Genomic DNA, 57,671 nt, shown 5'->3' with positions numbered 1-57,671 from the left:
GAGTTCATGGCTAAACCAATATCTGCTTGTGCTAATGCTGGCGCGTCATTGGTTCCGTCACCGACCATTGCAACTAAACGACCTTGTTGTTGTTCGGTGCGAATACAAGCCAATTTGTCTTCTGGTTTTGCTTCGGCAATATAATCATCTACACCAGCTTCAGCAGCAATCGCGGCCGCAGTTAATGAGTTATCACCTGTAACCATAACGGTTTTGATGCCCATTTCTCTTAAACGAGAAAAACGTTCTTTAATGCCGTGTTTAATCACATCTGAAAGCTCAATCACGCCCAATACATGATGTTGATTAGCGACGACTAAAGGCGTTGCTCCTTTTTTGGCAACTTGTTCAACACGCGCTTTTAATTCTAAATCTTGAGAATAATCTTCATCTACAAACTTTAAGATTGCATCTAAAGCACCTTTACGAATTTGGTCACCATTCGGTAAATTCACACCAGAAATTCGAGTCGAAGCACTAAAAGAGATAAATTCGGCTTGCTCAGGTTCTTGCTGTTTTAAACCTTGTTCTTTTGCTAACTTAACAATCGATTTCCCTTCTGGTGTTGGGTCGGCAAGTGAACTTACCCAAGCAGCAGCTCTCAACTCTGACTCGGTTACCGAAGTTAAGGGATAAAATGAAGTCGCTTGACGGTCACCATGAGTAATGGTTCCTGTTTTATCGAGTAAAAGCACATCAATGTCACCCGCGACTTCTACAGCTTTACCTGATTTTGCCAAAACATTGGCTTTGAGTGCACGGTTCATCCCCGCAATACCAATCGCAGGTAACAAGCCACCAATGGTTGTAGGAATCAAGCAGACCAATAACGCCACGAGCACGACTGGATCAAGTTCAATATGCAAATACTTGGCAATAAATGGCAAGCTAATCACGACAATTAAAAACGTGATTGTCATCACCATTAACAAGAAGCTAAGCGCAATCTCATTCGGAGTTTTCTGGCGATTTGAGCCTTCGACCAAAGCAATCATACGGTCTAAGAAACTTTGACCAGATTCAGCAGTCACTTGCACAACAATACGATCTGTAAGAACTTTGGTTCCACCAATAACACCTGAACGGTCTGTTCCAGCTTCACGTAGCACAGGTGCAGACTCACCTGTAACAGCCGATTCATTAATAGTTGCAAAGCCTTCTACAATCTCACCGTCGGCTGGAACAAGCTCACCTGCATGAACTTCAATAAAATCATTTAAATGAAGTTCGGTCGCTGCAACTTGAGTCGCTTGACGGTCTGTCAAAGAGTTGAGTCTTCGAGCCGTTAAATTTTCTCTTGCTGCACGTAATGAAGATGCCTGTCCACGACCTCTGGCCTCTGCAACAGCTTCGGCATAGTTAGCAAATAAAATGGTAATAAACAGAATTGCTGTAACCACTAAACCAAATAACAGCGTGGTGTAACCTAAGATTGTACTAATGCCTGTAACCACTGTTCCAAGCCATACAATTGCCATCACAGGGTTTTTAATTGCATGCTGTGGTAGCAGTTTCACAAATGCATTTTTCCAAACTTCAAAATTTGGCACTGCCATGGTTTTTTTATGGCTATTTACATGAGTTTGTGTATTCATTTTTCACTCGCCTCCTTAGCCTTTAACCAACAAAAGTTGATCGGCAATTGGCCCAAGGACAAGAACTGGCATAAATTGTAATAAGGTAAGCAACACAACAATCGTAATCAGCGTTAAAGCAAAGGTTGGTGTTTCAACCTGAAGACTACCTGCTGTTTCGGGTGCTTTTCTTTTTGCTGCTAAACGTGTTGCGACCATTAATGGCAAAATTAAGGTCGGAAAACGTCCTAACAGTAGAGCAATACTACAAGTGACATTCCACCATACAGTGTTGTCTCCAAGACCTTCAAAACCTGAACCGTTATTAGCAAACGCAGAAACATATTCATAGAACACTTGGCTAATACCGTGTGGTCCTGGATTACTAATTCCAGATATGCTTGGAATGCTGAGGCTTAATGCAGTAAACGCAAGAATGACTAAAGGTTGAATCAAGATAATAATCGCGAGCAACTTAATTTCTGCCGCTTCAATCTTGCGTCCAAACAATTCAGGGGTACGACCTGTCATTAAACCTGCAATAAATACTGCGAGTAACAGATAAATCATAAACTGTTGCAGACCACAGCCCACACCACCCCAAATGGCATTAATCAGCATGTTAATGAGTTCGACTAAACCGGTAAGCGGTGCTGAAGAATCATGCATCATATTGACCGAACCGTTATTCACCTGCGTAGTGATCGCTGCCCAAACTGCTGATGCGGCTGGTCCAAAACGTTGTTCTTTACCTTCCATTACGGCAAGTTGAGATGCTGTCGATGACATACTCTCAGACCAGACAGCCGCCGCACCTGAAATAATCGACATGAAAAGCATGCTACCAAACACAAAGTAAGCAAACTTCTTACGCTGAGTAAAATGCCCAACCATAAAAATCACGGTAAGTGGAATAAGTAATATCGCAATCATTTCTAATAAATTAGAAAGTGGTGTCGGATTTTCTAAAGGCACACTACTATTTGGACCATACCAACCACCACCATTACTCCCCAATTGCTTAATCGCTACCATTGGTGCAACTGGTCCTAAAGGAATTTTTTGGGTTTGAACTGTATTGGCTTTATCAATCAGCTGTACTTCTGGCCCGCCTTGGAAAGTCGCTGGTACGCCTTGGCTATTGAGCAATAAAGACCAGACAAAACAGAGCGGAAGTAAGAATCGGACTGTAGGGCGAATTACATCTGCCCAATAGTTCCCAATTAAAATTTGGTCTGGCTGCTCGGCAACATCGGCTGCAATATGGCTTGGGCGCTGATAAAAGAAAGCTCTTAAGGTCGCGACAACTAAAGCCAGCCCCATCATTGGAGTAATGACTTGCAAGCCCACAATACCTGTCATTTGCGACAAATAAGATAATTGAGCTTGTCCAGAATAATGCTGTTGATTGGTATTAGTTAAAAATGAAATAACCGTGTGTAATGCTAAATCCCAACTCATATTTGGTGCATGATTTGGATTTAATGGTAGCCATGCTTGTGTCATAAAAATAGCAAAAACGGCCACAGCTAGAAAAACACAGCTCACAACAAATGCTAGAGAATATTGTTTCCAATTCATTTGTTGTTGTGGAGATACACCTAACAAGCGATAAACAGGATTTTCAATCCAACGAAATAATCCATCTCCAACCATCGGCTGATTTGTCATCACTTTGGATAGATATTTAGCGAGGCACCATGCTAAAAAAATAGCAATAAATAAAACAAGTATAAGTTCTAACATGGCTATTCTCCTCTATACCCCTTGGCTTGATTTGCCAAACTGGAAATAAAGAGAGATGGAGAAATATCATTTTTTTTAAGTCCGCATAAGACAATGTCAGACTGATGCAAGATGCGCATTTGAGAATTTATAAGCATCTTTATTGTCCTGAAATAACACTAATTTAGTGAATTTCAGTATCGATAAAATGCCCGTAAATTCTCTATTGAGGAAGTCAAAGCCCGCGTAAAGTTTGCGTAAAATTTAGTTTGAAGGGTATTAAACTTTAAAATTAACGACTGGATAAATCATGCTATCAGCCTTTAAGGTTTCACAATGCCAGAGTTCATATAAAGGGATTTTGACATCGAGTGCCAAAGGTAGTTTTTTAGAATTAAATTGCATATGGTCCAGATCACTTCCCCATGCAATCAAATCTACATCTAAAGAAATATGATGTGATGGTCGAACACGCCCAGAATCTGACTCAAGTTTCTTTAAAAAAGATTCAATTTGTTCAGATGATAAGGTGCTTTTTAATAGACACGCTGAGTTCCAGTAATCATCTCCAATACCATCTCGGCATGGAATTTGATAAACAGATGAAAACTGCACTTTCCCCAAAGTTGCTAATTGCGTATAAGCAAAAGTAAAGTGTTGTGCTGCGTCTAAATTACTCGCTAGGGCGAGCGCAAAAATTGTTTCTGGTGCGTTCAAGACGAATTCCTACAGCATTTGCTTCTGCAATGATGGCTGGCTTACGGATGGTTATGGTAATTTTTTCAATTGTTGGAAAGGTTTCAAACAGACATTGCAGAACGAGATGTGCTGCATGCTCAATTAATTCAGGCTTGGCTTTCTGAATGGTTTGAGCCGATAACTCACAAATCTGGGCATAGTTGAGTGTGTCCTCAAGCTTGTCAGACGCTGCAGCTCGGCTCAAATCATTATGGATGGTTAAATCCAACATTAAAGGTTGAATGATTTGTCTTTCCCAGTTGAAACAGCCAATCACTGTCTCAACCTTCAAGCCTTCAATAATAATGGCATCCATAAATTTAAACTGACCTTAGTGCTTTAACAACGAAGCAGGTTCCATATTTTGAACCATTTTCAAACGTTGGTCTGCATAAATATCAGTATAAGGTGCGAGTACGCGCATAAAACGATCGAAATAAAGCATTTGCTTAAATAATAAGGCAAAATCTCGAGGGAATTTAATACCATGACGCTCACCAACAGCCACCATATCCATCATGATGTCGTTTAAATCGGCTGGATTAGAAGCCAAAATCTGCTGTGGATCAGCCATTAACACACCATTAAATAAACGCTCTAGATCTTGTGCTAAAACCTGAACGTCAATTTTATTATGGGTCATACCCATTTTGAGCATGTTTTCAGCCATTGCCTGATAATCAGTTTTTTGTAAAGCATCCATAAATGCAATGCATGCTGTCCAAACTTCCGGCTTTAACTGCCCGACAATACCGAAATCAATAAAACCAACACGGCCATCTTCAAGCAGCATTAGATTTCCAGCATGTAAGTCCGCATGGAAGCTCTTACATAACATTAAGCTACCAAACCATGTGTTCATGGCAGTAATCAGTACTTGCGATGGATCTTTAGCATATTGTTTAACCACGCTAAAGTCTGTCAAAGGTACCCCATATAAACGCTGCATTGTCAAAACACGGCGCGTAGAAAACTGATGATAAACTTTAGGTGCAGTAGCAGCTTGATTTTGGGAAATATTTAAATATTCCACAAAGTCATCTAAATTTTGTGCTTCTTCAATGAAATCGACTTCACGCACCATACGGGTTTTAATTTCATCAACAATGTCAGAAAGAGCGGCAAATTTAATTTTAGGTACCGCACGTTCAAGTAATTTAGCAGCCCAATGCACCACATTTAGGTCAGTGTACAAAATGGTTTCAACACCCGGTTTTTGTACTTTAATAACGACATCTTCACCAGTAGTTAGTTTAGCCGCATGAACCTGAGCAATTGAGGCAGAAGCTAGTGGTGTTTCATCGATATAACTAAAAATCTGGCTTAAATCACGCCCTTCAAACTCAGACGCAAGTACACCTTGAATATAGCTAAAAGGTAAAGTTGGGGTCTGGTCTAAACAGCCTTGGAATTCTTCTACGTACTCACGTGGGAATAGCGATGGGGTACTCGCGATAAACTGACCAAGCTTAATATATGTTGAGCCAAGCGACTCAAAAGTCTCACGCATGAGTTTGGCATTACTTGGCTTATCAGTTGCATACTTAATACCGGCTTTAGCCGCAACTACTGCGGTTTCACCGATGCGGGCAACTGAGCGCAATCCATCAAATAAAATATTTTTTTTCATATTTCTTTAAAACCAGAATATTCAAATCAAGTGTAGCAAATTTTGGTTTATTTGCTGATTAGCTTGCCTGACAAAGTGGACAATTTATGTCTTTATCAAAACTAACAATGCGTTGCGTCATATTTAACCCATCCCAAAGTAACAGTTTTTGTTTTAGCGGCGTTCTGTTTAGTCCTAAATACAATAAAGTGTGATGTGCTTGTAATGACGCGATCATTACAGGTGTGGTCGCAAGCACACCAGATTCCGCACATCGCAGCCCTTCATTGGCATGTTGTTCTTTTGGGAACAAACATTCATAACAAGCTGAATCACCTTCAACCATAAACATCTGCGCCTGAAAACCAATTGCAGAAGCGCTAATTAATGCGACCTGATGCTTTTTACAAGCTGCATTCACTAAATAACGCGTTGTAAAGTTATCACAGCCATCTAAAACGACGTCTTGATGTTCAACTAGTTTATCAATGTTATGTTCGTCTAAACGTTCGTTAAAGTATTCAACACAGATATAAGGGTTAATTTTCTGTAACCGTTTAGCTAAAACTTCAGCTTTATAACGTCCAATATCTTCATGACCAAATGCGATTTGACGTTGTAAATTACTTATCTCAATGGTATCTGCATCAATGAGGGTAATTTTCCCAACTCCTGCTCGTGCAAGTAGTTCCGCGCTACTACAGCCTATTCCGCCAGCACCGACAATTAATACATTGGCGAGTTTAAGTTTTTCCTGAGCTTCAATATCCCATCCATCAAGTAAAATCTGACGGCTATAGAGATGCATTTCTTCATCACTTAACTCTACAAAATCGATATCTTGGAGCTCGGTCACACGTTAATCCTTTCACTTAGAAGCCAAGTGATTTTATGACTAAGTTCGTCATTAGGAAAGCTATAAAATGGAAACAACTTTTTTATTCAGTTAATCCCCTATTACATTACTTCTCACATGCTTTCTGCAACAATAGAGCTATCCCTTTTCTGTATTACTTAGGCTAAATATGTCCCAATCATATATTGCACCAGTAGAGTTAGAAAAAGCTTATCGTTTGTTAAATCATGGTCCAACTGTACTAGTCTCTGCTCAGCATGGTGATGACCGTAACGTGATGGCTGCCGCATGGGCATGTGCCTTAGAGTTTAAACCTGCCAAAGTGACCGTCGTTTTAGATAAAAGTACTAAAACCCGACAGCTGGTTGAGCAAAGTGGTTATTTCACACTACAAGTTCCTTGCTATGCACAGCTCAATATGACCAAGCAACTTGGTACCATTAGCAAATTAGATGACCCACAAAAACTTGAACACTGCGGGGTTGAGCTGTTTTATCAAAAAGATCTGACCAGTCCGCTTGTATCAGGTTGTATCGCATGGCTGGTATGTAAACTTATTCCTGAACCACATAATCAGTCAGCTCATGACCTATTTATTGGTTCTGTTGTAGGTGCATGGGCAGATAGCCGCGTTTTTAGAGATGGGCACTGGCATTTTCAACATGCACCAAAAGAACTTCGTAGCCTGCACTATATTGCTGGTGGAACATTTTATTTAATTGGTGAGGAAGTGAAAGCCGATCTTTAATATAAAGAATAAAGGGAAATTCTAAATATTTCCCTTTGTTCAAATTAGCTTGCGTAGGCTTGCTGCATTTTTGCAATTTCTTGCTGCTTCAACAGTCCTCTTTGAATTTTTCCGCTCGTGGTTTTCGGTAGACTGTCCACAAACTCAATTTCTTTTGGATAAGCATGACGAGATAAACGGTTACGAACATATTGCTGTAACTTATCTTTTAATGTTTCACACGCTTGGTAAGCAGGCTTAAGTACCACAAAAGCTTTTACTATTTCGGTTCGTTCCGGATCTGGCTTACCAATTACTGCTGACTCTAATACCGCCTCACACTCTAATAAAGTACTTTCAACATCGAATGGTCCAACTCTATAGCCCGATGTTGTAATGACATCGTCAGCACGCCCCACAAAATCAATGCTCCCATGTTCATTTAAAGTGACCGTGTCACCTGTTAAATAATACTTACCAACAAACGATTTTCGATTATTGCCACCATAACCTTTAAACCACATTAATGGCGATTGCTCCGCGTCCATCGCCAAAATACCAACACCACCAGTTGGCAATTCTTGATAATTTTGGTCTAACACCGCAAAACGATGTCCAGGAATTGCGAAACCAGCTGAACCTACTTTTAATGGATGCTCAAGAGCATGATGATTTGCAATCACCATCCCTAGCTCAGTTTGGCCATATTGATCAAAAATATTGACCTCTAAATCTTGTTTAAACCAGTTCACAACCTCAGGAGTTAATGGCTCACCTGCACTGCTGACTACGCGTAAATGTTGTTTAATTGAAGGGTCAAATTTTTCCTTAAAACCAAAGAACATTCGAAATGCTGTTGGTGATCCTGTTAAATTACTTACTTTATACTTTTTAATTAACTCAATTGCCTGATCTACATTAAATGAACGCTCATCCATAATAATGCCATGACCCAAGCTTAAAGGCCCGGTAATGCCATAATACAAACCATATGCCCAGCCCGGATCTGCCAGATTCCAGAACATATCCTCTTCACGCAAATCAACGGCATGGGTCATATAACCTTTAAATGCCAAAATTGCTTTTAGTGGAACAGGTACAGACTTCGCAAGTCCAGTTGTACCAGAGGTAAACATCATTAAAAAGTCATCATCAAAGCTACGATTTACTGGCTCACATTGCTCAGAATATCGTTGTAAAGATTGCCAAAAATCAAAGTCATGCTCAGATAAAAGACCTGTTTGATGAACAGTTACAATAACCGGAACATTCAAGGTATTCAGTTTAGGGCGCTGTTCATCATTAGTCACAATCAATTTAGTTTGAGCAGTCGTAATTCGGTGATCAATCGATTTTGCTTCAAAGGCAGTAAATAAAGGCTGATAAATAGCGCCTATACGCCACGTTGCCAAAATTGTAATTAATAACTCAGGCGTTCTTGGTAGAAGTCCTGCAATACAATCTCCAGCTTGAATTCCTTGTGCTTTAAAGAAGTTAGCAAGTTTTCCAGAAAGTTCAGCAAGTTGTTCGAACGTATAGTGCTCTGCCTGCCCGTTTTTTCCTTCCCAGATAAGCGCTGTTATATTTTTTCCTACATAACGCTCACAGCACTCAACATAAGCATTTATTGCTTGGGGATGCCCAACAAGTTGCTCTTCGATGAGCCTTGTAAGATCAAATTGCTGATAAGCTTCTGCCAAAGTTTTCATGATGCTCACCTTCATTCCGTTTGATGATTGATTTTGTGTAAGGCCACAAAATCTGTCCTGACTGTTATTGTTTTAGCTAAAGCTCGAAGAATATTTCTTCAACTTTTCCATCTATTTCAAACAAAACTAATAGCAAAAATGCATCATTTCAATTGCAAGAAACCGCACATGGTGTGCGGCTTCTTGCAGTTTTAAGTTTAAAAACTCAATACCTTATGATCTAAACTTGAGCCACTTCACGAGCAATCACCAAGCGCTGAATATCAGAAGCACCTTCATAAATCTGGCTTACACGAACATCCCGATAAATTCTCTCAACAGGGAAATCACTGACGTATCCATAACCGCCATGAATCTGGATTGCATCCGAACATACTCGCTCAGCCATAGTTGATGCAAAGAGTTTCGCCATTGAGGCCTCTTTTAAACAAGGTAGTCCCGCATCTTTTAAAGTTGCAGCATGCAAAACTAGCTGATGTGCCGCTTCAATCTGAGTTGCCATATCAGCTAAGCGAAAACCAACCGCCTGATGCTGAACCAGCTCTACACCAAAGGCCTTACGTTCATTTGCGTATTGCACGGCTGCATCAAAAGCCGCTCTTGCCATACCGACAGATTGAGCCGCAATACCAATACGTCCAGCTGCTAAATTAGATAGCGCAATTTTATAACCTTCACCTTCTTGTCCCACCAAATTTTCTAAAGGAATTCGGCAGTCTTCAAGCGTAATGGTTGCGGTGTCCGAAGCATGTTGACCCATTTTGTCTTCAATACGAGTCACCAAGTAACCTGGTGTATTGGTCGGTACAAGAAAGCACGAAATGCCTTTTTTGCCAGCCTGTTTATCTGTAACCGCAAATACCAAAGCCACTTGAGCATTTTTACCACTGGTAATAAATTGCTTTACGCCATTGAGTACCCAATGGTCGCCATCTCGCTCAGCTTTGCATAAAATCGCGCTCGCATCGGAACCGACATGTGGCTCAGTTAAACAAAAGCATCCTAGCCATTCACCAGAAGCAAATTTTGGCAAATAGGTTTGTTTTTGCTGCTCTGAACCGTATGCCAGTGTAATACCGCAAATCAAAGAGTTTTGTACGCTTACGATTGTCGAAATAGCACCATCGCCTGCGGCAATTTCCTCAATTGCGAGTACCAAAGATACATAATCCATTCCGGCACCGCCCCATTCATCGGGCACAGTCATCCCCATAGCGCCTAGGGCGCCTAAGTCTTTTAATTCCTGAGCCGGAAATTCATGGGTCTTATCGCGATGTGCAGCAGTTGGTTTTAACTGATTTTGCGCATAGTTACGCATCATCTCCTGAACCATACTTTGTTCAGCATTTAGAATCATTTCAACATCCTTATTTTATTATTTTGCTGCCATGCGAATTGCACCATCTAAACGGATGACTTCACCATTTAAGTAAGAGTTTTCAGCAATATGGGCAACCAAACGAGCAAACTCTTCTGGTTTTCCTAAACGAGATGGGTACGGCACCATTTGCCCCAAAGCATCTTGTACATTTTGTGGCATACCCTTAAGCATTGGAGTTTCCATAATTCCCGGTGCAATGGTCATAATACGAATGGCATGTCGTGCTAGCTCACGAGCAATCGGCAAAGTCATCGCCACAATAGCGCCTTTTGATGCAGAATAAGCTGCCTGTCCAATTTGACCGTCAAATGCTGCAACAGAAGCAGTGTTCACAATGATGCCACGGTCCTCTTCACCTTCTTCAACCGTGTTTTTGCTCATTGCATCTGCTGCAAAACGCAACATGTTAAATGTACCTGTGACATTAATATTTAAAGTCTTTGCAAATAACCCCAAGTCATGAACGCCCTCACGGCCAACTACTTTTGCAGAAGGGCCAATACCGGCACAATTAACCAAACCATGCAAATGACCATGTTTAACCAACACATCTTTAAAGAACTGCTCAGCAGCTGCTTCATCGGTTACATCAAGTTTTACAAAGTCAGCTTTTGGCCCTAACTGTTTCGCCTGCTGCTCACCTGCTTCTATATTCATGTCTACTAATGTGACTGAGGCACCCTGCTTTACCAAATACTCAGCAGTTGCAGCCCCTAAACCAGAGCCACCACCTGTAATCACAAAATGTTTTCCTTGAATTTTCATTATGTAACGTCCTATAGAAATGTTCTTTAACCTTAGTAGTGAGAGTAAAAGTTGTTTTTTTCCGATACAATTTCAAAAAACCTCAAAATGCTTGCAGCTTTTGATCAATCCAAATTTTGAATATGAAATATTTCACGTGAAATACCTAAAAAATGAGTCTTTGACATGGTTGTCCAATCTTCTTTAAGTAAAGGAACAATTTCGATTGCACTGGTACATGAAGCATTAAGTGCGGCTTATGCCAAAGGGCTCAATACTCAAATTATTTTGAATAAAGCTGGCATTCCTGCTGAATTACTTATGACACCTAAAGCGCGTGTTCCGGTAGCAACGTATGCACAATTATGGATAGAACTTGCCAATGCCATGGATGACGAGTTTTTTGGCATGGATAGTCACCCTATGCGCCGTGGTAGTTATAAATTACTTACAAAACTCGTCAGTACGGCTGAAACTTTAGAAAAAGCGCTCTACGATATTTTGAAGTTTTTTAATTTTGTGCTTGACGATATACGAGGAGAACTCATTCGAGAACAAGAAAAAGCTTATTTGGTGATTCATGATCAAGAACAACCCAAACGTATGTTTACCTACGCAACCTTTTTAATGTTGGTACATGGGCTTATGTGTTGGTTAGTCGATCAAAGAATTGGCTTAAACCGTATTGCGGTACGTTGTCCAAAACCGAACGATATTCAAGATTATTTGGTACGCTTTTGTGAAGATATAGACTTTAATGCCGAGATAAATCAGATTGAATTTGATGCGCACTATTTAGATATAAAAATTAAAAAAGATAAAAAAGCGCTTTACGATTTTTTAGAGCAAACTCCACAAAATCTTTTAGTTCGCTTTAAAAATGAAAATGCATTAAGTGTTGTTATTCGGCGTCATTTATTGAAACTTCACCCAGCCGAATGGCCTGAACTCAAAGATGTCGCACAGCAGCTCAATATTTCAGAAGCTACCGTTCAACGCCGACTTAAACATGAAGGAGTGAGTTATCAACAAATCAAAAATGAAATTCGCTGTGATATTGCAATTGAACGTTTAAGCAAAAGCAATGATTCAATACAAGACATTAGTGAAGACTTAAATTTCCATGACCCGAGTGCATTTCACCGTGCTTTTAAAAAATGGACAGGTGTTAGCCCCGGCGCTTATCGAGATAACTTAACTACATTCAAGCAATAACATATACATCGAATGAAGTTTAAGGCATTAGGGCTTAAGCTTATGATATTTATGTCTTTTAAATTCAATATTTCAGATAAATGCATTATTTAAAAAACTAATAATTACTATAAAAACAGAGATTTACAATTTTATCCAAACTTTTATCTTTCAAACTGATTTACAAATCAAAATAACTAAGTTTGTAAGCCTCTAAACACATGAAAGGATGATCTATTATTTCATTTCGGTTTTATTTTTATCATGTCTTTAAAATCAAAATTTTCTCTACCAAAGACTTTGTTGGCATCAACATTGGGGTTTGTATTTGCTTCATCTACTTTTGCCGCAATTCCGACTACACTTAAACTTGATTACGCCTACTACGCACCAACCAGTCTAGTGGTAAAAGATCAAAAACTTCTCGAAAAAGCACTTCCAAATACTCAAATTAAATGGGTTTTCAGTCAAGGCAGTAACCGCTCATTAGAATATCTCAACAGTAATAGCATCGATTTTGCTTCTACCGCTGGATTGGCTGCTGTATTAAGTCGAGCGAATGGTAGTCCAATTAAAACTGTTTATGTACAAAGCCAACCGGAATGGACCGCCCTTGTTGTCGCAAAAAATTCACCTATTAAAAGTCTAAAAGACTTAAAAGGTAAGAAAATCGCAGCCACCAAAGGAACAGACCCTTTCTTATTTACTCTACAAGCACTCGACACGGTAGGCTTGAATAAACGAGATGTACAACTGGTCCATTTACAACATCCAGATGGCAAAACGGCGTTAGAACGTGGTCAAGTCGATGCTTGGGCTGGGCTTGATCCATTAATGGCTTCAGCTCAAATTCAATCGGGTGCCAAATTACTTTATCGTAATGTAGCATTTAATAGTTATAGCGTACTTAGCGTGAAAGAAGACTTTGCAAAGCAAAGCCCAGAAGCTGTTGAAGCCGTTATTAAAGCCTATGAACAAGCCCGAAAATGGGCAAAAGCCAATCCAGATAAAGTAGCAGCACTTTTAGCTCAAGAATCAAAACTCCCTCTACCTGTGGCTAAACTACAACTGAGCCGAACCAACTTTGATCAAAGCATTCCAACGGCAACTCAAGCACAAGCGCTAAAACGTTCTGGAAAAATTTTGACTGAAGAAGACTTGGTTAGAAAAGGTACGAACGTCAATCAAGTGGTTGATCAGTTATTAGATCCACGTTTTGCTCAAAAAGTCGTGAAATAGTATATGAGTGATTCACTTAACAAAGCTGAGCTAAATCACTTCTTAGCTCAGCAGGCTTTAAAATCGCAGAAAAAGCATCTAAACAACAAATTTACACGTTGGTTTAAAGCGCTACTCATTCCACTCATCTTTTTAGCGGCTTGCGAGTTTTTAGCCAGAAATGGCTATATCGATGCTTATCTATTGCCTGCACCTTCTAGTTTATGGCAATCTTTTTTAGATTTAGCTCATAGCGATCTATTTGCCCACATTTATATTAGTACATGGCGTGTTCTGTTGGGCTTTATTATAGGAAGCGGTTTAGGTTTAGTTTTTGCAATTTGGGTTGGATTAAGTAAAGAAGCAGAAGCTTATTTAGAACCGACCTTTTCAGCAATTAAATCAATTCCAAGTCTTGCGTGGATCCCTCTGCTATTACTTTGGTTAGGAATTGATGAGGGTTCTAAAATTACATTGATTGCAATCGGAGCATTTTTTCCAACCTACACCAATACAGTTGCAGCAATTCATAATGTAGATAGAAAGCTCATTGAAGTTGGAAAAGTTTATCGGCTTAATGCTTTTCAGCGGATTATATCTATTATTTTACCCGCAGCCTCTCCAGGCATTTTAACGGGTTTACGCAACAGCTTAAGCTTATCTTGGATGTTTATGATTGCAGCTGAACTGATTGCAGCTACTCAAGGGATTGGCTATTTACTCAGTGATGGCCGAGAAACCTCTCGACCAGATATTGTTATCATTGCAATTATTTTATTAGCCCTACTGGGTAAAGTAACCGATACCTTAATGAAATTTATCGAAAATTGGTTATTACGTTGGCGGGATACACTACAAAAGTAATTTTAAATCCAGCATGCCAAAGTAACTCGATCATTTTGGCCATAGTCTTGAATGGTTTTAATCTCACTAAAACCATGCTCAGCAAATATATTTCGAACAGCTTGCCCCTGATCATAACCATGCTCTAGTGCAATCCACCCTTGTGGTTTTAACCAGTTTTTCCCTTGAGCAATAATAATTTCAATATCAGCCAGTCCCTGATGATCTGCAACCAATGCACGGCGTGGTTCTGTTGCCAAAGCTTGCATGTGTTCATCTTCAGGATCGATATACGGCGGATTAGAAACAATTAAATCAAATTGTTGGGGTTCCAGTGCTTCAAACCAAGCGCCACAAGCAAATTTCACATGATGCAAGCCGTGTGTTTGTGCATTTTCTTTTGCAACATCTAAAGTAGGTGCGTAAATATCAGTTGCTGTGACGAACCAATCTGGACGTTCACTTGCCAATGCAAGCGCAATTGCACCTGTTCCCGTTCCCAAATCCACGATATTTGCATTCTTTGGCAAATTTAGATTTAAAACAGTTTCGACCAAAACTTCAGTATCCGGACGAGGTACTAAAGTATCAGATGTTACTTTTAAATCGAGCGTCCAAAATGGCTGCGAACCTGTCACGTAAGCTAAAGGTTCACCATTTTGGATACGTTCAAGACCAGCCAAGTAGTCTTGTTCTTGTTGGGCTGTTAACTCTTGCTCAAGTCTGAACTTTAATTCGAGTGAATTGATTTTTAGAAAATGCTCAAGCAGCCAAGCATTTTCCTGTCGTTCATAACTGTCAGGCTCACCACGAATTGCAAGCGCTTGAGCAATATTCATTAGCCGCCATTTTCCTGTGCAAGCATCGCAAGCTGATCTGCCTGATATTCACGATGTAAACTATCGAGCAATTCCGTTAAATCACCTTCCATAATGGCATCTAACTTATATAAAGTTAGGTTAATACGGTGATCCGTCATACGTCCTTGCGGATAGTTATAAGTACGGATACGTTCAGAACGGTCACCAGAACCAACTAAATCACGGCGCATTTCAGAAGTTGCTGCATCGGCTGCTGCACGTTTAGCATTTTCTAAACGTGATACTAACAATGCCATCGCCTTAGCTTTATTTTTATGCTGTGAACGTTCTTCTTGGCACTCAACGACTGTACCGGTTGGAATGTGAGTAATACGGACTGCCGAATCGGTTTTGTTAATATGCTGACCACCCGCACCTGACGCACGGTAAGTATCAATACGCAAATCTGCCGGGTTAATTTCAACATTAGTATCAACGTCAATTTCAGGCAAGATTGCTACTGTACAAGCTGACGTATGCACACGACCTTGTGATTCAGTTGCTGGAACACGTTGCACACGATGCGCGCCACTTTCGAACTTTAAGCGGCCATACACACCATCACCATCTACACGGCAAATGACTTCTTTAAAACCACCATGCTCGCCTTCATTTTCAGAAAGGACTTCAATACGCCAACCTTGCGATTCGGCATATTTGCTATACATACGGAATAAATCGCCTGAGAAAATTGCAGCTTCATCACCGCCCGTCCCGGCACGAATTTCTAAATATGCAGCATTAGAGTCATTTGGATCTTTTGGAATCATCAAAATATTAAGCTGGCTTTCTAATTCTTCAAGCAATGCTTTATTTGCTTGAATTTCTTCTTCTGCCATATCTTTAAAGTCAGGGTCCGACTTCATCATTTCAGCAGTTTCAATATCTTCTTCTGCTTGACGGTATTTGCCCCAAACTTCGGTAATTTCAGTTAAATCACTATGTTCACGAGACAGTTTACGGAAACGTTTGTTATCGGAAATCACTTCTGCATCTGCAAGCAATGCAGTAAGTTCTTCATGACGATCACAGAGTTGATCAAGACGTAAACGGAGTGACGCTTTCATAAGAGGAAATATCTCAAAAGTCCAAAAAACTTATCTAGATAAATATAAGAAGATAAGCCAAATCATAAAAATAGCGCATAGTTTACAGTTTATGCCGATTAAATAACATATGTAATCCTTTAAAACGTTAACTTTCCAAATCCATATAATAAAAGAGACTTTATTTATAAAGTCTCTTTAACCTTTATAGTTATTTTAATTTTTCTAATAAAGTTTTACCGACAAGAACAGCCGAAGCTGGATTTTGTCCAGTAATAAGTTCACGATCCACCACTACATTTGGCGACCAAGCTTTCGTATTGCTTTGATATTTTGCTCCAAGTGACTCTAATGCAGTTTGTGGATAGAACTTCATCTAACCACCTTTTAATAAGCTCTTCGCTTGCTCTTCTTCTTGATTGCTAATTACTGTCATCTGATAATTTTTATAAATCCATTCGCCAGTTTTTACTGGTTTGCCTTGTTCGAGTTGACCAACTACTTCCGAGGCATTTGGTAAAGTAGACATTAATGCAATAGGACCATGACAGACCAACGCAGTAGGTTTACCAGCTTTATGGAAAGCTGTAAGTACTTTTCCAAGTTGTTTATCTTTTAATAGATCTTGCATAGGTGCATGCCCACCTGGAATATAAATAGCATCAAACTGCCCCACACCAATTTGTTCAATACGAGATAGGCTCACAACTGGAGAATCTTGAGCAGATGTTAATTTTAGATCATGCAATAAATTTGCATATTGCTTTAATGCTTTTTCATCTTGGTTAAAATACATTGCATTATTTGATGACTCATCTAACGTTGGAGCTTTCCCCTTTGGAGTGGCAAATGTTACGGTATGCCCTGCATCTAAAAGCATTTTTGTAGGCTGCATCAACTCATTTAAGTAAAAACCTGTTTTAAAAACCTGCTTATTCTTTAGCTCTAACTGTCCTTCATCAGACAACACAACTAACACATGAGCAGCATTTGCACTTAATGCTGCTGAAGCTGTAACTATTGCAAGCATTATTTTATTTAGAGATTTCATCATTCGACCTTCATTCCAACCATTTGCTGGATTTATATTTTGGATGGATATATTCTATTTTTGCCAATGAGGTAGATAAACAACCACCTTTGCAAATATTTTTTGCGTTTGAGGACTAAATGTCACGTCAATTTGACCATCTTGCCGATATTGAAGTGTTTTTAATTGTGGCTGAGAAGCTTTCTATTAGTGCAGCTGCAATTGATTTATCTACAACGCCTTCAGTCATTAGTAGAACAATTACAAGACTCGAGAAAAAATTAGGTATCCAGTTTTTTAGAAGAACTACTCGCCATTTAAGTCTGACCGAAGCAGGTCAGCTTTACTATGAAAAAATGCAACATGCTTTTCAGTTAATTGACCATGCTGAACGCGTGGTTCAAGGTGAACAGCTACAAATTTCTGGAAAAATTAAATTAAGTGTACCTACGACTTATGGGCACTATCGTCTCCCCCCCTTATTAGAAAAATTTCTTTTGAAATATCCGGACATTCAAATTGAAATTAGTATTTCTAATCGAAACGTTGACTTAATTGCTGAGGGTTTTGATTTAGCCATCCGTCAAGGACAACTTCCTAACAGCACCCTTATTGCTAGACCTTTAGAGCAAGCACCTTTAAAACTTGTTGCCTCGCCTGCTTATTTGAAGCGCATGGGTATTCCAAAAAATTTGGAAGAATTAAAACATCATCAATGTATTGCCTTTGAATTGCCCAGTAGCGGCAAAATAACCCCATGGTTTTTAAAAAATGATAATGAGGAAATTCAATGGATACCAACAAATCGAATTTTAGTAAAAGAAGATATTGTGGGTGTGGTAACTCTTGCTGAAAGCGGGCTAGGTATATGTCAAAGTTACGACTTTATTGTTAATGAAAAAATTCAACAAGGAAAACTACAACCTATACTTAATACATATGCAGGTCATACACGTCCTTTTTCTTTGTTATATGCGCAGCATAAACACATGTCCTCTGCTACCCGAGCTTTAATTGATTTCTTATGTTCAAATGATGACTAGCTAAACTGAATATTTGTAAATGGTATTTAATTTTTCTAGGTGAATAGTAAATATTCTATTTTAATAGAAAGCATACAAAGAAGACACTAAACTCCAATAATCGAGTGAAGGTTCTCCACATTTAAAGAGAAGTGTTTTGTTACATTTGCCGTAACGAAAGATATTAAGGTCCTGTAACTTGGGACACGGAGTAAATGATGAAATTAAATGCTTTATTATGTAGTGCTGTTTTAGCTACTTCTATGGTAACTGTAGCACATGCTGACAACACAACTCATGTAGCAGCAGCTTCTGCTTTAGGTAGTGTTGCTGGTACTGCAATTGGTAAAAGCATGGGTGGTACATCTGGTGCAACAATTGGTGCTGCTTTAGGTGGTGCTGGTGGTGCAGCAGTTGCAAGTGACCGTCGTCACCGTACAGAATCTGCAATTGGCGGTGGTTTAGGTGGCGGTGCAGGTTATACTGTTGGTAAAAGCATGGGTGGTACAAACGGTGGTTACATCGGTGCTGCTTTAGGTGCAGCAGGTGGTTCTGCTTTAGGTAATAAAATTTCTAAAGACCGTGATGCAGATCGTTCTTCTAAATATTGGAAGAAAAAACACCGTCATCATCGTCACTAATTACCGTGATGAAATCGGCTTAAAAACACCTTCGGGTGTTTTTTTATAACTAAAAATTTTGGTTTCCAAGATAGTTGCTCATAGTTTATCCATATATTAATAGAAACAATACAAAGCAGACACAAAACTATCGTATCCGCATGTGCCTTCTTCATAATTTTCTCGAAATTTTTAATTACATTTAGCTCAAGACATAAAGATTGCTCGTTATTGAAAAGAGCATGGAGTTCCACAATGAAAATGAATGTTTGGTTAGCAAGTGCATTAATCGCAACAACATCTATGGTTACAGTTGCTCATGCAGATAATGGTACCCGTGTAGCGGCAACTTCTGCTCTAGGTAGTGTAGTAGGAACAGCAATCGGTAAAAGTATCGGCGGTACATCAGGTGCAACAATTGGTGCAGCTTTAGGTGGTGCTGGTGGTGCTGCTGCAGCAAGCGACCGTCGTAACCGTACAGAAGCGGCTATTGGTGGTGCTTTAGGCGGTGGCGCAGGTTACACCGTTGGTAAAAACATGGGCGGTACAAATGGCGGATATATCGGTGCAGCAGTTGGTGCCGCTGGTGGTTCTGCTCTAGGTCGTAAAGTTGCCCAAGATCGTAACTATGATGACCGTTATGACCGTCGTTATGATCGTGATGACCGTAGATATTATGATGGTGATCGCCGCTATTACAGAGGTGGTAACTACCGTCATGACAACGGTTTACACCGTGGTTGGTACAAACATCGTTAATTTATATATCAATCTAAAAAGGCACCCTAGTGGTGCTTTTTTATTTTAGGAAGAAAGCCATATCGAAAAAAAACGATATACATTAGCTTCTTTATATCGTATTATTTCGATATAACGTTTTCCGAGAATATCGCATGCGATCACTTCAAGATACTAAATTTTCAATTTTGGAGCTTGCCCCTATACGTGATGATAAAACTATTGAGTTTTCATTACGTCATGCACTAGAGCTTGCCCAACATGCAGAAAAGTTAGGTTATGACCGTTTTTGGCTTGCAGAACATCATAATATGGATGGAATTGCGAGTTCGGCAACAGCTGTTTTACTTGGTTTTATCGCGGCTCATACCCACCGCATTCGTTTAGGTTCAGGCGGGATCATGCTGCCAAACCATGCTCCGTTAGTGGTTGCAGAACAATTCGGTACATTAGCTACTTTATATCCAGACCGTATTGAGTTAGGTTTAGGCCGCGCTCCAGGTACAGATCAGGTCACTATGCGTGCCTTACGCCGCGGACATCAGGAAACAGAAGATCAGTTCCCGAGAGATGTTGTAGAAATCTTGCAATATTTCAAAGCACCTCAAGTGGGCCAAAAGATTATTGCGACACCTGGACAAAATACTCATGTACCTGTCTGGTTATTAGGTTCAAGCTTATTTAGTGCCCAGTTGGCTGCAAAACTTGGCTTACCCTACTCATTTGCATCACATTTTGCACCACGTATGCTTGGTCAAGCCATTGAACTTTATCGTGAGAATTTCGAACCTTCTGAATATCTAGATAAACCTTACGTTTCAATGGGTGTTCCAGTTGTCGTTGCTAATACAGATGAAGAAGCACAGTTCTTGGCAACAAGTGCTTATCAACGTGTATTAGGATTAATTCGTGGGGAAAGCCTCAAACTTAAGCCACCAGTTACATCTATGCAGGGATTATGGAACACGGCAGAACAACTGTCTGTTGAAAACTTCTATACGATGGCACAAATCGGTTCAGTTGAAACAGTACGTTCAGGTCTGCAAAAACTTCTGGACACTTATGAAGTCGATGAGTTTATTTTTACTTGTGATGTATACGACACAGCTAAACGCTTAGATAGTTTCACCCAATTAATGCAAGTAAAATCAGGCAATTAATATATACGCAACATCTCATGTTTGAATCTATATCAAGCATGAGATAACCACCTATCTGAAAATACTTTACCCAGACTCCTTGCTTGGTTATTTATATTAAAACGATAAAAATCATCATAAATGAAAAACAAAAGGACTTTTGGAAAATGAGTATTGACCTTAAAAATAATGTCGCTAAATCAGCTATTTTTCAAAATACAGTTGAGGATTTTGAAGCCTTCACTGGTCAAATTCTGTCATCAAATCAACTTAAAGAATTTGATTTTTCTCATTTAAATGTAGCCATTATTGGAACGGATCAGGAGACCGTAACGCATTTAGAAAAAATCTGCCAACAGGCAAAATTTGTAACGGTATTTCAAATTACGCCTCACTTTATTTTACCTCACAGTCAAATCGGTATACATCGATTAATTACCCATCCACTTATTGCCAAGAACCGGAGGTTATTTAACAATCGTGTTAAAAGCATCTTAGCTCTACGTTTTCTTGAAACCCAAGTAAATGAAACATGGCTTAAACGACTTTTGACGCCCAATACCGCACGCTCAAATAAAACATATTTTAAATCGGATAGCTACTATACTGCACTGCAAAGAGCAAATTGCAAACTACAAACTTGGCCGATTGTAAAAGTTACCGATACAGCCATTTATAGTATGGATGGCACTCAACGACCTGTTGATATCATTATTAGAACCACACCTTAAAAATAAAAAAGCATGGTTGATAGACCATGCTTTTTTTCTCACTCATTTCAAATCATATCGAGTTAAATACCCCTGCTCATCATAATGTAAGATGATGCGCTGGGACTTTTGTAATTCTGATAATGATTCGGTACTGACCATAAATTGTGAGGCCAGCAACTCAACAGAGCTATTCGGAGCTTTGCTGCGGCGATCATCTCCATGAAATCTAAGCCAGTTATAACTTGCCCATAAAATTAAAATTAGCGCGCTCAGACCTATTAGCAGAAGTAAGTGCAATAAAGTTTTCACTTCTGAAACATGATCGACCCACACATAGTCATAAATGAGGTGCCCTTCAAAAATCCATAAAAATAATGAAACGAGTGGAAAAAGCAGCCACATTAAACAAAACCAACCTATTGTTTGTAACGTATAGTTTGCAGTTTTATTTTTCACATATTCAGGCTGATCAATATATTCAGGTATATCTAAAACTTCTACGTCGATATTTGCATCATTTTTCATGAGTGATCTCCACGGAAGCCTCGATCAGGGCTTACCCAACGAGCACGTTTTTTGGTGTTAAATATAGTTTTGGGTACTGCAACAACACTGGTAAATAACGTCAGTAACCAGAAAAATAATGGATACCAAATTACCCAAAAATAATTTCTAAAAAGCCGACCACGATCATAACGATGGTCTATCCATAAACTTACTAGAAATTGAACAAGACATGTTCCACCTAATATCACGCCATACCACTGCGGCATGAGTGAATTAATTTGAAATTGTTGCGGTAAATCCACAAACAATCCCACAAAAAATAGAATAAAAATCATAATCATCACATATGACCAAATAATGCTGACTAAAGCTTCGAGCATTACCGGCCACATACGGCGCAAGCGGAGTTTGAACATTTTCGGAATATATTCTAATAATACCTCTACCCCACCTTGTGCCCAGCGTAAACGCTGTTTCCAAAGGCCTTTAAAGGTTTCCGGCATATAGATATAACAAAGTGCTTGAGGAATATATTGAATGTCCCAATGGTCCATTTGGAGCTTCCAAGAGATATCAATATCTTCCGTAATTTTGTCATCAGACCAAAAGCCCACGCGAACCAAAGCGGTCTTTCTAAATGCTGCAATTACACCTGATACTGTAAAAATACGGCCATATGTTCTTTGTGCGCGCTTAATCAAGCCAATAATTGAAGAGAACTCGCCGACTTGCAATTTACCTAAAATACTTGAGCGATTTAAAATTCTAGGATTACCGGTTACAGCACCAATTCTTGGAAAATTTAAAAAAGGCTGCATAAGCCAAAGTACTGCATGAGGATGTAATAAAGCGTCTCCGTCAATACACACTAGATATTCGTATTTACTTACTAACACTCCCGATCTTAAAGCCACTGCCTTACCTTGGTTTTCTGCCAGGTGCACAACTCTTAATCGGGCGTCTTGAGCTGCCAGTTCATCAAGAATTTCTGCAGTGCTGTCACTACTTCCGTCATTTACAGCAATGACTTCAAAATTCGGATATTTTGTCTGTAAGGCATAACGAATCGTTTGTCGGACCTGAGCTTCTTCATTAAAGCAAGGAATAATAATACTGCACCCTTCACTTGATGGCTCAGGCAGTTGCTGCTCATGATATTCCCTTTTAAAGAAAAACCAGAGACCTCCTACCATCCATGTCCAAGCCATCAACAACGGATATAAAAAGGCAAAAGCAAATAAAATATCGAGTAATACTTTCATTACTTTTTCCCCTCAGTCGCGAGACCTGCAAAGGGCTGATACATGACCGAACTCGAATTCAAGCTAATCGGGTTATATAAATATTCATGAACATTTTTTGAGTTTTCATTGGTATAGCCATCAATACCAAATTTCTGAATACCTATGCGCTGAATATTGAAAAGACCTTGTTTCACTTCTTGCCAGACATTTTGCTGATTATTTTCGGGTAATGATAAAGTCAGCATAATGCGCTGTTTATATTTCGTATCAAGCGTATTTAAAAGTGCTAATACGTGATTAAACTGTTTTTGCTTACCCACTATATTGAACTTAAGATTTACTAAATCATGTTGGGATAACAGGTTTTTTAAAAGCGTTGGTAAATTTTCGATATGTTCAAAATCAGGTGTAAGCAATAAACTAAACTGAGCCTGATTACTCATGTTTAAATAAGGCTTCACAGCCTTTTGAGTAAGCTGGCTCACATATGTAAGCTGTTTTAATTGGTCAGCACAGGTATTTTCTTTTATTGTTGTGCTTTGCATAGCACAATTTAAAGTGGTTCCAGCATTAAGTTGAATACCACTTAAATTACTATTGAAACGTGCGATATCCTTCGCTAAATCTGCCACCAAGAACGGTTTATTTTTTTGAGGATATACAGGCAACTCTAAAATAACCGACTGTCCGGCACGAGTTTGTGCCTGCCATAAAGTTCGGTTCAAAATATCTTGCTGGACGCTTAGTTGAGTTGTTGGGAAATAAGCAATGTCATACTGCCCATCGCCATCTTGATCATCTAAAGGTTTCAATATCAATGTGTTATTTTTTAAGCTATAAAGCTTGGATAACAATAACCCTAGTTTCTCATCTGACTGAGTATTAGTTGAAGCAGTTAATTGTTTTAAGTCCATACTCACAAAGTGGCGAGGTTGCTTAAATAAATCTAATTCTTCAAAGTTGAGAATATTGATCATACCCTCTGTTAACTGCTCAGCTGTAGGATTATTAGTGACTAAACTACGTTTAAAAGTCGAGTCACTCACTCTATTCATTCCATCACGTCCTAAACTGAAAGAAAAAATAAAGCCGGCTTCTTGAGACAATTTTTCTAATTGCTCATTCACAGCACCATAAGGCCAAATAATTGCCTTAGGTTCAACACCCACTTCTTTCTTTAAAACGGCGTATGATTTTTTTAAGTCCTGCAAAATACGTTGTTGATATTCCACATCCGTTTCATAACGCTTTTGTGATTTTAAATACGCGTAAGAAGTCGCAGCAGGCTGTTCATTCCCTTGGGGATTAGCCAATACTCCATGATGCAAATCATCACTATGACTTGCAAACTCGGCTAAGCCCGAAGCTTGCATTTCTCGCACTTGCTTCCAATCGACTAGGTTTCCTTGCCCATAAGCTTCATAACCAGCTTGTGTATTCCCATTTAGCCAACTGGTCGGAAGTGCAAATACTGCCGGAATCTGATATTGCTTAAGTAATGGAAATACACGGCTATAACTACTTAAAGCGCCATCATCGAAAGTTAACAAAATAGAATTATGAGGTAATTCCTTACCTTGTTTACGCGCCTCTTCAATATCTTTTAAGCGAATGGGCTTCCAGTCAGATTGACTTAACCAGTCAAAGAACTGTGCTAAATTTTTCGTTTGGATTGCATAAATATCCCGATCCCCTTCTTTTAAGACATCATCCCTGACATCATGAAAAGTTAAAGAAACCGTATGATTTTTTGGTAAATCTATTTCTATCTGGGCATATGCAAATTGCAGAGGCAACAATGTTGAGACCAAGGTACAGCCCAACATTTTCGACAATAAATTATTCATTAAAAACGCCCTTCAAATCCAAAAATACCGTAGGTATGTTGTTCATCATGTCCATCGTAAGGATGGTATTGCCAACCAATTCCATAATTGAGCTGCCATGTCCGGGATAGCTGCCATTGATGCTGATATTGCAAAGAGTAAGTGGGTTTAACAGAGTAATCGGCCTGTTTATAAAGGCCTACACCCGCTTCAAAATGCTGCTTAAATGAACGCTCATATTCACGCCAAGTCACCCAGTCATGACTTAAGTTCAACTCACCGCTGTAATGTGAACTTGGACTAAAATAAGCTGTTTGATCTTGGCTGTTAGTACCGTAGAAACCTCGAACAGTGCCATACGTAATATGATGAGGCGCGTCGAATAGTCTTTCACGCCAAAATGTTGAAAATTCTTGTTGTTTGTTACCATCACTAATATCAGTTAAACCGTAACTCGCGCCAATCTGGCGAGATTCATCTTTTTGCCATGTGACAGCAGCTCGGTAAGATTGACCATCTTCCCCTTCATCAAGGGCTTGTAAAGGAATGTCAGCCTGACTGTTATATTGCAATTGATACTGCCAGTGGTCGTTTAGCCATTGGGACCAATCAAGACGGACTCCTGCTTGTCCACCATCCGTACTTTGCGACACAATTGCCGACAACGCCTTACGGTTCGCCTGCCATTCTGCTCCGACCCCATAACGCTGGTCATGCACATCGCCAAAACGGTACTCACCATAACGATCTTGATGCCAAGCGAATAAACGATAATTATCATTAATCCAAGGGCTATTAAGACGCGTTTCCATTTCACGGTCTTTTAAACCATTCTGCCCACTTACAGTATCGCGACCGTCGGCCTTACTTTGCCCCCAAGTGGTTGAGTGTGAAATAGTGACTCTATTACGATCTTCTAATTCTTTTCGACTTTTAATGACCCCACTATCATCAGGGTAATATTGCACTAAGTTTTGAGTCGTTTTTCGCCATGTCGGAATATCACCTAAAGCTTGAGCATTTTGCATTTCATTAATGCGGGTGTCTTTAGCAATCGGATCTATACCATTTAACCGGGAAATTGTTTTTTTTGCCTCTAGCGGTTTTTCTCTCCAACGTTCTACACGCGCAAGATTATTAATCAGGCTCTCATTCGCAGGCGCCTGCTCTACTTTTTTTTGAAAATGCTTTTCAGCTTGATCCAGATGATTAGCGTAGGCTAAATGCATTCCTTGTAAAGCAATATAATCATCACGATCAGGATGGCTGATTTTATCTACCCCCTTAGCCTGACTATATTTATAAGTTGGAATAAGCCGATCAACCTCAGCGAGAAGTTGTTCAGCTTCCTTATATTTTTCTTGTTCAATATAAGAATAATACAGTCCCGTATAAACGGTCATATCCGGATAATTCTTTTCGGTTAAAAGCGTTTTATAAGCAAACTCGGCCTGTTTCGGTTTTTGCTCCGCCAAATAACTATCCGCAATTGCATGACGTACATATGCCGGTAATTTTTCGAGTGGAATATTCAACTGGGTGAAACTCTCTATAACCGCTTTTGAACGCCCTCTAAAATCTAATCCATATAAATAATCGTAATAAAACCGTAAGTAATTAGGATCGGAAGGATTCATTTGCTGATGCATTTTTTGTCCTTGCTCCAGCACTTTATCTAATTCAGCAAAGCTTTCAGCATCGGATAGACCTTCGCGATTTAAATATTTATATCGAGCAATTGCATTGTTGATATGTTGAGAAAACTCACTAACTTGTAAAGTCTTTAACATTTGCACTGTTTGTTCAGTTTTTTCGCTCGCTTGCAGTAATTGCTGCGCCTTTTTATATGAGCCAATAGCAATTAGATCGTAAACATATTCTTGTAAAACGGATGAGGATTTTGGTTGTTGTTGATAAGCATGCTCAACTGTAGCTAAAGCATCTACTGGTAAATTTATTAAACGATAAGCATATGCAACCCGTACCAACTGATCAGCAGTTAAACCTTTAATATCGATCTTCGACAACTGATCTTTAGCATTCGCCACATCTTGAGCTTCAGCATACAAAACCGATAATAAAATACGCCCATCAACTGACTTTTGAATATTGAACTTTTTTGACCAGTCAATTGCAGTTTTAAAATGCTTAAAATCACGGAAATTTTGAATTAAAGGTAACTTTGTATATTCTGGAAAGTCTGCATAATTAATATTTACCAAAAACCGTGAAAAATTTGTAAGATCCCTTTTTTCACTTGACATAATAAACAGATAATCAGCAAGCAGCTTTTGATCATGCGGGTATTTATTTAGCAATTGATCTAGTTGAGATACAGCTTGTTGAGTTTGTCCTGCTCTATAATTTTGAATAGCTTGCTCACGCAATACATCAACCTGAGCAGCGTATAAATGAATTGGCAAGAGATAGACCAATGAAAAAACACATTTCTTTAGCATTTTGAGAATCGAATAGTCCCATATCGAGATGGGAAAGTATAGTTAAAAATGTGACATACATCACAATAATCGAATAACTAGCAACTTTAATCACAAATGATAAATATGGAGAAAAAAAGTATTTGTTTTTTTAAAAGCCACCTAAAAACAAACATTTATAAAAATATAGATTATTCTTTTATATACATTTCTTTTCAAAATTATTATTTTTGAATATATTTAATTTGCACAAAACACACTTAACATTAACCAATCAAAAACATTTTTATATAAATGGTTTTATATTTAAAACTTTTATTTTTAATTTGTTTTATATTTAAAACCATTCAATTTAATCATATTAATAAAGTTTAAATTGAATGGCTAAAATAAATAATTGACTTAATTAACCAATACGGCGTTTTAAACCTGTCATTTGTAAAATACGAGTAGAAATTTCTTCAATCGACATTTCAGTAACGTTTAAGTATTTAATTCCCTCAGAAATATAAATACCTTCAATAGCTCGCAACTCCATCTGACACTGGCTAAAACTTGCGTATCGGCTATTCGCTTTACGTTCACTTCGAATCGCAACCAAGCGCTCGGCATCAATCATCAAACCAAATAATTTACTGCGGTGCTCTCTTAAGACTGCCGGTAAACGATTATCGTCTAAATCTTCTTCGGTTAAAGGATAGTTAGCAACACGGATACCGAATTGCAAAGATAGATAAATAGAAGTCGGTGTTTTACCGGAACGAGACACGCCAATTAAAATTAAATCAGCTTTGTCATAATGGCGGGTACGTGCTCCATCATCATTATCAAGTGCAAAATGGACAGCATCAATCCGGGCCTTGTAATACTCCGAATCGGTCACGGCATGGGTCTGTCCGACTAAAGTTGTAGGCGGGGTTCCAAGCTCCTGTTCCAGCTTACTAATTAACCCTTCAAACACATCCAGATTAACCGCTTTAGCCGTATTAATAATTTCTCGCACATGCGGATCGACCAAAGTATCAAATACTAATGGTAGGCAACCATCTCTGGTCTGACACTTGTTAATCTCGACCACCACTGCCATTGCGGCCTCTTCAGTGGTGATATAAGGCATGATGTGAATATCAAAATCTACGTTAGGAAATTGGGCTAATAACGAATGTCCAAGGGTCTCGGCAGTAATCGCAGTTCCATCAGAAATAAAAAAAACACTCCGCTTAAATTGTTTACTTTCTGACATTAAAATTCTCCTTAAACATTTGTCTTAGTGCTATATAATCTTTATAGTAAACTGATCTTACATGACTGTCGCTTAGTAAAATTCTCAACTAAGCACTTTATTTTTTAATTTCATGCCAAGATAGACATTAATACTGCAAAAGTGGAGTGAAAACTTTGGAAGCGCGCGTAATCGGTCTAGAAAAATTAGGGAAACACGATGTCGAACTCGTAGGTGGGAAAAACTCATCTTTGGGTGAAATGATCAGCCATTTATCAAATGCTGGTGTATCGGTACCTGGTGGTTTTGCAACAACTGCTGATGCCTATCGTGAGTTCTTAGACCAAAGCGGTCTTAACGCTCGAATTCAAGCAGAACTTGCAGAGCTTAACGTTGACGATGTAAATGCCTTAGCAGAAACTGGCGCTAAAATTCGTCAATGGATTGTAGAGACTCCACTTACACCTGGCTTAGAACAAGAAATTCGTGAAGCATTTGCTGCACTTTCAAATGGTAACCCAGATATTGCTGTTGCTGTTCGTTCGTCTGCTACTGCAGAAGACTTACCGGATGCATCTTTCGCCGGTCAGCAAGAAACTTTCTTGAATATTCGCGGTATTGATAACGTATTAATTGCTGTAAAAGAAGTATTTGCATCATTATTTAATGACCGTGCTATTGCATATCGCGTTCACCAAGGTTTTGAACACAGTCTAGTTGCGCTTTCTGCTGGTGTTCAACGTATGGTTCGCTCTGAAACTGGCGCTGCAGGCGTAATGTTTACCCTTGATACTGAGTCTGGCTTCCGTGATGTTGTATTTATTACTGCATCTTACGGTTTAGGTGAAATGGTTGTACAAGGTGCCGTTAACCCGGATGAATTCTATCTTTCTAAACCATTATTAAATGCAGGTAAACACGCGGTATTACGCCGTAACCTTGGTTCTAAGCACCAGAAAATGATTTATGGTGAAGAAGGTTCAGCGGGTAAATCTGTTGTAGTTGTAGACGTTGAAAAACAAGAACGTCAACAATTCGCGTTAAATGATCACGAGTTACAAGAGTTAGCGAAACAAGCGCTTATTATCGAAAAGCACTATGGCGCTCCAATGGATATCGAGTGGGCAAAAGATGGTGACGATGGTCAAATCTATATTGTTCAAGCTCGTCCTGAAACTGTAAAGAGCCGTCAAAATGTCGGCACAATGGAACGCTACCTACTCAAGCAAAAAGGTACTGTACTTTGTGAAGGCCGTTCAATCGGTCAACGTATTGGTTCTGGTAAAGTCCGTATTGTTAACTCAATTAAAGAAATGGACAAAGTACAAGACGGTGACGTACTTGTATCAGACATGACTGACCCAGATTGGGAACCAGTAATGAAACGTGCTGCTGCCATCATTACTAACCGTGGTGGCCGTACTTGTCACGCTGCAATTATTGCCCGTGAACTTGGCGTACCAGCAATCGTAGGTTGTGGTAACGCAACTGAAGTATTGACTGATGGTCAAGAAGTTACTGTTTCTTGTGCTGAAGGCGACACTGGTTTCATCTACGAAGGCGCGTTAGATTTTGAAGTTCAACGTAACTCTATCGAATCTATGCCTAAACTTTCATTCAAAATCATGATGAACGTAGGTAACCCTGACCGTGCCTTTGACTTTGCTCAAATTCCAAACGAAGGTATTGGACTTGCTCGTCTAGAGTTCATTATTAACCGTATGATCGGTGTTCACCCTAAAGCTCTTCTGAACATTGAAAGTTTGCCTCGCGAAACTCGTGCAGCGGTAATGACCCGTACAGCTGGTTATGCATCACCTGTAGAATTCTATGTTGAAAAACTAGTTGAAGGTATTGCTACACTTGCAGCAGCATTTGCTGATAAACCAGTTATTGTTCGTATGTCTGACTTTAAGTCAAATGAATATGCGAATCTTATTGGCGGTAAGTTATACGAGCCAGAAGAAGAAAACCCAATGCTTGGCTTCCGTGGCGCAAGCCGTTATGTTTCGGACAATTTCCGTGACTGTTTCGAACTTGAATGCCGCGCACTTAAAAAAGTTCGTGATGAAATGGGTTTAACTAACATCCAAATCATGATCCCATTCGTACGTACAGTGTCTGAAGCGAAACGCGTTATTGAGTTATTAGCTCAAAATGGCTTGAAGCGTGGTGAGAATGGCTTAAAAGTCATCATGATGTGTGAATTACCAACTAATGCATTGTTAGCTGAACAATTCCTTGAACACTTCGATGGCTTCTCTATCGGTTCTAACGACTTAACTCAGTTAACACTTGGTCTTGACCGTGACTCTGGTATTGTTTCTCACTTGTTCGATGAGCGTGATGCTGCTGTAAAAGCTCTCCTTTCTATGGCAATTCATGCTTGTCGTAAAGCGGGTAAATATGTCGGTATCTGTGGTCAAGGACCATCAGACCACCCAGACCTTGCAAAATGGTTAATGGAGCAAGGCATTGAATCAGTATCTCTTAACCCTGACTCGGTTTTAGACACATGGTTCTTCCTTGCTGAAGAAAAAATCAAGCAAATCTAATTTGTTATAAAAAAAGACCCATCCGTGGGTCTTTTTTCATCTTTAGAATAGAGAATTTTTACTTATGCAAATTTACTTGGCACGTAATAATCAACAAGCTGGGCCTTATACCTTAGAACAACTAAATCAAATGTTGGCAAGTCAACAAGTTTTGCTTACTGATTTAGCTTGGCATGAAGGCATGACAGAATGGAAAGCTTTAGGAGAATTAACCCAAGGTAAACTTGTATATCAACCTACTGGTTATTCTGCTTTTTCAGCAAATACAAATACGTCTTATAATGAGACCATTCAGCACATTCGTGTAGAAACTAAAACACACGAGCTTGCTTCAATTTCGTCTCGTGCTCTTGCAAAAATTATTGACTTATTACTTTGGCTACCTATTGCAGCTATTCCGTCTTTTTTCTTTAATGAAGCTCAATATAAACAACTTTTTGAGTTACAAAAACAGATGCAATCTGCAGAAGTTGCATCAACTAAAGCAGCTGAACTTCAACAGCAGCTTTTTACCCTTATTCCTATAGAAGCTTGGCATACAATGCTACTTTATGTCGTCATAATGCTCGCTATTCAAGCATTTTTATTGACTAAGTTTGGGCAAAGTATTGGTAAAAAAATTGTCGGAATTAGAATTGTCGATGCCGAAACCAATGGTAAAGTTAATTTAACGCGTATCTTCCTTCTAAGAAGTGTCGTTTTCATTATATTAAACTTACTATTTATGCCTATTAGTACAATTATTGACTATGCTTTTGCATTAGGACAAAAGCGACAAGCTCTACATGACAAAATTGCAAGAACAAAAGTGATCAAATGATAGTAAATGACTCATTCATTTAATGTCTAAAAAAAAGGAGGCACCTCGCCTCCTTTTTTTCCATAGAGAGTTGATATTTAAATAAAAGCTCTGTTGAAATTAGATACCCTACAAAAAAAATCGGGTTTTAAAACAATTATTTCAGACGACTTTATGTGTAGCTTAGTTTGTCGATATGAGGCATAATGCCCTACAACGTAGCGGTGTCACATCATTGAGAAGTCTAATTTTTAAGACTAGCGTTCTCAATCATGCGACACTTTAATCGCTATCCCATATTTAATTAGGGAATGGGACTCTTCACCGAGGTTGTAAAATGAGACAAACGATTTTAGCTGTATTGTCTTTATCAACGCTTGCCGCACTTTTGACTGGGTGTGGTGGTGATATGGTACTTCTAAACTCTAAAGGTCCAGTTGGTCAAGGTCAAAGTGACCTTATGATGACTGCGATCTATTTAATGTTACTTGTGGTGATTCCTTCAATCATCATGGCATTATGGTTTGGTTGGAAATATCGTGCGTCAAATAAAGATGCAGACTATAAACCTACATGGGCACACTCAACTGCAATTGAAGTTGTAGTATGGGGTATTCCTGTCATTATTATTGGTATTTTAGCTTGGTTAACTTGGTGGGGTTCCCACAAGTATGACCCATACCGTCCTTTAGAATCAGATAAAGCACCTTTAACTATTCAGGTTATTGCTGAACAGTTCAAGTGGATTTTTATTTATCCTGAACAAAACATTGCGACTGTTAACGAAGTACGTTTCCCAGAGAAAACTCCGTTAAGTTTCAAAATCACTTCTAACTTCACGATGAACTCATTCTTCATTCCACAGTTAGGCGGTCAGATTTATGCAATGGCAGGTATGCAAACTCACCTTCATTTGTTAGCAAATGAAACTGGTGTATATCGTGGTTTCTCTTCTAACTACTCAGGCTATGGTTTCTCTCAAATGCGTTTCAAAGCGCATAGCGTTACAGAGCAACAATTCAACGAATGGGTAGCGGCTGTTAAAGCAGGTAATGGTACAACCATTAACCCAGAAGCAGTTCAAAAAACTACGCTTGACCAAGCTGAATTGGCAACCTTACGTGATGGCGATCGTTCTAAGCACCAAATCGAGCATTTAGTAAATCGTGCTAAAGCTGCTGGTGATCAAGAAGCGCTTGCTAAAGCAGAAGCGATGAAACCGTTCCCGACTAAGCCACACCCTGTGACTTATTACTCTTCAGTTGAACCAAAATTGTTTGAAACAATTATCAACCACTATATGAGTAACTATCATGGTGCTGACCACTCTGCTGCACATACAACAGCAGAAACTCATGTTGCAGCTGAACACGCTGCTCAAGGGGAATAAGACATGGATATGATTTTTGGTAAATTGGGTTGGGACTCTATCCCGACAGAGCCAATCGTACTTGTCACCATGGTCTTTATGGCACTTGGTGCAATTGCTGTGCTTGGCGGTATCACCTATTTCAAAAAATGGGGATATTTGTGGAAAGAATGGTTTACAACTGTAGACCATAAAAAGATTGGTATCATGTATATCATCGTATCTGTCGTCATGCTTTTGCGTGGTTTCGCCGATGCGATCATGATGCGTTTACAACTTTTCCTCGCTAAAGGCGGTGGTGAAGGTTATTTACATCCTGACCATTACGACCAGATCTTCACCGCACACGGTGTAATCATGATCTTCTTCGTAGCAATGGGTCTAGTTGTAGGTATGATGAACATCTCTGTACCTTTACAGATCGGTGCTCGTGACGTTGCTTTCCCATTATTAAACTCTTTAAGCTTCTGGTTATTCGCTGGTGCTGCTGGTTTAATGATGCTTTCACTTGTATTAGGTGAATTTGCTGCGACTGGTTGGATGGCTTACCCTCCTCTGTCTGGTATTCAATATTCTCCTGGTGTAGGTGTTGACTACTATATCTGGGCACTTCAGGTTTCTGGTCTAGGTACGCTTTTATCTGGTGTTAACTTCTTTGTTACCATCATCAAAATGCGTGCGCCTGGCATGAAATTGATGGATATGCCTATTTTCACGTGGACTTCACTTTGTACGGCTGTATTAATCATTGCATCTTTCCCTGTATTAACAGGTACTCTTGCGATGCTTACATTAGACCGTTACTTCGGTTTCCATTTCTTCACAAATGAGCTTGGCGGTAGCCCAATGCTTTATGTGAACTTGATCTGGACATGGGGTCACCCTGAAGTATATATCTTGGTATTACCAGCATTTGGTTTATACTCAGAAATCGTTGCAACCTTCTCTCGTAAAGCGTTGTTCGGTTACAAGTCTATGGTATATGCAACAATTGCAATTACTGTATTAGCATTTGTTGTATGGCTTCACCACTTCTTCACCATGGGTGCTGGTGCGAACGTTAACGCGTTCTTCGGTATCATGACCATGGTTATTGCGATCCCTACTGGTGTGAAAATCTTCTCTTGGTTATTCACCATGTATAAAGGTCGCATCACCTTTACTACTCCAATGTTATGGACGCTTGGCTTCCTTGTAACATTCGGTATCGGTGGTTTAACTGGTGTACTTATGGCTGTTCCACCTGCGGACTTCCTTGTACACAACTCATTATTCTTGATCGCTCACTTCCATAACGTAATTATCGGTGGTGTGGTGTTTGGTATGTTTGCCGGCATCATTTACTACTGGCCAAAAATGTTTGGTTGGAAGCTCAATGAAGCATGGGGTAAAGCTGCATTCTGGTTCTGGTTCTTCGGTTTCTATTTTGCATTCATGCCACTTTATATCCTTGGTTTCATGGGTATGACTCGTCGTTTGAATACATATGACAACCCTGAATGGGACCCATACCTTGCGATTGCATTATTCGGTGCTGTTCTTGTTGCGATTGGTATTGCATGTTTCTTAATGCAAATCATCGTTGGTTTCTTACAACGTCACCAAAACATGGACTACACAGGCGATCCATGGGATGCTCGTACACTTGAATGGGCTACTTCTTCCCCTGCTCCATTCTATAACTTTGCTCATGAACCAGATGCAAGCGGTATTGACCGTTTCTGGACTGACAAAGAAAACGGTGTAGCATACGCACGTAATACTAAATATGAAGACATCCACATGCCGACTGATCGTGCTGCTGGTTTTGTCATTGCAATGTTCATTACTCTTCTTGGCTTTGCACTCATCTGGCATATTTGGTGGCTCGTTGTTGTTTCATTCGTTGCAGCTGTTGTTAGCTTGATCGTAAGCTCATTCACTAAGAATGTTGATTACTATGTTCCAGCTGCAGAAGTTGAGCGTATTGAAAACGAACGCTATGCTTTACTTGAAAAACACTTGAAGAAGGACTAAGGAAATGGCTGAAGTACTTCATCACGACAACCACGGCCATGATGGTCATCATGAACATGATGATACTGACTTAACGGTCTTTGGTTTCTGGACATACTTGATGAGTGACTTGATTCTTTTCGGATCACTCTTCATTGCGTTCGCTGTATTAAGCAGTCATGTTCCACCAGGAACTCCAAGTGCATATGACCTGTTCCATGAATCATTAGGCTACGTGTTAACTGAAACATTTGCCTTATTGATTTCATCGGTGACTTTCGGTTTTGCGGTACTTGCATCTTATAAAAAGAATGTAAATCAAGTGATCACTTGGTTATTTATTACATTCCTTTTTGGTGCAACCTTCATCGGGATGGAACTCTACGAATTCCATCACCTTGTAGAAGAAGGTCATGGTCCAACTCACAGTGCTTTCTTATCATCGTTCTTTACTTTGGTAGGTACGCACGGTATCCACGTAACTTCTGGTTTAGTGTGGATGTTGGTATTGATGTATCAAATCAAAACTAAAGGTTTGACTTTACCGAATACACGTCGTCTTGCTTGCTTAAGCTTGTTCTGGCACTTCCTTGACATCGTTTGGATCTGTGTATTCAGCGTCGTTTACTTACTGGGAGTTCTCTAATGAGTAGTCATGAGCATAATGCTGCTGGTGCGTCACACGGTAACTTTAAGCAATACACTGTTGGCTTTATTCTTTCTGTCATCCTTACCATCATCCCATTCGGGATGGTGATGGCGGGTGGTTTCAGCCGCGGTCTTTTGGTTACAGTGATTGCAATCACTGCCGTTGCTCAGGTTCTTGTACAACTTGTGTACTTCTTACACATGAATACATCATCTGAACAACGTTGGAATATGATTGCATTTATCTACACAATCCTATGTATCGCTGTACTTTTAATCGGTTCTGTGTGGATTATGAATTACCTTCACTACAATATGATGATCTAAACTGATTGTCATGTTGAAAAAGTATTTATTCCTGACTAAACCAGGAATTCTCTTCGGTAATTTCATTACCACCTTGGGCGGCTTCTTCTTAGCCGCCCAAGGCTCTATAGACATCTTATTATTATTGCTCACTCTCATTGGAACAACATTAGTTGTTGCTTCAGGTTGTGTGGTTAATAATGTTATAGATCAAGATATTGATACAAAGATGCAGCGCACTCAAAACCGTGCACTCGTTAAAAAAACCATCTCTCCTACTGTTGCGCTTGTATATGCTTTCGTACTCGGAGTAATGGGTTTTAGCATTTTGTGGTTTGGTGTAAATGGTTACGCATTTTTGTTTGCAATGATTGGTTTTATTGTCTATGTCGGTTTTTATAGTTTGTGGACTAAACGTACCTCAATCCATCAAACCGTCATTGGTAGTATCTCCGGAGCGAGCCCTCCTGTTATTGGTTATACAGCAGTAACTCATCAATTTGATGTGGCAGCCTTGCTTTTGTTTTTAGCATACGCTTTATGGCAAATGCCTCACTCTTGGGCAATTGCAATTTATCGTTTTGATGATTACAAAAATGCGGGAATTCCTATCTTGCCTGTAGCACGTTCCATTTATCGCACGAAAATTGAATGTGTAATCTATATCCTGTTGTTTGCAGCTGTTTTGAATGGGTTATATTGTTTTGGCTACACCAATGTATTTTTTTTGATTACCTTTAATGCTTTGACCGCATACTGGTTTTATTTATCAATTATTGGATTTAAAGCCGAAAACGACCAACTTTGGGCTAAACGCTTTTTCCTTTACTCAGTAATCTTAATTACTTTGCTAAGTTTAAGTTTTAGCTTTACCTATCAATCCCCTGCTCCAAATCTTCCTCTCTTTTAATTAAGGGAGGATTTCCTCCTCTCTCAAATAACTTTTATATTTCTCATCAAAAGATTTGTTTTTAGTCTAATTTTTACCTATAATTCAGCCTTCGCATTTTTTGCGACGTAGCTATTTATATTTTTAGCTATGACTCCTTGCTTCTAATTTTATTAGGGGCTGTTTAAACCGTAAGGAGCTGACAATGCGTCATTACGAAATCGTACTTTTGGTACACCCAGACCAAAGCGATCAAGTTGTAGGTATGGTTGAACGCTATATCTCTCAGATCAAAGAAGCTGATGGTCAAATTCACCGTTTAGAAGATTGGGGCCGTCGTCAATTGGCTTACCCAATTAACAAAATTCACAAAGCGCACTACATTCTTATGAATGTTGAATGTGGTCAATCTACGCTTGATGAGTTAGAAGAATTATTCCGTTATAACGACGCGATCATTCGTAACCTTATCATCCGTCGTGAACACGCAATCACTGAAGAGTCATTGCTTGCTAAGAGTGCTGAAGAAAAGCGTGCGCGTAAAGCTCAACGTGAAGAAGCACAGCAAGTTGCTCAAGAAGCTGAATAAGGAGAACATCAATGGCACGTTTTTACCGTCGTCGCAAGTTCTGCCGCTTTACAGCTGAGAATGTTGCGTACATCGACTACAAAGATATCGATACTTTAAAACAGTACATCACTGAAAACGGCAAGATTGTTCCTAGCCGTATCACTGGTACTAAAGCTCGTTATCAACGTCAATTAGCGCTTGCTATCAAACAAGCTCGCTACTTGTCTTTGATTCCGTACACTGACAACCATAAGTGAGGTGATCTGTGGACGTTATCTTATTACAACGCATTAAGAACCTTGGTAAATTAGGCGATAAAGTATCAGTTAAAGCTGGTTACGGCCGTAACTTCCTTATCCCTCAAGGTAAAGCAGTTGCAGCTACTGAAGCTAACACTGCTGCTTTCGAAGCTCGTCGTGCTGAACTTGAGAAGCAAGAAGCTGAAGTATTAGCTGCTGCTCAAGCACGTGCTGAACAATTGAACGAAGTTAACATCGTTATCACTGCTAAAGCTGGTGACGAAGGTAAACTCTTCGGTTCTATCGGTACTCGTGACATCGCTGACGCGTTAACGAATGCTGGTCTTACAGTTGACCGTGCAGAAGTTCGTTTACCAAACGGTGCGCTTCGTCACACTGGTGAATTCAACATCGCAATTCAATTGCACCATGATGTTGTTGCAGAAGTTCTCGTTACTATCGTATCTGAGTAATTTCTCATCAAAAAAAGAGCATGCTTACGCATGCTCTTTTTTTATCTCTTAAATTTAAGCAATAAAATTAGATATATTAATTCCTGATCAGTTCTTCAGTTTAATTGGTTTTTTAATTAGGTAGTTTATTTAGTTTTGTTTTAAGATAGTTCTCGGCTTAAAACCCTTTTTGTGTACACATTTTATCATCAGGTCTAATTATGTCTCAGGCGAATGCCACTTCTTTAACCCTTTCATCTCCAACAGAAAATAAGACGAGTGAATCAGGCCAACTTAAAGAGTTTCGCACTCCCCCACACAATTTAGCCATTGAGCAAGCTGTACTTGCTGCGCTGATGACCGTTGCTGAATCTTTTGAACAAGTCAGTGACTTACTCAAAGAAAATGATTTTTATGCCACTCGTCATAAATATATTTATCGTGCAATTGAAAAATTAGCACAGGAAAACTCACCGTATGATGCGGTTTTGGTCAACGACTGGCTTTTAAAACAAAACTTACTCGATGCGATTGGCGGTGAAGAATATTTGATGCAGCTTATGGCTGACTCACCTTCGAGTTTCTATAATCTTGAAACTTATGCGACTAAAATTAAAGAATTTTCTACACTACGCAGTATGATTAAGGTAAGTACTGAAATTTTACAAAATGCTTACGACACAAAAGGTCGAGGTGTAAGTGAAATTTTAGATTTAGCCGAAACGAGTATTTTCTCTTTAGCAGAACAACATAACAACAATAAAAAAGATTCTGGACCTAAAGCAATTAGTTCTGTAACTGCCGATGTGATTAGTAAACTTGATGAGCTTTCAAAATTAGACGGAAATATTACTGGTTTAACGACTGGCTTCTTAGAGCTCGATAATAAAACCTCTGGTATGCAACCGGGTGATTTGATTATTGTCGCAGCACGTCCGTCTATGGGTAAAACTACTTTCGCCATGAACTTGGTTGAAAGTGTTTTGCAATACAATAAACTCCCAGCTCTCGTCTTCTCTATGGAGATGCCAGCAGACTCTATTGCGATGCGTCTCATTTCAGCTATGGGTAAAGTGCATCAAGGGCATTTACGTTCAGGTAATTTAGATGCTGATGAATGGACTAAAGTAACGGGTACCATTCTGCAACTTCAACAAATGCATTTGTATATTGATGATTCCTCTGCCCTACCACCTACTGAAGTTCGTGCCCGAGCTAGACGTATCGCAAAAATGCATGATGGTAAAATCGGCTGTATCATGGTCGACTATTTACAGTTGATGAAAGTTCCGGGCATGGGTGACAACCGTGTTGGTGAGATCTCGGAAATTTCACGTAGCTTAAAAGCTTTAGCTAAAGAAATGAACTGTCCTGTGATTGCACTATCTCAGCTTAACCGAAGTCTGGAAAACCGACCGAATAAACGTCCAGTAATGTCTGACTTACGTGAATCTGGTGCGATTGAGCAGGATGCCGACTTAATCATGTTTATTTACCGTGATGAAGTCTATAACAAAGAATCGAAAGAAGCAGGCACCGCAGAAATTATCATCGGTAAACAGCGTAATGGTCCAATTGGTACCGTTCGCCTTGCCTTTGAAGGCCAATATACTCGTTTTAGTAATCTCTCTCCTGAGTATTACAGCCAATATGATGATGAAGAATAAACTCTATCTCTAGCCCAAAGGAGTAAATGAGGGTGCGTCAAGCAACAGTTTATATTGATCGCCAAGCGCTTCAATATAATTTAAACCGTGTCAAACAACTCGCAGCAAATTCAAAAATCGTAAGCATGGTAAAGGCCAATGCATACGGACATGGAGTCAAAGACTGTTTAGCAGCCTTAAATGCCTCAGATGCCTTTGGTGTAGCCTGCCTACAAGAAGGATTAGAAATCCGTGAACTCGGTTTCGAACAACCAGTTACTTTAATTGAAGGGGTATTTTCTGAAGATGAAATGCCCGTCGCAATTGAACAAAAATTTGAATGCGTCATTCACCATCAACAACAGTTTGAATGGTTAATTAAACACAAACAAGCATATATTGCCCAAGGCTTAAAAGTATGGGTTAAATTAAATAGCGGTATGAACCGTTTAGGTTTTAAAGACCCAGAAATTATTGAAGTGATTAAGACATTAAAGTCTGAAGGTTTTACATGTGTACTTGCTATGCATTTTGCAAATGCAGATGTAGATCACCCTTTAAATGAACAACAAAAACAGCAATTTTTGCATATTAAAGAAACTTGCGATCCAATTTTAGCATCATGCTGTAATTCAGCTGCCATCTTTAAATGGCCAGAACTAAATTTTGACTATGTACGTCCTGGTATTATGCTCTACGGCGCTTCACCTTTTGCAGATAAAACAGTGCATGATCTTGATTTGAAACCTGTCATGACTTTTACTGCAGAAATAATAGCGTTAAACCATATTGAAGCTGGTGAACACGTAGGTTATGGCTCTACTTTTTGTGCTCAACAGGCTATGGATATCGCCATTGTTTCTATTGGCTATGGTGATGGTTATCCAAGAGCTTATGTTAAGCAAAATTTTGTCGCTATTGATGGCAAACTTTGCCCAGTTGTGGGCCGTGTAAGTATGGATATGATTGCGATTGATGTCACAAATACTCAAGTAAAACTTGGCACCCAAGTTGAACTTTGGGGAAATCACCGTTTAGTTGATGATGTGGCTGAAGCAAATGGCACAATCGGCTATGAATTACTTTGCCGTCTAAGTTCTCGCCCAGTCCGTCAGGGTACTTAAAGTTCACTAAATAAAAAATCCAAGCACTGCTTGGATTTTTTTTGAATAAATTTTAGCGCCAATAATCATCTGTAGGTTTTGGCATTTCCTGTAAACCACGGCGTAACGTATCTGACCATTGACGACTAATTTGTGAAAAATATGGATCATCTTCAGTAATTCGCTTACCCATAGGGATCACAAAACTATCTTTACTATAAACCAATGCATCTAACGGCAAACCAACAGAGACATTAGAACGCAATGTAGAATCAAATGAAATTAAACTACAACGAAGAGCATCATCTAATGGCATCGCATAATATAAAGCTCGATCTAAAATAGGTTTGCCATATTTACTTTCGCCAATTTGAAAGTAAGGCGTATCTGTGGTGGCACAAATAAAATTGCCTTGCGGATAAACATTATAAAGCTGCATATCTCCGCCTTTGATTTGCCCACCCACTAAAATACTACAGGCATAATTCATTTGTTCTTGGGTATCTGAACTGATATCTTCTAAAACGCTTTTCAAGGTCTTACCGACTAGATCAGCCACCTCAAACATAGTATTAATGCTATATAAATTAGGCTCTTGTTGCAAAATAAGTGCATTTTGCAAATGCCCGATAACCGCTTGTGTAGTTGCTAAATTGCCTGCTGTTTGCAAGGCAATAAACCGCTCTCCCGTTACTCCAAAAGTATGCAGTTTACGGAACACAGAAATATGATCGACCCCGGCATTAGTTCGAGTGTCACTTATAAACACCAAACCCTGTTCCAATCTCAGCGCACAACAATAGGTCATTTCGTTCTCTTTACATTCAACAAGCCAGCACTTGAACCACAGACATCATATTTTCAGTACCACCTTTTTCTCGCACTCCCCTAATGGGCGCAACATCGAGATAGTCCCGACCAACAGCAAGATAAATATGATGCTTTGGTGTAAACAATTGATTGCTCACATCAAAACAATACCACTGATTATCTAAAAATACCTCCGCCCAAGCGTGACTGGCAAGGTGTGGAGAATTTTGATCAAATAGATAACCAGAGACATAACGTGCTGGTAATTGTAACGCACGGCACATAGCGATTAAAACATGTGCATGATCTTGACACACCCCCTGACCTGCCTGAAAGGCTTGCGTAGCCGTTGTATGAACAGATGTACTATCCGGTTGATATGGCATCTTTTGCAGAATATTTTCACTGAGCAAAGCAATATGTTGTCGATCTTTGACAGTTACAATTCTCTGGGCAAAATCCAACATTTCAGCATCATATTTAGTGGCCTCTGTACTTTGGAGAAATAGATTTATTGGTATAGATACATCTACTCCTCCTATTTCTGTATTTAGAAGCTCTACAATACCTTGTGCCATAAAAGTAAGGTGCTGATACTCATAACGCTGGCTAGCCGTTATCCAAATATTATTAAAAATATCTCTTTTGAGCGTCTTGTCACCAGGCACGCTGATTGCCCAATTCATAACATGTTGATGCAGCGATGTTTGAGGCATCATCTTGATATACTGAATACTGTTTTTAGCAGTTTCAGTATAGTTATAATGCGTTTGATGATTAACCATCAATTTCATAATTATGCCTCGAACATATATTCCAACTGCTGGGTAAAATTATAATAAGCATCCCAATTTGGATGTTCTTTTAATAATTGCCATGGTTGTGTTAATTTATTCCACCCTAAGTCATTCAGCTGTTGAAGTAATTTTTCTAGCTCCTGCAAGAGCTGTGTAAGGTCTTGCTGAAAACGTAGTTGTATATCAAATAATTCTAACTTTTGTCCTAAATGCAGAAATAACGCTATATCTTCATGTTCAGCATCAAGTATTTGATTACATTTCACTAAAGCCTGCTTTAATGAATCAGGATGAGCTTGGAATCCCTTAATCGCATGATTTAATTCTGCATAGGCATTTGAAGATAATATTCCTCTTAACTCTTGAATATTATCTTTAGCAATAGCAAACTGATTCAGTAACGAATATGTTTGTTTCGTATCCAACATATAGCAATTCAGTAATTCTGCTTGATCAATGACTAGCCCAAATGCTGCTGCAAATTGGGCTGCTTTAGCATCATCTGTAAATGGCAAATGTGATACAGCAAATTGAATTCGCATTAAATAACGACCCAACCAATAAATGTGGTGCGCACTCGAATTGAGTAAAACCATAAATTTCCTCTTTAACCAACCATTAAGAATGTAGCGTTTCAACGACCCATGTATCTTTAATACCTCCTCCTTGTGAGGAGTTAACGACTAAAGAACCTGCCTGCATGGCTACTCGTGTTAAACCTCCGGGCACAATTTCGGTCCGATAAGGAGAACTGAGTACAAACGGGCGTAGGTCGATGTGGCGCTCAGCCACTCCTGCTGTAGTTAAAGTCGGTGCAACCGATAAAGCCAATGTTGGCTGGGCAATATATTCATGCGGTGTAGCAATCAGTTTTTGTCTGAATTCATCAATTTCACATGAGCTTGCTTTAGGGCCAATTAACATGCCATATCCACCCGATCCTTGAGCTTCTTTAATGACTAATTGATCTAAATGAGCCAGTACATAGTCCAGATGTTCTTTCTCACGGCACTGGTAAGTAGGTACATTCTTCAAAATTGGCGTTTCACCCAAATAATATTGGATCATCTGATCAACATATGGATAAATCGATTTATCGTCAGCTACTCCAGTGCCGGGTGCATTGGCAATCACTACATTTTTCTGTAAATAAGCAGACATTAAACCTGCCACACCTAAAGCACTATCAGGTCTAAATGCAAGTGGATCTAAAAAATCATCATCTAAACGGCGATAAATCACATCAACCTTTTGACGGCCACGAATCGTTTTTACAAATACTTGATCATTTTCTACAAATAAATCTCGATTGGTGACCAGTGGCACATCCATTTCACGTGCTAAAAAAGCGTGTTCATAATAAGCACTGTTAAAACGTCCTGGCGTTAAGACCACAATAAAAGGCTGATCAATCTCAGAGTTTTCTTGAAGTATTTCTTTTAATAAGCTTGGGTAGTGTTCAATACCTTGCAGATTGTTAGCAGCACAGAGCTCAGGCATGAGTTGTTGACTAATATTCCTGCATTCAATCATATAAGATACGCCAGATGGTGTTCTTAAATTATCTTCAAGTACAAAAAACTCGCCTTCACTGTCACGAATAATATCTATTCCGCTAATTTGAGAATAAATTTTGCCTTTGAGCGTGTGTTTAAGCATATGGGGCTGAAAAGCCTCATGACAAATAATCTGACTTTCCGGAATTAATTGCTCTTTTAAAATATGTTGACCATGATAGATGTCATCTAAAAAATAATTAAGCGCTTTAACTCGCTGTGAGCAGCCAGCTGCGATTTTTTCCCACTGTTTTTTTTCAATAACCCTTGGAATGAGATCAAAAGGTATCGTTCTCTCCACTCCTTCCTTATCACCGTATACGTTAAATGTAATGCCGTGATAGAGAAAATGTTGCTTAGCCTCCGCATTTAATTGTTTCAACTCATCCAAAGTACGAATGCTCAGCCATTGTTCAATTTTTTTAGAGGCCACACTATTAGACGTCGCATCATCCAACATCTCATTAAAAAACTGCGATTTTAGTTGTTCAAATAGGTTCGACTGTACGGAAAGATTTTCTATAAACGAAGTTTGGTTAAGTAATGCGTTGGTCGCCTGTTCCTGTAAAAAATAATCAATATCGGCTTGTAGGTCTTTCTCTTGTTCTGACATAGCAACCTCGTCTTATCATTTATCTATATTTCATTTTTAAATAAGCAATTTCAGTGCCACTTATATATCTATAATGCTTATTGAATATCATTGTTATAACTTTCTTCTAAATTTTAACATTGATTGTAAAAGCTGCTATAAACCGAATCTGACAAACTTGCTAAATCTGTAAAGTTTTTTTATTGTGTTGACACCAAAGCAATTGGATATAGATGTATTACGCTTATGTCTGTAACAGAAAAAGAAACTTCAAATAGTTTATATCGCCAATGGCAGATTCTATCTCGCCTTCCTACCGGTAAATGGATCGGAACTCGAGAATTGCAAGAAATGCTTGAGCGTGAAGGTATTGAAATCAGTTTAAGGACAATTCAGCGTGATTTAAACCAAATTGCTCAGCGTTTTCCAATTGAAAGTAATAAAGCTGTACCTCAAGGCTGGCGTTGGCAATCAGATGCACCAATTCAAAGCTTACCGCATATGACAAGCTCTCAAGCTGTAACCTTTATGATGGTTGAGGAACATCTCAAACATTTACTTCCACCCAGTCTCCTTGACGAGATGGGGCCTTGGTTCGATTTGGCAAAACGTAGTCTGTCTACACAAAATAATGTGAGACAGTGGATTAATCGTGTCCGTATTGTGCCAGCAAGCCAACCTCTTATTCCACCTGTAGTGGACCGTGCTGCTCAGCAGGCAATTTATGAGGGTCTACTACAAGACAAACAGATTGAGTGTGTCTATCGGGCCCGTGTAAATCAAGGCGAAGATAAAACTTATATTTTAAATCCTCTTGCTTTGGTCCAAAAAGGTGCTGTGATTTACTTAATTTGTACTCGCCATGATAAAACTGAAGTACAAACATTTGCCTTGCACCGATTCAAATCTGCTAAAGTTTTAGAAAGTCGGGCTTTACACCCTGTTAATTTCGATATTGACCATTATATTGACTCAGGAGCTTTAGGTTTCAGAGTAGATTACAACCAACCCACTGAATCTATTCAGCTTACTTTAACCATGACCGAGCAAACTGCTAAAACTTTTTATGAAAGTCAGTTAAGTAAAGATCAGACCATTACCCCAATTGAAGAAAATATTGTCGAAGTTACGGCGACCGTTCCATTTACATCCCAACTCGTATGGTGGTTACGGAGTTTTGGTAAAAAACTGCTTCATATTGAGCCAGTTCAAGTGCACAATGCTGTGCGAGAAATTGAGCCTGATAGCAAATAATCAGTAGATATAAAAAAGAGAACCATATGGTTCTCTTTAGATTTTGAATTGTAATTTTCTTAATTTTATATTGGCATTTATACTTTTATTTATTTTCAGATCAATGTGTTTTCCCCCACCAAAACTGATCTGCTTCTTCTTTTGCGCTATGTTGAACATGAGCATTGGCATGCCATTTCATATCCATTGTAGCGAATTGATTTCATTGTCATGTTTAAAGCCCTCTTGTTTGAACGTGAATTTAATATAACTTTCGCTTTAAAACTTGTGAAATAAGAAAAAAAGGATGCAAAATCTCTTTTGATGCTTAGGAAAATTCCATATATTTTTTGATCAGAAAATAAAAAAGCCCAGTCTTAACCGGGCTTTTTTACACGCTTAAATAATTAAGCCGTTTTTTTTGTCATATTATTTTTACGAATCGTGATCATTACAAGCTGAACAGCGGCTGGGGTAACACCAGGAATACGGCTCGCTTGAGCTAATGTTTCCGGACGAACTGTTTTCAACTTCTGAGTAATTTCGCGAGATAAACCTGAAACGACGTCATAATCAAAATCAGCAGGAATTTTAGTTTCTTCAAGACGTTTTAATTGAGCCACATCTTCATGCTGACGGTTGATATAACCTTCGTATTTAACAGCAATTTCAATTTGCTCGCCGACCTGTTGTGAAACTTCAGAACCTGTAAGTTCCGCAATTTGAGCAAAATTAATATTAGGACGTTTAAGCAAATCAATCGCACTACATTCTTTACTTAAGTCAGCACCTGTCATTTCAACAAACTTTTTACCCATTGGGTTGTTAGGTGCCGCCCATAAATGTTGTAAACGAGATGTTTCGCGCTCAACTGCTTCCATTTTTTCGCAATAAGCCGCCCAACGAACATCATCAACCAAACCAAGCTCACGACCAATAGTTGTTAAACGTTGATCGGCATTATCTTCACGTAACATCAAACGATATTCCGCACGTGAAGTGAACATACGGTATGGCTCTTTCGTACCTAGGGTAATCAAGTCGTCAACCAATACACCCATATAAGCTTGGTCACGTTTAGGTGTCCATTCTTCTTGTTCCCATGCACGGCGTGCAGCATTCAAGCCTGCAAGTAAACCTTGGGCACCCGCTTCTTCATAACCGGTAGTACCATTAATTTGCCCTGCAAAATACAAGCCGTTAATTGCTTTGGTTTCTAGGGTAAATTTCAAAGCTTGCGGGTTGAAATAGTCATATTCGATTGCATAACCCGGACGTAAGATATGGGCATTTTCCATACCGCGAATCGAGCGCACAAGTTCAAACTGAACATCAAATGGTAATGAAGTCGAAATACCATTTGGATAAAGCTCATGTGTATCAAGGCCTTCTGGCTCTAAGAATACCTGATGCGAGTCTTTATCAGAGAAACGATGAATCTTGTCTTCAATTGAAGGACAGTAACGTGGGCCTACCCCTTCAATGACACCGGTATACATTGGTGAACGGTCTAAGCCACCACGAATAATGTCATGAGTTTTTTCGTTAGTATGCGTGATATAGCAGTTCACTTGTTCTGGGTGCATAGACACATCACCCATGAACGACATTACCGGAGACGGGAAGTCGCCTGGTTGTGGTGTCATAACTGAAAAATCAACTGAACGTGCATCAATACGTGGAGGTGTACCTGTTTTTAAACGGCCTACCGGTAATTTCAATTCACGAAGACGCTGAGCAAGAGCAATAGAAGGAGGATCACCAGCACGACCGCCGCTTGATTTCTCTAAACCAACGTGAATAACACCGCCCAAGAATGTACCAGTAGTTAACACAACAGTTTTTGCATCAAAGCGGATACCCATTTGGGTCACAACACCCTTAACTGTATCGCCTTCAACAATCAGGTCATCAGCCGCTTGTTGGAAAATATCAAGATTTGCTTGATTTTCTAAGGTCTCACGAATCGCAGCTTTATAGCGAACACGGTCAGCCTGAGCACGCGTTGCACGTACTGCTGCACCTTTACGCGAGTTTAAAATACGGAATTGAATACCGCCTTTATCGGCAGCTAAAGCCATTGCACCGCCAAGCGCATCAATTTCACGAACTAAGTGCGACTTACCAATGCCACCAATCGCTGGGTTACAGCTCATCTGACCCAAAGTCTCAATGTTATGGGTCAAAAGCAAAGTCTGTCGTCCCATACGCGCAGCAGCAAGCGCCGCTTCCGTACCTGCGTGACCGCCACCGATAACGATAACATCATAAACTTTAGGATAGTGCATGAGTACAAAAACACCAGAAAAAAAAGACGGAACATTATAGCAAAATTATCTGCTTATAGATGTACATAATTACAAAATTGTCGTGACATGATTTACGGTAAGCCACATGTTTTGACATTTTGTTTCATGAATTCAATACAAAGTGAATGTTTTTAAAACTTTTTCATTTTAGAATAAAAAACGTACAGCACTTCTATGACTTTAAAATTAACGCAACTAGAAGGAACACAAAATGAAAACGACCATGTTGAAAATCTTAACAGCATCTCTAATTTGTTTTTCAGGCGTCACTTTTACACACGCTGCTGACACGAGCAAAGCCGAAACTCAAAAACAAATTCGAGTGTGTGCAAAAAAACAGCAAGGTGAATGGGTTTCTTACAATCACAACGGTGTAACCTTTAATGGTACTTGCCAGCCGAACGAAAATGGCAAATTACAATTCAAGGCCCCTGCTCCTTAATATAGTTTTGACTTAAGATATAGAGAAATCGTTTTATATTCTTCTATATCACATCATCATTTTCAAAAAGCGGTCCATTAAAGATGGGCCGTTTTCTTTTTTAAACTACTCTAGTCGGCTACAATATGCCTTTAAATAAAATTTTAGGTCCTTTTCGTGAAGTGGTTACAAATACACATTACCGTTGATCAAGAACAAGTTGAATTCACAGAAACACTTTTAATGTCTCTAGGTGCGGTAAGCGTAACTTTGGATGATGCCGAAGATCAGGCTTTACTGGAACCATTACCAGGTGAAACACCACTCTGGAACAAAGTCATTGTTACTGGTATTTACCAACAAGACGAACAAGACCCAATTGATGTTGATACTTTAGAAGCTTTCTTAAAAGCACAACTTCCAGATGTGCCAATGCGTCATGAAGAACTTGAAGATCAAGTTTGGGAACGCGCATGGATGGATTATTATGAACCAATTCAGATTGGGGAAAAATTCTGGATTGTTCCTGAATGGTTAGAGCCACCAGAAGCAGATGCTACAAATATTAAGCTTGACCCGGGCCTTGCTTTTGGTACAGGTAATCATGCAAGTACTTTCTTATGCTTACAATGGTTAGGTAAAACTGATGTTAAAGATAAGATCGTGATTGATTATGGTTGTGGCTCAGGCATTTTAGGTGTTGCAGCTTTATTATTAGGCGCTAAGAAAGTCTATGCGACAGACATCGACCCACAAGCAGTTTTAGCAACTAAACAAAATGCAGAACTCAATGGTGTATTAGACCGTTTATATGTAGGTCTTCCTGAAGAGTTTGATCAAGAATTCAAACCTCAACAAGCAGATGTTTTAGTCGCAAATATTTTAGCGGGTCCTTTAATGGCACTTGCGCCAGAGTTTGCAAAATTACTTAAATCTGATGGTGATTTCGCACTTGCTGGTGTAATCGAAGAGCAAGTTGCTGATGTTTCAGGTGTTTATTCTGAATTTTTTGATATATTAGATGTCGAAAAGCGCGAAGAAAACTGGTGCCGCATTTCAGGAAAACGTAAAACAACAAATTGAGATGTTTTAACTCATGAATGAAAAACAAACCCGCTGCCCTAAGTGTCTAACAGTTTATAAAGTTTCTCTTACTCAGTTAACTGTTGCTCAGGGTATGGTTTGTTGCCCTAAATGTAATTTAAATTTTAATGCTCTGACTAATTTAGTAAATGTTGAGCAGCCGGAAACGGTAAATTCATCTGCTTTAGCTCATGGCTCTATGCAAACACGATATATGACCCATTCTCATGTGTTAGATATCTTTGATCAAAAAGTTGAAAACTCTAATATTGATCTTTTGACTTATTTGAATAATTTAAATTACTTCCATAATGAACCTATTAATGCTCTTCCTAACCTTAATTTGGCTGAGCAAGCAACCTCTCCTGAACAAGATAACGGTAAAAAGCATAGCTGGTTGTACTATACGCTTTGGAGTTCTGCAAATCTGATTCTGATTTTGGTTTTTACTTTTCAGATTCTTTGGTTTAACCCTAAACTCATGCAACAAAGCCCTGCGATTAGCCATGCATTTAATTATGTTTGTCAAATATTGCATTGCAACAAGTCAGCTGAACAATATCAACTTCTTTATATAGAAAAGGTAAAGCTACGTAAAATTGGTACAGAGCATACTCAACTTTCAGGTGTTCTCATAAATCAGAATAATAAAAGTATTGAGTTGCCCAACCTAAAACTCAGCTTTGGCAAAGAAACCGATCAAGAAGAAATCATTTTTACCCCTCAACAATACTTGGTCGAAAACTTACGGGGTATTCAACGCATTCCGACCAATACACCTTTTAGATTCCAAGTTGAGCTAAATAAAAGCAAAAAAAGCCTAGTAAATTATCGATTAGAAATTGTCCACCCCTAATTTGTAAAAAAAGTGAAAAAAAATTAAAAAAAAATGCAGTTAATTTGCTCACTTTTTCCTAGACAATGGTATGATACGCGCCACGAAAGCTTTGACTCATATACTCCTCGCTCTCAATTCAAAAAATATACTGTTAAGCATGTGTGCTTTTCTACATTAAGCGCATAGCCTAACTTTTTTTGTTTTTGAGGGGGCTGTAACAAATATTTAATTATTGTTACGCTTATTTTTTACTCAATACGAAGAAATATGGCAAGCTAATTGTTCTTATGTTTTAGAGTCACTGTTTTAGGATCTAAAACAGGACTCCGTATTTTTAGACCACATTTATATACTACTTTACCCAAGCTAGTATTTGATTTTCGGATTAACTCGCATGAATAGCAAATCTCCTATTTTTACTGCACAATCTGATGTTGCTCTTCGCATCCACGTGGATCGCGCAGTTCGCCATTATTTTGCACAATTGCAAGGTGAGCAACCATCTCAGGTATATGACATGGTGCTAGCAGAAATGGAGAAACCTCTTTTATCTGTAGTTCTAGAATATACTCGTGGTAACCAAACACGTGCCGCAGAAATTCTTGGACTCAACCGTGGCACTTTACGTAAAAAGTTAAAAGCTCACGGTTTAATGAGTGAATAAATGATAAAATGCTCACGGCTTCGTGGGCATTTTTTTTGTGCTTCTAATTGGTTTTAATCCGTAGACTTGAAATTGTTGACTTGAACATCATGACTATTAAACGTGCTTTGATTTCTGTATCAGACAAAACAGGAATTGTCGAATTTGCTCAAAACCTTGCAGCTTTAGGGGTAGAATTATTATCTACAGGCGGCACATACAAGTTGCTTAAAGATAATAATATTGCTGTTGTTGAAGTATCTGAACATACCGGTTTCCCGGAAATGATGGATGGCCGTGTTAAAACACTACATCCAAAAATTCATGGCGGTATTTTGGCTCGTCGTGGTCTAGACGAAGCTGTTATGCAAGAACACAACATCGATCCAATCGATTTAGTTGTAGTTAACCTTTACCCATTTGCGGCTACAGTAGCTAAACCTAACTGTTCTCTTGCTGATGCTATCGAAAATATCGACATCGGTGGTCCAACAATGGTACGTGCTGCTGCTAAGAACCATGCATCTGTCGGTATTGTGGTAAATGCTTCAGATTACGATACAGTTATTAGCGAATTAAAAGCTTCTGGTTCACTTTCTTATGAAACACGCTTCGATTTAGCGGTTAAAGCATTTGAACATACAGCTCAATATGACGGCATGATTGCTTCTTACTTAGGCGCTCGCGTTGGTAAGGCCGAAGGTGAAGCAGATTTATTCCCTCGTACGTTCAATACCCAATTAAACAAAGCACAAGATTTACGTTACGGTGAAAATCCACACCAATCTGCTGCTTTCTATGTTGAAGCAAATGCAAAAGAAGCTTCTGTTTCTACTGCAAAACAATTACAAGGCAAAGAATTGTCTTATAACAATATTGCTGATACTGATGCTGCCCTTGAGTGCGTGAAATCATTTGCAAAACCAGCTTGTGTCATCGTAAAACATGCTAACCCTTGTGGTGTTGCCGTTTCTTTAGACGGTATTAAAGCTGCTTATGATTTAGCTTACGCAACAGATCCAGAATCTGCTTTCGGCGGTATTATTGCATTTAACCGTGAGTTAGACGTTGCTACTGCTCAAGCAATTGTAGATCGCCAATTCGTTGAAGTAATTATTGCTCCAAGTATTGCTGATGGTGTACTTGAAGTTACTGGCGCGAAGAAAAATGTTCGTGTTTTAGTATGTGGTGAATTACCTGCAATTGATGCACGTGCTCCACAACTTGACTATAAACGCGTTAACGGCGGCTTACTTGTTCAAGACCAAGACTTGGGCATGATCACCAAAGATGATCTTAAAGTTGTGACTAAACGTGCACCAACCGAACAAGAAATTGATGACCTTATTTTCGCATGGAAAGTTGCGAAATACGTAAAATCAAACGCTATTGTTTATGCCAAAAACCGTCAAACTATTGGTGTAGGTGCAGGCCAAATGAGCCGTGTTAACTCAGCACGTATCGCAGCAATTAAAGCTGAGCATGCTGGTCTGGTTGTTGAAGGCGCAGTTATGGCATCTGATGCATTCTTCCCGTTCCGTGACGGTATTGATAATGCAGCAAAAGCTGGCATTAAATGCATTATTCAACCGGGTGGTTCTATGCGTGATGAAGAAGTTATTGCAGCTGCTGATGAAGCTGGCATTGCAATGGTCTTCACTGGTATGCGCCATTTCCGCCACTAATTTAAATTTAGTCCTCCCTAACCCTCCTTTTATTCAGGAGGGTTTTCCACAAGAATGGAATTATCTCTCCACCTTGAGAAATAGAGGGGGATGAAAAAGGATTAAAGTTAAGGAACAAATTAAAAATGAATATTTTAGTTTTAGGTAGTGGTGGTCGTGAGCATGCTTTAGCATGGAAAATCGCGCAAGATGCCAAAGTTACTCAAGTTTTCGTTGCGCCTGGTAACGCAGGAACTGCAACAGAACCAAAATGCGTTAACGTTCAGCTCGATATTTTAGACAACCCGGCAATTATTGCTTTTGCTAAAGAAAATAATGTTGAACTGATTGTTGTTGGCCCAGAAGCGCCATTAGTAAATGGTGTTGTTGATGCTGCGCGTGAAGCAGGCGTAAAAATTTGGGGACCTACTCAATATGCAGCACAGCTTGAAGGTTCAAAAGCATTTGCTAAGCACTTTTTAAAACGCCACAACATTCCAACTGCTTTTTATGAAGTATTTACGGAAGTTGATGCAGCAAAAGCTTATGTTGAAAAAAATGGTGCACCAATTGTAATTAAAGCTGACGGTCTTGCGGCTGGTAAAGGTGTTATCGTTGCAATGACCAATGAAGAAGCTTTTGCAGCCATTGATGACATGCTTGCAGGCAACAAATTTGGTGATGCAGGCTCACGTGTTGTAATTGAACAGTTCCTTGCTGGTGAAGAAGCTTCTTTCATTTGTATGATTGACGGTAAAAACATTTTACCAATGGCAACTTCACAAGATCACAAACGTATTTTTGAAGGTGACCAAGGTCCTAACACAGGTGGTATGGGTGCCTACTCTCCTGCTCCAGTTGTGACTCCAGACGTTTTTGAGCGTGTAATGAATGAAATTATGCGCCCAACTGTTGATGGTATGGCTGCTGATGGACATGTTTATACTGGCTTCTTATATGCTGGTTTAATGATTGATGAACAAGGTCAACCACGCGTAATTGAGTTTAACTGCCGTTTCGGTGATCCAGAAACTCAACCTATCATGATGCGTTTGAAGTCATCTCTTGTTGATTTGGTTGAAGCAGGTATCGCAGGTAACTTACCAAGCGAAGCAGAATGGGATGAGCGTAAGTCCATCGGTATTGTACTTGCAGCAGAAGGTTACCCAGACAGCGTGCGTAAAGGTGACGTTATCTCAGGTATCGGTCAATCACCAGAAGATACTAAAATCTTCCATGCAGGCACTGCTACTCGTGAAGATGGCCATATCGTTACTTCTGGCGGACGTGTACTTTGCGTGACTGCTCTAGGTGACAGCGTTCTTGAAGCACAAATCAATGCTTTAGAAGTATGTGGGCAAGTAACCTTCACAGGTATGCAATACCGCAGTGACATTGGTTACCGTGCTATTGCTCGTGAAAAAGCTGAATAAAAATTTAAATAGTAAAAAAGCTCTCTTATGAGGGCTTTTTTATTTTGCTTATTCACTTATCACAAATATTCATATTAATCTTAATTTTTATTCAATTCTGATTAATAAGATCGAAACATGTCCACTATATTGAATATGTTTTTATTGTTATGATTGGTTAAACCGTTGGAACTTTCAACATCACCAATTTTCCCAGCTGAGAGCCAACCCGAATGGTTGAGATCTCTCATAATCAGGACTTTTTTTACATGAAAAAGCTGATCAGTCTTTTTTTAAGCGTGTCTGTAGTATTACTTGCAGCTTGCGGCAAACAGCAAAATGAACCACAAAATGGCAAAGACTCTGCTCAGTTACAAACTGTAGTCATTGCTTCAACTGGTTCTGACGCTGATATTTGGCGCTATATTGCAACTTTACCGGAAACTAAAGCTGCCGGTCTTAAACTTGAGGTGAAAAACTTCACTGATTATGTTGCAATGAATACAGCTACTGCAAACAAAGAAGTTGACCTAAATGCATTCCAATCTTATGCCTATCTTGTTGCATTTAATGCTTCAAACAAAGATAAGATTACTCCTGTTGCTACAACTTATCTTGAACCAATGGGTATTTACTCAAGTAAATACAAAAAAGTTGATGAGTTCCCTCAAGGTGCAAGCATTGCTATTCCTAATGATGCAGCGAACGAAGCTCGTGCATTGTTATTGTTACAAAGCGCAGGTCTAATCAAGCTTAAAGCTGACTTTGATCCAGCGAAAGGCACTCCAAGCGATATTACTGACAACAGCAAAAAAATTGACATTAAACCAATTCAAATGGCAACTGCTGTTCGTGTAAAAGACGAAGTTGATGCAATTGTTTTAGGTAATACTTTAGCAATGGAAGGCGGTTTAAATGTGCTTAAAGATTCTATCTATTATGAGCCAGTTGACCAAAGTACAAAGCTGAATGTAAATATTCTTGCAACTGCTGAATCACGTAAAGATGACCCTGTTCTTCAGAAAGTTGGTCAGCTTTACCACACTGAAGCTGTTAAAAAATACGTTGAACAGCACTTTGGTGGTACAAAAGTTGACGTGAATCAGCCAATCAGCTACCTCACGCAAGCTAAATAGTAATATAATAGCTGCAACGCGAAACAGGCAAAGACTCTTTGCCTGTTTTTTCTTTTTAGCATAGTTTTTGACGACATGATTCAATTTAAAAACATTTCAAAGCACTATCAGCTTAAAGGCCAAACTATACGTGCACTGGACCAAATTAATTTGGAAATTCCTGAAGGCAGTATTTTCGGCATTATTGGCTATAGTGGTGCAGGTAAAAGTACTTTAATCCGCCTGATTAACTTACTTGAACGACCAAATGAAGGTCAGGTTATCATTAATCAAAAGGACTTCACTGCTTTGGATGCGCGTTCATTACGTCAGGAACGTGCAAATATTGGTATGATTTTCCAGCACTTCAATTTGCTTCAAACCAAAACAGTTGCTGAAAATATTGAAATGCCAATGCGTCTGCTAAATTACAGCAAAGCAGAACGTGAAAAGCGTTTAAATGAGTTACTTGAATTCATTGATCTTAAGCATAAAAAAGATGCTTATCCGGATGAATTATCTGGCGGTCAGAAACAACGTGTTGGTATCGCTCGTGCTTTAGCCAACCACCCTAAAATTCTTTTGTGTGATGAGGCCACCTCTGCCCTCGACCCACAAACGACAAAGTCGGTTTTAGAATTATTAAAGAAAATTAACCAAGAGCAAAAAATCACAATCGTCATGGTAACTCATGAAATGGATGTGATTGAGACTGTATGTGACCATGTTGCTGTCATGGAAGCTGGTAAAGTGATTGAGCAAGGCTCAACCATTGATATCTTTAGTAATCCACAACATCCGACAACTAAAAACTTTATACAAACTGTTTTACATCAGCAGTTGCCTGTAAATATTTTAAATCAACTTGAAAACCAGCATCATCACAGCATTTATTGCTTACAGTTCTTAGGGCGTTCAGCACAAGAGCCTGTGATTCAGTCGCTTATTAAACAATTTGATATTAGTTTAAATATCTTATTTGCTAATATGACTGAAATTAACGGCACCGTCATTGGTCAGATGTTTGTACAGCTTTTAGGTGATCCACAGTTGATTCGTCAGGCGATTGAGTTTTTAGAGAAAAATGAAGTGAGTGTAGTTCAATCAGGAGATCAAGTATGAGAGATTTAATCGTACAATGGTTAACTGAACTTACTCAACCTTTCTGGCACAGTTCACTTTCAATTGACCAGTTTGTAACTGCGTTACAAGAAACCTTCCATATGGTGTTCTTTGCGCTTTTATTTGGTGGTATTTGGGGCTTTATCCAAGGGATTATTCTACTTGTAACCCGCCCAGAAGGCATTTTGCCAAATAAATTCATTTATCATTTACTCAACCCAATTGTAAATGCTTTACGTTCTCTGCCATTTATTATTTTACTTATTGCAGTTATTCCACTGACCAAATTATTGGTAGGAACTTCAATTGGTACATGGGCAGCGATCGTTCCTTTAACAATTTACGTTGGACCATATATGGGACGTCTTATTGAGACTTCCCTGCTTGAAGTAAATGAAGGAATTATCGAATCTGCTCAAGCTATGGGTGCAACACCTTGGCAGATTATTTCGCGCTTTATCTTACCTGAAGCTCGTAGTTCGCTTATTTTGAACTTAACGACTGCTACGATTAGTCTTATTGGTGCAACCGCTATGGCTGGTGCAGTTGGTGCTGGTGGTATTGGTGACTTGGCAATTTCTTATGGCTATCAACGTTTTGATACAAGCGTCGTTATTTTAACGGTTATTGTATTATTACTTTTGGTACAAATCGTTCAAATGCTAGGAAATTGGCTCGCAAAAATGCGCTAATTGAACTCCTACAAAAGCCCTCTTCCATGAGGGCTTTTTTATTTTAGAGAGTCTAATTTATAGAGCATTTTATTAGACAGGTTACTCAA

52 protein-coding genes and 1 pseudogene (1 of these 53 cut by a window edge) are annotated in these 57,671 nt (G+C 39.1%); 31 read left to right on the top strand and 22 right to left on the bottom strand.

What is annotated here, in order from left to right:
* The 6 genes from kdpB to R5R67_RS02705 form a co-directional block, all read right to left on the bottom strand.
* Positions 1–1,595, bottom strand: partial view of a potassium-transporting ATPase subunit KdpB gene (gene kdpB, locus R5R67_RS02730; RefSeq protein WP_001097164.1) — the 5' portion only. The gene continues 439 nt to the left of window position 1, outside the view; the window shows 1,595 of its 2,034 coding nt (coding positions 1–1,595); the start codon lies at positions 1,593–1,595; its stop codon lies off the left edge, out of view.
* 15 nt (positions 1,596–1,610) lie between these two features.
* Complete coding sequence (gene kdpA / locus R5R67_RS02725; protein ID WP_000891198.1) at positions 1,611–3,320, bottom strand: potassium-transporting ATPase subunit KdpA; 1,710 nt, start codon at positions 3,318–3,320, stop codon at positions 1,611–1,613.
* A 258-nt stretch (positions 3,321–3,578) separates the two neighbouring features.
* Positions 3,579–4,016: a 2-amino-4-hydroxy-6-hydroxymethyldihydropteridine diphosphokinase gene (locus tag R5R67_RS02720; RefSeq protein WP_000993395.1), complete on the bottom strand. Its 438-nt coding sequence runs from the start codon at positions 4,014–4,016 to the stop codon at positions 3,579–3,581.
* The gene (gene folB, locus R5R67_RS02715) at positions 3,973–4,353 is read right to left on the bottom strand and encodes a dihydroneopterin aldolase (RefSeq protein WP_000338779.1); all 381 of its coding nucleotides are present in this window, start codon (positions 4,351–4,353) and stop codon (positions 3,973–3,975) included. The genes R5R67_RS02720 and folB overlap by 44 nt, the downstream gene beginning before the upstream one ends.
* A 15-nt stretch (positions 4,354–4,368) precedes the next feature.
* Entirely contained in the window at positions 4,369–5,667 is a 1,299-nt protein-coding gene (locus tag R5R67_RS02710; protein ID WP_000739367.1) for an ABC1 kinase family protein, read from the bottom strand.
* Positions 5,668–5,725: 58 nt separating this feature from the next.
* A complete protein-coding gene (locus R5R67_RS02705) occupies positions 5,726–6,502 on the bottom strand; it encodes a HesA/MoeB/ThiF family protein (protein ID WP_000137900.1) in 777 nt (258 codons plus the stop codon).
* Positions 6,503–6,671: 169 nt separating this feature from the next.
* Here R5R67_RS02705 and R5R67_RS02700 point away from each other — a divergent pair, with 169 nt between their 5' ends.
* Positions 6,672–7,250: a flavin reductase family protein gene (locus tag R5R67_RS02700; protein WP_000083684.1), complete on the top strand. Its 579-nt coding sequence runs from the start codon at positions 6,672–6,674 to the stop codon at positions 7,248–7,250.
* A 44-nt stretch (positions 7,251–7,294) separates the two neighbouring features.
* On the opposite strand, the gene R5R67_RS02695 is transcribed toward R5R67_RS02700, so the two are convergent.
* The 3 genes from R5R67_RS02695 to R5R67_RS02685 all read right to left on the bottom strand — a co-directional run bounded on the left by R5R67_RS02695 (position 7,295) and on the right by R5R67_RS02685 (position 11,084).
* Positions 7,295–8,938, bottom strand: coding sequence for an AMP-binding protein (locus R5R67_RS02695; RefSeq protein ID WP_000853295.1), 1,644 nt, complete (start codon positions 8,936–8,938; stop codon positions 7,295–7,297).
* A gap of 220 nt (positions 8,939–9,158) precedes the next feature.
* Positions 9,159–10,295 carry an acyl-CoA dehydrogenase family protein gene (locus tag R5R67_RS02690; protein WP_000602463.1) on the bottom strand — a complete coding sequence of 379 codons (1,137 nt, stop codon included), beginning with the start codon at positions 10,293–10,295 and terminating at the stop codon, positions 9,159–9,161.
* An 18-nt stretch (positions 10,296–10,313) separates the two neighbouring features.
* Positions 10,314–11,084: a 3-hydroxyacyl-CoA dehydrogenase gene (locus R5R67_RS02685; protein WP_000701528.1), complete on the bottom strand. Its 771-nt coding sequence runs from the start codon at positions 11,082–11,084 to the stop codon at positions 10,314–10,316.
* A gap of 165 nt (positions 11,085–11,249) precedes the next feature.
* Here R5R67_RS02685 and R5R67_RS02680 point away from each other — a divergent pair, with 165 nt between their 5' ends.
* From R5R67_RS02680 to R5R67_RS02670, 3 genes are all read left to right on the top strand, one after another.
* Complete coding sequence (locus R5R67_RS02680; protein ID WP_000261454.1) at positions 11,250–12,278, top strand: AraC family transcriptional regulator; 1,029 nt, start codon at positions 11,250–11,252, stop codon at positions 12,276–12,278.
* Between the two features lie 243 nt (positions 12,279–12,521).
* Positions 12,522–13,496: an aliphatic sulfonate ABC transporter substrate-binding protein gene (locus R5R67_RS02675; protein WP_000054099.1), complete on the top strand. Its 975-nt coding sequence runs from the start codon at positions 12,522–12,524 to the stop codon at positions 13,494–13,496.
* Positions 13,497–13,499: 3 nt separating this feature from the next.
* The gene (locus R5R67_RS02670; protein WP_001285159.1) at positions 13,500–14,339 is read left to right on the top strand and encodes an ABC transporter permease; all 840 of its coding nucleotides are present in this window, start codon (positions 13,500–13,502) and stop codon (positions 14,337–14,339) included.
* Between the two features lie 2 nt (positions 14,340–14,341).
* Here the strand turns inward: R5R67_RS02670 and prmC are convergent, their stop codons facing one another.
* From prmC to R5R67_RS02655, 3 genes and pseudogenes are all read right to left on the bottom strand, one after another.
* Positions 14,342–15,157 (bottom strand): peptide chain release factor N(5)-glutamine methyltransferase, encoded by an 816-nt coding sequence (prmC, locus tag R5R67_RS02665; protein WP_001017492.1) that lies wholly within the window; start codon positions 15,155–15,157, stop codon positions 14,342–14,344.
* Complete coding sequence (gene prfA / locus R5R67_RS02660) at positions 15,157–16,245, bottom strand: peptide chain release factor 1 (RefSeq protein WP_000648005.1); 1,089 nt, start codon at positions 16,243–16,245, stop codon at positions 15,157–15,159. The genes prmC and prfA overlap by 1 nt, the downstream gene beginning before the upstream one ends.
* A gap of 190 nt (positions 16,246–16,435) precedes the next feature.
* Positions 16,436–17,275, bottom strand: a pseudogene (locus R5R67_RS02655) (type 1 glutamine amidotransferase domain-containing protein).
* Between the two features lie 119 nt (positions 17,276–17,394).
* On the opposite strand from R5R67_RS02655, the gene R5R67_RS02650 reads away from it, so the two are divergent.
* From R5R67_RS02650 to R5R67_RS02630, 5 genes are all read left to right on the top strand, one after another.
* The gene (locus R5R67_RS02650; RefSeq protein ID WP_000089861.1) at positions 17,395–18,297 is read left to right on the top strand and encodes a LysR family transcriptional regulator; all 903 of its coding nucleotides are present in this window, start codon (positions 17,395–17,397) and stop codon (positions 18,295–18,297) included.
* Positions 18,298–18,494: 197 nt separating this feature from the next.
* A complete protein-coding gene (locus R5R67_RS02645) occupies positions 18,495–18,917 on the top strand; it encodes a glycine zipper domain-containing protein (protein WP_000772607.1) in 423 nt (140 codons plus the stop codon).
* 234 nt (positions 18,918–19,151) lie between these two features.
* A complete protein-coding gene (locus R5R67_RS02640) occupies positions 19,152–19,655 on the top strand; it encodes a hypothetical protein (RefSeq protein ID WP_000783724.1) in 504 nt (167 codons plus the stop codon).
* A 134-nt stretch (positions 19,656–19,789) separates the two neighbouring features.
* Positions 19,790–20,794: an LLM class flavin-dependent oxidoreductase gene (locus tag R5R67_RS02635; protein WP_001257195.1), complete on the top strand. Its 1,005-nt coding sequence runs from the start codon at positions 19,790–19,792 to the stop codon at positions 20,792–20,794.
* Between the two features lie 146 nt (positions 20,795–20,940).
* A complete protein-coding gene (locus tag R5R67_RS02630; RefSeq protein ID WP_318754746.1) occupies positions 20,941–21,504 on the top strand; it encodes a flavoprotein in 564 nt (187 codons plus the stop codon).
* Positions 21,505–21,546: 42 nt separating this feature from the next.
* On the opposite strand, the gene pgaD is transcribed toward R5R67_RS02630, so the two are convergent.
* From pgaD to R5R67_RS02605, 5 genes are all read right to left on the bottom strand, one after another.
* Positions 21,547–22,011 (bottom strand): poly-beta-1,6-N-acetyl-D-glucosamine biosynthesis protein PgaD, encoded by a 465-nt coding sequence (gene pgaD / locus R5R67_RS02625; protein WP_000786639.1) that lies wholly within the window; start codon positions 22,009–22,011, stop codon positions 21,547–21,549.
* The gene (gene pgaC, locus R5R67_RS02620) at positions 22,008–23,255 is read right to left on the bottom strand and encodes a poly-beta-1,6-N-acetyl-D-glucosamine synthase (protein ID WP_000866237.1); all 1,248 of its coding nucleotides are present in this window, start codon (positions 23,253–23,255) and stop codon (positions 22,008–22,010) included. Before pgaC ends, pgaD begins: the two co-directional genes overlap by 4 nt.
* Positions 23,255–25,084, bottom strand: a complete 1,830-nt coding sequence (pgaB, locus tag R5R67_RS02615; RefSeq protein ID WP_001061325.1) for a poly-beta-1,6-N-acetyl-D-glucosamine N-deacetylase PgaB — start codon at positions 25,082–25,084, stop codon at positions 23,255–23,257. Before pgaB ends, pgaC begins: the two co-directional genes overlap by 1 nt.
* Complete coding sequence (pgaA, locus tag R5R67_RS02610) at positions 25,084–27,522, bottom strand: poly-beta-1,6 N-acetyl-D-glucosamine exporter porin PgaA (RefSeq protein WP_000913284.1); 2,439 nt, start codon at positions 27,520–27,522, stop codon at positions 25,084–25,086. Before pgaA ends, pgaB begins: the two co-directional genes overlap by 1 nt.
* A gap of 385 nt (positions 27,523–27,907) precedes the next feature.
* On the bottom strand, positions 27,908–28,744 hold the full coding sequence (locus R5R67_RS02605; RefSeq protein WP_000004354.1) for a pyruvate, water dikinase regulatory protein: 837 nt from the start codon (positions 28,742–28,744) through the stop codon (positions 27,908–27,910).
* A gap of 146 nt (positions 28,745–28,890) precedes the next feature.
* Here R5R67_RS02605 and ppsA point away from each other — a divergent pair, with 146 nt between their 5' ends.
* The 12 genes from ppsA to alr all read left to right on the top strand — a co-directional run bounded on the left by ppsA (position 28,891) and on the right by alr (position 41,316).
* Positions 28,891–31,278 carry a phosphoenolpyruvate synthase gene (gene ppsA, locus R5R67_RS02600; protein ID WP_000853480.1) on the top strand — a complete coding sequence of 796 codons (2,388 nt, stop codon included), beginning with the start codon at positions 28,891–28,893 and terminating at the stop codon, positions 31,276–31,278.
* A gap of 64 nt (positions 31,279–31,342) precedes the next feature.
* Positions 31,343–32,098 carry an RDD family protein gene (locus R5R67_RS02595; RefSeq protein WP_001167813.1) on the top strand — a complete coding sequence of 252 codons (756 nt, stop codon included), beginning with the start codon at positions 31,343–31,345 and terminating at the stop codon, positions 32,096–32,098.
* A gap of 316 nt (positions 32,099–32,414) precedes the next feature.
* Positions 32,415–33,467 carry a ubiquinol oxidase subunit II gene (cyoA, locus tag R5R67_RS02590; protein ID WP_001250044.1) on the top strand — a complete coding sequence of 351 codons (1,053 nt, stop codon included), beginning with the start codon at positions 32,415–32,417 and terminating at the stop codon, positions 33,465–33,467.
* Between the two features lie 3 nt (positions 33,468–33,470).
* Positions 33,471–35,462 carry a cytochrome o ubiquinol oxidase subunit I gene (gene cyoB / locus R5R67_RS02585; protein ID WP_000367186.1) on the top strand — a complete coding sequence of 664 codons (1,992 nt, stop codon included), beginning with the start codon at positions 33,471–33,473 and terminating at the stop codon, positions 35,460–35,462.
* Positions 35,463–35,466: 4 nt separating this feature from the next.
* A complete protein-coding gene (gene cyoC, locus R5R67_RS02580) occupies positions 35,467–36,087 on the top strand; it encodes a cytochrome o ubiquinol oxidase subunit III (protein ID WP_000852577.1) in 621 nt (206 codons plus the stop codon).
* Positions 36,087–36,416 (top strand): cytochrome o ubiquinol oxidase subunit IV, encoded by a 330-nt coding sequence (locus tag R5R67_RS02575; protein ID WP_000094534.1) that lies wholly within the window; start codon positions 36,087–36,089, stop codon positions 36,414–36,416. The genes cyoC and R5R67_RS02575 overlap by 1 nt, the downstream gene beginning before the upstream one ends.
* A gap of 10 nt (positions 36,417–36,426) precedes the next feature.
* On the top strand, positions 36,427–37,305 hold the full coding sequence (cyoE, locus tag R5R67_RS02570; RefSeq protein ID WP_000915319.1) for a heme o synthase: 879 nt from the start codon (positions 36,427–36,429) through the stop codon (positions 37,303–37,305).
* A gap of 184 nt (positions 37,306–37,489) precedes the next feature.
* Entirely contained in the window at positions 37,490–37,873 is a 384-nt protein-coding gene (gene rpsF, locus R5R67_RS02565; RefSeq protein ID WP_001216679.1) for a 30S ribosomal protein S6, read from the top strand.
* An 11-nt stretch (positions 37,874–37,884) separates the two neighbouring features.
* The gene (gene rpsR / locus R5R67_RS02560; RefSeq protein WP_000090661.1) at positions 37,885–38,112 is read left to right on the top strand and encodes a 30S ribosomal protein S18; all 228 of its coding nucleotides are present in this window, start codon (positions 37,885–37,887) and stop codon (positions 38,110–38,112) included.
* Positions 38,113–38,120: 8 nt separating this feature from the next.
* Positions 38,121–38,567 (top strand): 50S ribosomal protein L9, encoded by a 447-nt coding sequence (gene rplI, locus R5R67_RS02555; RefSeq protein WP_000382591.1) that lies wholly within the window; start codon positions 38,121–38,123, stop codon positions 38,565–38,567.
* A gap of 200 nt (positions 38,568–38,767) precedes the next feature.
* Positions 38,768–40,213: a replicative DNA helicase gene (gene dnaB / locus R5R67_RS02550; RefSeq protein WP_000075891.1), complete on the top strand. Its 1,446-nt coding sequence runs from the start codon at positions 38,768–38,770 to the stop codon at positions 40,211–40,213.
* A 32-nt stretch (positions 40,214–40,245) separates the two neighbouring features.
* Positions 40,246–41,316 (top strand): alanine racemase, encoded by a 1,071-nt coding sequence (alr, locus tag R5R67_RS02545; RefSeq protein ID WP_001248169.1) that lies wholly within the window; start codon positions 40,246–40,248, stop codon positions 41,314–41,316.
* A gap of 52 nt (positions 41,317–41,368) precedes the next feature.
* Here alr and R5R67_RS02540 read toward each other — a convergent pair whose 3' ends face one another.
* The 4 genes from R5R67_RS02540 to R5R67_RS02525 are packed head-to-tail and all read right to left on the bottom strand — an operon-like array spanning position 41,369 to position 45,071.
* A complete protein-coding gene (locus R5R67_RS02540; protein WP_000220477.1) occupies positions 41,369–42,103 on the bottom strand; it encodes a proteasome-type protease in 735 nt (244 codons plus the stop codon).
* Between the two features lie 16 nt (positions 42,104–42,119).
* The gene (locus tag R5R67_RS02535; RefSeq protein ID WP_000772592.1) at positions 42,120–42,899 is read right to left on the bottom strand and encodes a transglutaminase family protein; all 780 of its coding nucleotides are present in this window, start codon (positions 42,897–42,899) and stop codon (positions 42,120–42,122) included.
* A 2-nt stretch (positions 42,900–42,901) separates the two neighbouring features.
* Complete coding sequence (locus R5R67_RS02530; protein WP_002062093.1) at positions 42,902–43,498, bottom strand: alpha-E domain-containing protein; 597 nt, start codon at positions 43,496–43,498, stop codon at positions 42,902–42,904.
* A gap of 22 nt (positions 43,499–43,520) precedes the next feature.
* On the bottom strand, positions 43,521–45,071 hold the full coding sequence (locus tag R5R67_RS02525; protein ID WP_001295028.1) for a circularly permuted type 2 ATP-grasp protein: 1,551 nt from the start codon (positions 45,069–45,071) through the stop codon (positions 43,521–43,523).
* A gap of 225 nt (positions 45,072–45,296) precedes the next feature.
* On the opposite strand from R5R67_RS02525, the gene R5R67_RS02520 reads away from it, so the two are divergent.
* Positions 45,297–46,304, top strand: a complete 1,008-nt coding sequence (locus R5R67_RS02520; RefSeq protein WP_000117148.1) for a helix-turn-helix transcriptional regulator — start codon at positions 45,297–45,299, stop codon at positions 46,302–46,304.
* 386 nt (positions 46,305–46,690) lie between these two features.
* Here the strand turns inward: R5R67_RS02520 and mnmG are convergent, their stop codons facing one another.
* Positions 46,691–48,571, bottom strand: coding sequence for a tRNA uridine-5-carboxymethylaminomethyl(34) synthesis enzyme MnmG (mnmG, locus tag R5R67_RS02515; RefSeq protein WP_000559179.1), 1,881 nt, complete (start codon positions 48,569–48,571; stop codon positions 46,691–46,693).
* Between the two features lie 232 nt (positions 48,572–48,803).
* On the opposite strand from mnmG, the gene R5R67_RS02510 reads away from it, so the two are divergent.
* From R5R67_RS02510 to R5R67_RS02470, 9 genes are all read left to right on the top strand, one after another.
* Entirely contained in the window at positions 48,804–49,034 is a 231-nt protein-coding gene (locus R5R67_RS02510; protein ID WP_000859008.1) for a hypothetical protein, read from the top strand.
* Between the two features lie 156 nt (positions 49,035–49,190).
* A complete protein-coding gene (gene prmA / locus R5R67_RS02505; RefSeq protein ID WP_000871703.1) occupies positions 49,191–50,096 on the top strand; it encodes a 50S ribosomal protein L11 methyltransferase in 906 nt (301 codons plus the stop codon).
* A 13-nt stretch (positions 50,097–50,109) separates the two neighbouring features.
* Positions 50,110–50,952, top strand: coding sequence for a zinc-ribbon and DUF3426 domain-containing protein (locus R5R67_RS02500; RefSeq protein ID WP_001003277.1), 843 nt, complete (start codon positions 50,110–50,112; stop codon positions 50,950–50,952).
* A gap of 376 nt (positions 50,953–51,328) precedes the next feature.
* Complete coding sequence (gene fis / locus R5R67_RS02495; protein ID WP_001086304.1) at positions 51,329–51,598, top strand: DNA-binding transcriptional regulator Fis; 270 nt, start codon at positions 51,329–51,331, stop codon at positions 51,596–51,598.
* A gap of 89 nt (positions 51,599–51,687) precedes the next feature.
* Positions 51,688–53,262 (top strand): bifunctional phosphoribosylaminoimidazolecarboxamide formyltransferase/IMP cyclohydrolase, encoded by a 1,575-nt coding sequence (purH, locus tag R5R67_RS02490; RefSeq protein ID WP_000153210.1) that lies wholly within the window; start codon positions 51,688–51,690, stop codon positions 53,260–53,262.
* A gap of 125 nt (positions 53,263–53,387) precedes the next feature.
* Positions 53,388–54,674 (top strand): phosphoribosylamine--glycine ligase, encoded by a 1,287-nt coding sequence (gene purD, locus R5R67_RS02485; RefSeq protein WP_001024112.1) that lies wholly within the window; start codon positions 53,388–53,390, stop codon positions 54,672–54,674.
* A 248-nt stretch (positions 54,675–54,922) separates the two neighbouring features.
* Positions 54,923–55,789 (top strand): MetQ/NlpA family ABC transporter substrate-binding protein, encoded by an 867-nt coding sequence (locus R5R67_RS02480; RefSeq protein ID WP_000733782.1) that lies wholly within the window; start codon positions 54,923–54,925, stop codon positions 55,787–55,789.
* 75 nt (positions 55,790–55,864) lie between these two features.
* Positions 55,865–56,890, top strand: a complete 1,026-nt coding sequence (locus tag R5R67_RS02475; protein WP_000614025.1) for a methionine ABC transporter ATP-binding protein — start codon at positions 55,865–55,867, stop codon at positions 56,888–56,890.
* Positions 56,887–57,582, top strand: a complete 696-nt coding sequence (locus R5R67_RS02470) for a methionine ABC transporter permease (RefSeq protein WP_001205190.1) — start codon at positions 56,887–56,889, stop codon at positions 57,580–57,582. Before R5R67_RS02475 ends, R5R67_RS02470 begins: the two co-directional genes overlap by 4 nt.
* Positions 57,583–57,671 lie beyond the last annotated feature (89 nt).

It is taken from the genome of Acinetobacter sp. OYA S30 (genome assembly GCF_033599315.1).
Classification (GTDB): domain Bacteria; phylum Pseudomonadota; class Gammaproteobacteria; order Pseudomonadales; family Moraxellaceae; genus Acinetobacter; species Acinetobacter baumannii.
Note: the sequence above shows the minus strand (reverse complement) of the source record. Positions and strands in the feature narration are given on the sequence as shown.

Bases quoted from the DNA above. Each gene is read 5' to 3' on its own strand.
- kdpA (WP_000891198.1), bottom strand. From the start codon at position 3,320: ATGTTAGAACTTATACTTGTTTTATTTATTGCTATTTTTTTAGCATGG.
- folB (WP_000338779.1), bottom strand. From the start codon at position 4,353: ATGGATGCCATTATTATTGAAGGCTTGAAGGTTGAGACAGTGATTGGC.
- R5R67_RS02710 (WP_000739367.1), bottom strand. From the start codon at position 5,667: ATGAAAAAAAATATTTTATTTGATGGATTGCGCTCAGTTGCCCGCATC.
- R5R67_RS02700 (WP_000083684.1), top strand. From the start codon at position 6,672: ATGTCCCAATCATATATTGCACCAGTAGAGTTAGAAAAAGCTTATCGT.
- R5R67_RS02695 (WP_000853295.1), bottom strand. From the start codon at position 8,938: ATGAAAACTTTGGCAGAAGCTTATCAGCAATTTGATCTTACAAGGCTC.
- R5R67_RS02690 (WP_000602463.1), bottom strand. From the start codon at position 10,295: ATGATTCTAAATGCTGAACAAAGTATGGTTCAGGAGATGATGCGTAAC.
- R5R67_RS02685 (WP_000701528.1), bottom strand. From the start codon at position 11,084: ATGAAAATTCAAGGAAAACATTTTGTGATTACAGGTGGTGGCTCTGGT.
- R5R67_RS02680 (WP_000261454.1), top strand. From the start codon at position 11,250: ATGGTTGTCCAATCTTCTTTAAGTAAAGGAACAATTTCGATTGCACTG.
- R5R67_RS02675 (WP_000054099.1), top strand. From the start codon at position 12,522: ATGTCTTTAAAATCAAAATTTTCTCTACCAAAGACTTTGTTGGCATCA.
- R5R67_RS02670 (WP_001285159.1), top strand. From the start codon at position 13,500: ATGAGTGATTCACTTAACAAAGCTGAGCTAAATCACTTCTTAGCTCAG.
- prmC (WP_001017492.1), bottom strand. From the start codon at position 15,157: ATGAATATTGCTCAAGCGCTTGCAATTCGTGGTGAGCCTGACAGTTAT.
- prfA (WP_000648005.1), bottom strand. From the start codon at position 16,245: ATGAAAGCGTCACTCCGTTTACGTCTTGATCAACTCTGTGATCGTCAT.
- R5R67_RS02650 (WP_000089861.1), top strand. From the start codon at position 17,395: ATGTCACGTCAATTTGACCATCTTGCCGATATTGAAGTGTTTTTAATT.
- R5R67_RS02645 (WP_000772607.1), top strand. From the start codon at position 18,495: ATGAAATTAAATGCTTTATTATGTAGTGCTGTTTTAGCTACTTCTATG.
- R5R67_RS02640 (WP_000783724.1), top strand. From the start codon at position 19,152: ATGAAAATGAATGTTTGGTTAGCAAGTGCATTAATCGCAACAACATCT.
- R5R67_RS02635 (WP_001257195.1), top strand. From the start codon at position 19,790: ATGCGATCACTTCAAGATACTAAATTTTCAATTTTGGAGCTTGCCCCT.
- R5R67_RS02630 (WP_318754746.1), top strand. From the start codon at position 20,941: ATGAGTATTGACCTTAAAAATAATGTCGCTAAATCAGCTATTTTTCAA.
- pgaD (WP_000786639.1), bottom strand. From the start codon at position 22,011: ATGAAAAATGATGCAAATATCGACGTAGAAGTTTTAGATATACCTGAA.
- pgaC (WP_000866237.1), bottom strand. From the start codon at position 23,255: ATGAAAGTATTACTCGATATTTTATTTGCTTTTGCCTTTTTATATCCG.
- pgaB (WP_001061325.1), bottom strand. From the start codon at position 25,084: ATGAATAATTTATTGTCGAAAATGTTGGGCTGTACCTTGGTCTCAACA.
- pgaA (WP_000913284.1), bottom strand. From the start codon at position 27,522: ATGCTAAAGAAATGTGTTTTTTCATTGGTCTATCTCTTGCCAATTCAT.
- R5R67_RS02605 (WP_000004354.1), bottom strand. From the start codon at position 28,744: ATGTCAGAAAGTAAACAATTTAAGCGGAGTGTTTTTTTTATTTCTGAT.
- R5R67_RS02595 (WP_001167813.1), top strand. From the start codon at position 31,343: ATGCAAATTTACTTGGCACGTAATAATCAACAAGCTGGGCCTTATACC.
- cyoA (WP_001250044.1), top strand. From the start codon at position 32,415: ATGAGACAAACGATTTTAGCTGTATTGTCTTTATCAACGCTTGCCGCA.
- cyoB (WP_000367186.1), top strand. From the start codon at position 33,471: ATGGATATGATTTTTGGTAAATTGGGTTGGGACTCTATCCCGACAGAG.
- cyoC (WP_000852577.1), top strand. From the start codon at position 35,467: ATGGCTGAAGTACTTCATCACGACAACCACGGCCATGATGGTCATCAT.
- R5R67_RS02575 (WP_000094534.1), top strand. From the start codon at position 36,087: ATGAGTAGTCATGAGCATAATGCTGCTGGTGCGTCACACGGTAACTTT.
- cyoE (WP_000915319.1), top strand. From the start codon at position 36,427: ATGTTGAAAAAGTATTTATTCCTGACTAAACCAGGAATTCTCTTCGGT.
- rpsF (WP_001216679.1), top strand. From the start codon at position 37,490: ATGCGTCATTACGAAATCGTACTTTTGGTACACCCAGACCAAAGCGAT.
- rpsR (WP_000090661.1), top strand. From the start codon at position 37,885: ATGGCACGTTTTTACCGTCGTCGCAAGTTCTGCCGCTTTACAGCTGAG.
- dnaB (WP_000075891.1), top strand. From the start codon at position 38,768: ATGTCTCAGGCGAATGCCACTTCTTTAACCCTTTCATCTCCAACAGAA.
- R5R67_RS02540 (WP_000220477.1), bottom strand. From the start codon at position 42,103: ATGACCTATTGTTGTGCGCTGAGATTGGAACAGGGTTTGGTGTTTATA.
- R5R67_RS02535 (WP_000772592.1), bottom strand. From the start codon at position 42,899: ATGAAATTGATGGTTAATCATCAAACGCATTATAACTATACTGAAACT.
- R5R67_RS02530 (WP_002062093.1), bottom strand. From the start codon at position 43,498: ATGGTTTTACTCAATTCGAGTGCGCACCACATTTATTGGTTGGGTCGT.
- R5R67_RS02525 (WP_001295028.1), bottom strand. From the start codon at position 45,071: ATGTCAGAACAAGAGAAAGACCTACAAGCCGATATTGATTATTTTTTA.
- R5R67_RS02520 (WP_000117148.1), top strand. From the start codon at position 45,297: ATGTCTGTAACAGAAAAAGAAACTTCAAATAGTTTATATCGCCAATGG.
- mnmG (WP_000559179.1), bottom strand. From the start codon at position 48,571: ATGCACTATCCTAAAGTTTATGATGTTATCGTTATCGGTGGCGGTCAC.
- R5R67_RS02510 (WP_000859008.1), top strand. From the start codon at position 48,804: ATGAAAACGACCATGTTGAAAATCTTAACAGCATCTCTAATTTGTTTT.
- R5R67_RS02500 (WP_001003277.1), top strand. From the start codon at position 50,110: ATGAATGAAAAACAAACCCGCTGCCCTAAGTGTCTAACAGTTTATAAA.
- fis (WP_001086304.1), top strand. From the start codon at position 51,329: ATGAATAGCAAATCTCCTATTTTTACTGCACAATCTGATGTTGCTCTT.
- purH (WP_000153210.1), top strand. From the start codon at position 51,688: ATGACTATTAAACGTGCTTTGATTTCTGTATCAGACAAAACAGGAATT.
- purD (WP_001024112.1), top strand. From the start codon at position 53,388: ATGAATATTTTAGTTTTAGGTAGTGGTGGTCGTGAGCATGCTTTAGCA.
- R5R67_RS02480 (WP_000733782.1), top strand. From the start codon at position 54,923: ATGAAAAAGCTGATCAGTCTTTTTTTAAGCGTGTCTGTAGTATTACTT.
- R5R67_RS02475 (WP_000614025.1), top strand. From the start codon at position 55,865: ATGATTCAATTTAAAAACATTTCAAAGCACTATCAGCTTAAAGGCCAA.
- R5R67_RS02470 (WP_001205190.1), top strand. From the start codon at position 56,887: ATGAGAGATTTAATCGTACAATGGTTAACTGAACTTACTCAACCTTTC.